At 67.9% G+C, this 57671-nt stretch carries 49 protein-coding genes, 1 tRNA gene and 2 rRNA genes (2 of these 52 running past the window's edge); 17 read left to right on the top strand and 35 right to left on the bottom strand.

Features of this window, described 5'->3' with window-relative positions; translation table 11 throughout:
- Window positions 1–911, top strand: partial view of a trans-sulfuration enzyme family protein gene (locus tag GII31_RS08380; protein ID WP_246222173.1) — the 3' portion only. Its footprint begins 310 nt before the window's first position; the window shows 911 of its 1221 coding nt (coding positions 311–1221); the start codon falls outside the window, past its left edge; the stop codon is at window positions 909–911.
- Between the two features lie 161 nt (window positions 912–1072).
- Here GII31_RS08380 and GII31_RS08375 read toward each other — a convergent pair whose 3' ends face one another.
- On the bottom strand, window positions 1073–2572 hold the full coding sequence (locus GII31_RS08375) for a DUF7782 domain-containing protein (protein WP_260840381.1): 1500 nt from the start codon (window positions 2570–2572) through the stop codon (window positions 1073–1075).
- Window positions 2573–2890: 318 nt separating this feature from the next.
- Here GII31_RS08375 and GII31_RS08370 point away from each other — a divergent pair, with 318 nt between their 5' ends.
- Entirely contained in the window at window positions 2891–4696 is a 1806-nt protein-coding gene (locus tag GII31_RS08370) for a hypothetical protein (RefSeq protein ID WP_260840380.1), read from the top strand.
- A gap of 101 nt (window positions 4697–4797) precedes the next feature.
- On the opposite strand, the gene GII31_RS08365 is transcribed toward GII31_RS08370, so the two are convergent.
- The 7 genes from GII31_RS08365 to GII31_RS08335 form a co-directional block, all read right to left on the bottom strand.
- The gene (locus GII31_RS08365) at window positions 4798–5553 is read right to left on the bottom strand and encodes an ABC transporter permease (protein WP_213248498.1); all 756 of its coding nucleotides are present in this window, start codon (window positions 5551–5553) and stop codon (window positions 4798–4800) included.
- 4 nt (window positions 5554–5557) lie between these two features.
- Complete coding sequence (locus GII31_RS08360) at window positions 5558–6373, bottom strand: ABC transporter permease (RefSeq protein ID WP_213248497.1); 816 nt, start codon at window positions 6371–6373, stop codon at window positions 5558–5560.
- The gene (locus GII31_RS08355) at window positions 6370–7383 is read right to left on the bottom strand and encodes an ATP-binding cassette domain-containing protein (RefSeq protein WP_246222172.1); all 1014 of its coding nucleotides are present in this window, start codon (window positions 7381–7383) and stop codon (window positions 6370–6372) included. The genes GII31_RS08360 and GII31_RS08355 overlap by 4 nt, the downstream gene beginning before the upstream one ends.
- A 214-nt stretch (window positions 7384–7597) precedes the next feature.
- On the bottom strand, window positions 7598–8020 hold the full coding sequence (locus GII31_RS08350) for a hypothetical protein (RefSeq protein WP_213248495.1): 423 nt from the start codon (window positions 8018–8020) through the stop codon (window positions 7598–7600).
- An 8-nt stretch (window positions 8021–8028) separates the two neighbouring features.
- On the bottom strand, window positions 8029–8802 hold the full coding sequence (locus GII31_RS08345; RefSeq protein ID WP_213248493.1) for a hypothetical protein: 774 nt from the start codon (window positions 8800–8802) through the stop codon (window positions 8029–8031).
- A gap of 83 nt (window positions 8803–8885) precedes the next feature.
- Window positions 8886–9401 carry a methylated-DNA--[protein]-cysteine S-methyltransferase gene (locus GII31_RS08340; protein WP_213248491.1) on the bottom strand — a complete coding sequence of 172 codons (516 nt, stop codon included), beginning with the start codon at window positions 9399–9401 and terminating at the stop codon, window positions 8886–8888.
- An 82-nt stretch (window positions 9402–9483) separates the two neighbouring features.
- Complete coding sequence (locus GII31_RS08335) at window positions 9484–10941, bottom strand: AlkA N-terminal domain-containing protein (protein WP_260840379.1); 1458 nt, start codon at window positions 10939–10941, stop codon at window positions 9484–9486.
- A 142-nt stretch (window positions 10942–11083) separates the two neighbouring features.
- Between GII31_RS08335 and GII31_RS08330 the strand changes: the two genes are divergently transcribed.
- Window positions 11084–11578: a hypothetical protein gene (locus GII31_RS08330; protein ID WP_246222171.1), complete on the top strand. Its 495-nt coding sequence runs from the start codon at window positions 11084–11086 to the stop codon at window positions 11576–11578.
- 113 nt (window positions 11579–11691) lie between these two features.
- On the opposite strand, the gene GII31_RS08325 is transcribed toward GII31_RS08330, so the two are convergent.
- From GII31_RS08325 to GII31_RS08305, 5 genes are all read right to left on the bottom strand, one after another.
- Complete coding sequence (locus GII31_RS08325) at window positions 11692–12963, bottom strand: PucR family transcriptional regulator (protein WP_213248488.1); 1272 nt, start codon at window positions 12961–12963, stop codon at window positions 11692–11694.
- Entirely contained in the window at window positions 12960–14402 is a 1443-nt protein-coding gene (locus GII31_RS08320) for a phytoene desaturase family protein (RefSeq protein ID WP_213248486.1), read from the bottom strand. The genes GII31_RS08325 and GII31_RS08320 overlap by 4 nt, the downstream gene beginning before the upstream one ends.
- Entirely contained in the window at window positions 14399–16207 is a 1809-nt protein-coding gene (locus GII31_RS08315; RefSeq protein WP_260840378.1) for a DUF3556 domain-containing protein, read from the bottom strand. The genes GII31_RS08320 and GII31_RS08315 overlap by 4 nt, the downstream gene beginning before the upstream one ends.
- A gap of 169 nt (window positions 16208–16376) precedes the next feature.
- Complete coding sequence (locus GII31_RS08310) at window positions 16377–17870, bottom strand: class I adenylate-forming enzyme family protein (protein WP_213248482.1); 1494 nt, start codon at window positions 17868–17870, stop codon at window positions 16377–16379.
- Between the two features lie 388 nt (window positions 17871–18258).
- Window positions 18259–18343: transfer RNA gene (locus GII31_RS08305), tRNA-Leu, on the bottom strand.
- 60 nt (window positions 18344–18403) lie between these two features.
- Between GII31_RS08305 and GII31_RS08300 the strand changes: the two genes are divergently transcribed.
- Together GII31_RS08300 and GII31_RS08295 are read left to right on the top strand one after the other, a co-directional pair.
- Entirely contained in the window at window positions 18404–18847 is a 444-nt protein-coding gene (locus GII31_RS08300; RefSeq protein ID WP_213248480.1) for a transcriptional regulator, read from the top strand.
- Window positions 18848–18891: 44 nt separating this feature from the next.
- Complete coding sequence (locus tag GII31_RS08295) at window positions 18892–19236, top strand: DUF3817 domain-containing protein (RefSeq protein ID WP_213248478.1); 345 nt, start codon at window positions 18892–18894, stop codon at window positions 19234–19236.
- 57 nt (window positions 19237–19293) lie between these two features.
- On the opposite strand, the gene rdgB is transcribed toward GII31_RS08295, so the two are convergent.
- The 10 genes from rdgB to clpS form a co-directional block, all read right to left on the bottom strand.
- The gene (gene rdgB, locus GII31_RS08290) at window positions 19294–19917 is read right to left on the bottom strand and encodes an RdgB/HAM1 family non-canonical purine NTP pyrophosphatase (RefSeq protein WP_213248476.1); all 624 of its coding nucleotides are present in this window, start codon (window positions 19915–19917) and stop codon (window positions 19294–19296) included.
- Window positions 19914–20669, bottom strand: a complete 756-nt coding sequence (gene rph, locus GII31_RS08285) for a ribonuclease PH (protein ID WP_213248474.1) — start codon at window positions 20667–20669, stop codon at window positions 19914–19916. The genes rdgB and rph overlap by 4 nt, the downstream gene beginning before the upstream one ends.
- A gap of 61 nt (window positions 20670–20730) precedes the next feature.
- Entirely contained in the window at window positions 20731–21489 is a 759-nt protein-coding gene (locus tag GII31_RS08280) for a cyclic nucleotide-degrading phosphodiesterase (RefSeq protein WP_213248472.1), read from the bottom strand.
- A gap of 66 nt (window positions 21490–21555) precedes the next feature.
- Window positions 21556–22362 carry a glutamate racemase gene (murI, locus tag GII31_RS08275; RefSeq protein ID WP_407649971.1) on the bottom strand — a complete coding sequence of 269 codons (807 nt, stop codon included), beginning with the start codon at window positions 22360–22362 and terminating at the stop codon, window positions 21556–21558.
- Window positions 22356–22997 carry a rhomboid family intramembrane serine protease gene (locus GII31_RS08270; protein ID WP_213250045.1) on the bottom strand — a complete coding sequence of 214 codons (642 nt, stop codon included), beginning with the start codon at window positions 22995–22997 and terminating at the stop codon, window positions 22356–22358. Before GII31_RS08270 ends, murI begins: the two co-directional genes overlap by 7 nt.
- Window positions 22998–23070: 73 nt before the next feature.
- Window positions 23071–24039 (bottom strand): PLP-dependent cysteine synthase family protein, encoded by a 969-nt coding sequence (locus GII31_RS08265; protein ID WP_213248470.1) that lies wholly within the window; start codon window positions 24037–24039, stop codon window positions 23071–23073.
- Between the two features lie 7 nt (window positions 24040–24046).
- Entirely contained in the window at window positions 24047–24334 is a 288-nt protein-coding gene (locus GII31_RS08260; RefSeq protein WP_213248469.1) for a MoaD/ThiS family protein, read from the bottom strand.
- Between the two features lie 56 nt (window positions 24335–24390).
- Window positions 24391–24840: a Mov34/MPN/PAD-1 family protein gene (locus GII31_RS08255; RefSeq protein WP_213248467.1), complete on the bottom strand. Its 450-nt coding sequence runs from the start codon at window positions 24838–24840 to the stop codon at window positions 24391–24393.
- Window positions 24841–24893: 53 nt separating this feature from the next.
- Window positions 24894–25478 carry an oxidative stress transcriptional regulator AosR gene (gene aosR, locus GII31_RS08250; RefSeq protein WP_213248465.1) on the bottom strand — a complete coding sequence of 195 codons (585 nt, stop codon included), beginning with the start codon at window positions 25476–25478 and terminating at the stop codon, window positions 24894–24896.
- A 35-nt stretch (window positions 25479–25513) separates the two neighbouring features.
- Window positions 25514–25837, bottom strand: a complete 324-nt coding sequence (clpS, locus tag GII31_RS08245; RefSeq protein WP_213248463.1) for an ATP-dependent Clp protease adapter ClpS — start codon at window positions 25835–25837, stop codon at window positions 25514–25516.
- A gap of 19 nt (window positions 25838–25856) precedes the next feature.
- Between clpS and GII31_RS08240 the strand changes: the two genes are divergently transcribed.
- From GII31_RS08240 to GII31_RS08210, 7 genes are all read left to right on the top strand, one after another.
- Entirely contained in the window at window positions 25857–27158 is a 1302-nt protein-coding gene (locus tag GII31_RS08240) for a nicotinate phosphoribosyltransferase (RefSeq protein WP_213248461.1), read from the top strand.
- 9 nt (window positions 27159–27167) lie between these two features.
- Window positions 27168–27761, top strand: coding sequence for an isochorismatase family protein (locus tag GII31_RS08235; protein WP_213248459.1), 594 nt, complete (start codon window positions 27168–27170; stop codon window positions 27759–27761).
- An 89-nt stretch (window positions 27762–27850) separates the two neighbouring features.
- Complete coding sequence (locus GII31_RS08230) at window positions 27851–29962, top strand: ATP-dependent DNA helicase (protein ID WP_213250042.1); 2112 nt, start codon at window positions 27851–27853, stop codon at window positions 29960–29962.
- A 97-nt stretch (window positions 29963–30059) separates the two neighbouring features.
- Window positions 30060–32063 (top strand): maltotransferase domain-containing protein, encoded by a 2004-nt coding sequence (locus GII31_RS08225; RefSeq protein WP_213248457.1) that lies wholly within the window; start codon window positions 30060–30062, stop codon window positions 32061–32063.
- Between the two features lies 1 nt (window position 32064).
- Window positions 32065–34410: a 1,4-alpha-glucan branching protein GlgB gene (gene glgB / locus GII31_RS08220; RefSeq protein ID WP_246222170.1), complete on the top strand. Its 2346-nt coding sequence runs from the start codon at window positions 32065–32067 to the stop codon at window positions 34408–34410.
- A 2-nt stretch (window positions 34411–34412) separates the two neighbouring features.
- Window positions 34413–35657, top strand: a complete 1245-nt coding sequence (locus GII31_RS08215) for an alpha-hydroxy acid oxidase (RefSeq protein ID WP_213248455.1) — start codon at window positions 34413–34415, stop codon at window positions 35655–35657.
- A gap of 272 nt (window positions 35658–35929) precedes the next feature.
- Entirely contained in the window at window positions 35930–39262 is a 3333-nt protein-coding gene (locus tag GII31_RS08210) for a BTAD domain-containing putative transcriptional regulator (protein WP_213248453.1), read from the top strand.
- A gap of 153 nt (window positions 39263–39415) precedes the next feature.
- On the opposite strand, the gene GII31_RS08205 is transcribed toward GII31_RS08210, so the two are convergent.
- The 5 genes from GII31_RS08205 to GII31_RS08185 all read right to left on the bottom strand — a co-directional run bounded on the left by GII31_RS08205 (window position 39416) and on the right by GII31_RS08185 (window position 45765).
- Window positions 39416–41560 carry an MMPL family transporter gene (locus tag GII31_RS08205; RefSeq protein ID WP_213248451.1) on the bottom strand — a complete coding sequence of 715 codons (2145 nt, stop codon included), beginning with the start codon at window positions 41558–41560 and terminating at the stop codon, window positions 39416–39418.
- A gap of 368 nt (window positions 41561–41928) precedes the next feature.
- The gene (locus GII31_RS08200) at window positions 41929–42861 is read right to left on the bottom strand and encodes a tetratricopeptide repeat protein (RefSeq protein WP_213250040.1); all 933 of its coding nucleotides are present in this window, start codon (window positions 42859–42861) and stop codon (window positions 41929–41931) included.
- A gap of 57 nt (window positions 42862–42918) precedes the next feature.
- Window positions 42919–44154, bottom strand: coding sequence for an MFS transporter (locus GII31_RS08195; protein WP_213248449.1), 1236 nt, complete (start codon window positions 44152–44154; stop codon window positions 42919–42921).
- A 10-nt stretch (window positions 44155–44164) separates the two neighbouring features.
- The gene (locus GII31_RS08190; RefSeq protein ID WP_213248447.1) at window positions 44165–44530 is read right to left on the bottom strand and encodes a DUF3817 domain-containing protein; all 366 of its coding nucleotides are present in this window, start codon (window positions 44528–44530) and stop codon (window positions 44165–44167) included.
- 50 nt (window positions 44531–44580) lie between these two features.
- Entirely contained in the window at window positions 44581–45765 is a 1185-nt protein-coding gene (locus tag GII31_RS08185; RefSeq protein ID WP_213248445.1) for an acetyl-CoA C-acetyltransferase, read from the bottom strand.
- A 101-nt stretch (window positions 45766–45866) separates the two neighbouring features.
- On the opposite strand from GII31_RS08185, the gene mce reads away from it, so the two are divergent.
- Both mce and GII31_RS08175 read left to right on the top strand, forming a co-directional pair.
- Window positions 45867–46361: a methylmalonyl-CoA epimerase gene (gene mce, locus GII31_RS08180; protein ID WP_213248443.1), complete on the top strand. Its 495-nt coding sequence runs from the start codon at window positions 45867–45869 to the stop codon at window positions 46359–46361.
- Window positions 46362–46386: 25 nt separating this feature from the next.
- Window positions 46387–47436 (top strand): hypothetical protein, encoded by a 1050-nt coding sequence (locus GII31_RS08175; RefSeq protein WP_246222169.1) that lies wholly within the window; start codon window positions 46387–46389, stop codon window positions 47434–47436.
- A 30-nt stretch (window positions 47437–47466) separates the two neighbouring features.
- Here the strand turns inward: GII31_RS08175 and nucS are convergent, their stop codons facing one another.
- The 4 genes from nucS to GII31_RS08155 all read right to left on the bottom strand — a co-directional run bounded on the left by nucS (window position 47467) and on the right by GII31_RS08155 (window position 51258).
- Window positions 47467–48150, bottom strand: a complete 684-nt coding sequence (gene nucS, locus GII31_RS08170) for an endonuclease NucS (protein ID WP_213248441.1) — start codon at window positions 48148–48150, stop codon at window positions 47467–47469.
- Window positions 48151–48160: 10 nt separating this feature from the next.
- Window positions 48161–49591: a glutaminase A gene (glsA, locus tag GII31_RS08165; RefSeq protein WP_213248439.1), complete on the bottom strand. Its 1431-nt coding sequence runs from the start codon at window positions 49589–49591 to the stop codon at window positions 48161–48163.
- A 14-nt stretch (window positions 49592–49605) separates the two neighbouring features.
- Window positions 49606–50673, bottom strand: a complete 1068-nt coding sequence (locus tag GII31_RS08160) for an IS110 family RNA-guided transposase (RefSeq protein ID WP_246221927.1) — start codon at window positions 50671–50673, stop codon at window positions 49606–49608.
- Window positions 50674–50892: 219 nt separating this feature from the next.
- Entirely contained in the window at window positions 50893–51258 is a 366-nt protein-coding gene (locus GII31_RS08155) for a hypothetical protein (RefSeq protein WP_213243997.1), read from the bottom strand.
- 91 nt (window positions 51259–51349) lie between these two features.
- Here GII31_RS08155 and GII31_RS08150 point away from each other — a divergent pair, with 91 nt between their 5' ends.
- Window positions 51350–52501, top strand: coding sequence for an IS630 family transposase (locus GII31_RS08150; protein ID WP_246221877.1), 1152 nt, complete (start codon window positions 51350–51352; stop codon window positions 52499–52501).
- A 40-nt stretch (window positions 52502–52541) separates the two neighbouring features.
- Here the strand turns inward: GII31_RS08150 and GII31_RS08145 are convergent, their stop codons facing one another.
- Window positions 52542–53750, bottom strand: a complete 1209-nt coding sequence (locus GII31_RS08145) for a helix-turn-helix domain-containing protein (protein ID WP_213248437.1) — start codon at window positions 53748–53750, stop codon at window positions 52542–52544.
- A 248-nt stretch (window positions 53751–53998) separates the two neighbouring features.
- Between GII31_RS08145 and GII31_RS08140 the strand changes: the two genes are divergently transcribed.
- Both GII31_RS08140 and GII31_RS08135 read left to right on the top strand, forming a co-directional pair.
- Window positions 53999–55876: a flavin-containing monooxygenase gene (locus tag GII31_RS08140; protein ID WP_246222168.1), complete on the top strand. Its 1878-nt coding sequence runs from the start codon at window positions 53999–54001 to the stop codon at window positions 55874–55876.
- Between the two features lie 167 nt (window positions 55877–56043).
- Window positions 56044–56952 (top strand): universal stress protein, encoded by a 909-nt coding sequence (locus GII31_RS08135; RefSeq protein ID WP_213248435.1) that lies wholly within the window; start codon window positions 56044–56046, stop codon window positions 56950–56952.
- Window positions 56953–57142: 190 nt separating this feature from the next.
- On the opposite strand, the gene rrf is transcribed toward GII31_RS08135, so the two are convergent.
- Both rrf and GII31_RS08125 read right to left on the bottom strand, forming a co-directional pair.
- Window positions 57143–57259: ribosomal RNA gene (gene rrf, locus GII31_RS08130) — 5S ribosomal RNA — on the bottom strand.
- Window positions 57260–57366: 107 nt separating this feature from the next.
- Window positions 57367–57671 (bottom strand): 23S ribosomal RNA (locus tag GII31_RS08125); it runs 2858 nt beyond the window's last position.

Raw genomic sequence — 57671 nt, 5'->3', positions numbered from 1 at the left:
TGTATTTCACGTTCCTGGCGACGGGCGATCACATCATCGTCTCCGACACCACCTACGAGGCGACGTGGAAACTGTGGACGCAGTTGTTGCCCCGCAAGTACGGCATCGAGGCCACGTTCGTCGACATCACCGACCTCGACGCGGTGCGGGCGGCCGTCCGGCCCGCCACCAGGATGATCACCGCCGAGGTGATCGCCAATCCCACCACCAAGGTCGCCGATGTGGCCGCACTCGCCGACATCGCCCACACCGCCGGCGCCTTGCTGGTGATCGACTCGACGTTCACTCCCCCGCCGCTGTACCGGCCGCTGGCCGACGGCGCCGACCTCGTGGTCCACTCGCTGACCAAGTACATCAACGGGCACGGAGATGCGATGGGCGGTGCGGTGATCGGGGCCGCCGAACACGTCTCGAAGGTGAAGGCCGAGGCGATGGTGGATGTGGGCGGGGTGATCTCCCCGTTCAACGCGTGGCTGATCAGCCGCGGGTCGATCACGTTGCCGCTGCGGCTGGCCCAGCACCAGGCGTCGGCGATGACCCTTGCCCGACTGCTGGAGGCCGACGACCGGATCGCGTACGTCTGTTATCCGGGCCTGGAGTCCCATCCCCAACATGAACTGGCCGCAAGGCAATTGGGCGGTCGCGGCTTCGGCGGCATGATGGCGTTCGCGCTGCGCGGTGATCCGGCCACGCACAACCGTTTCGTCTCCCACCTCACGGTGATCACCTCCGCGGTGTCGCTCGGCCACGACGAATCGCTGATCGTGCACGTCGGCACCGAGGGTCCGCGGGTCGCGGCCTACCCCGACGGGTTCCGCGAATTCGGCCACCTACGGTTCTCCACCGGCCTGGAGGACGCCGACGATCTGGCCGCCGACCTGCGCCAGGCGCTGGACAAGACGTTCGGCTGACGCCGTTTCTGCCGGTTGAGGTGCGAGGAGCGCAGGCGACGAGCCTCGAAACCTCCCGACAGAATAATGTCATCTCAGCGGGTTTCGAGGCTCGCAAGCTCGCACCTCAACCGGCGACGGGGTCGCATTCGGAGCAGGTCCGGGAGCGCGGCGGACCTCGACTACCTCACCTCGTACAAGATCCCCCGACCAATGGCTTCACGCACGACGGGAACCGCCGCCTGGGCGAGGGCGTCGGCGTCCACGTCGTGAAATCCGGCGAGGAGATCGACGAGGGCGCCCAGCGGCACGATGCCGCGACAGCCGGCGAGCAGGGCCGTCGACACCTCGTCGACGCCCAGGACGGCGCCCGGTCCGCCGGGCCGGCGCACCGACGCCCCGACCTGTTGCCAACCGTCCTCGCCGGGTAGCGACTGTTGCTCGAGTATGACCGGTGCGGTGGACAGTCGCGCGGCGAGCAGCTGTTCATCGGTGGTCTCGCGCAGATAGGCGCGGCGGTCCAAGAACGCCCTGGCCTCGTGACCGGTGACCTCCTCACCGGCGGCGGTGATCTCCTCGACCACCTGGTCGGGAGCGCGCCTTTCGGCGGTGCCGGGTGCGCGAAGGGTGATGAGCCCCATGCCGATTCCCGAGATCCGTTCGCGGCGAAACCAGTCGAGCCAGTCCGCGCCGCGCCGCGCCGTATCGTCGGGGTTCTCCCCCGCATCCGAGAGCCACAACGACACGTAGGTGATGGGATCGGCCAGTTCGCGCTGCACCACCCACGCGTCGAGACCGGTGCCCGCGAGCCAGCCGCGCACCCGGGTCTCCCAGGGTTCGTTCTCGCGGACGATCCAATTGGCAAGGATCTGGGCGATGCCGCCGGGATTGAGGTGACCGGCGATCTCACCGATGAGCCGCTCGCACACACCGTCCCCGGCCATCCCGGAGTCGCGATAGATGTAGTCCTGGCCGCCCGCCCCGACGACGAACGGCGGATTGGAGACGATCAGATCGAACGTCTCACCCGCGACCGGATCGAACAGGCTGCCCGCGCGCAGATCCCACGACATGCCGTTGAGTCGCGCCGTCGCAGCGGCCAGCGCCAGTGCCCGCGGGTTGGTATCGGTGGCGACGATGCGCGTGCAGTGGGCGTCCAGGTGCAGCGCCTGGATGCCGCAGCCGGTGCCCAGGTCGAGCGCACTGCCGACGGGTTCTCGGATGATCGCCCGCGCCAGCGATACCGAGGCACCGCCGATCCCGAGCACATGGTCGTGGTGGACCGGGCCGGTGCGGGTGGCGGCGTCGAGATCGGAGACGACGAGGTAGTCGCGGGTGTCGTCGGCATGTGGGCGGATGTCGAGGGCTGCGCGCGCCAGGGTGCCGTCGACGGTGATCACCCCGCAGTCGACGAGCGCGTCGATATCGCAGCCTGGCAGTGCCGCGGCGACGTCGGCGACCGGTTCGTCACCGGCGAGCAGCAGCAGCCGTACGAGCGTGGCCAGCGGTGACGATCCGGCCTGCCGGGTGGCGTGCAGCGCGGGCCACCAGATGCCGCGGGCAAGTGCCTCGTGGGCGTCGTCGCCGAGCAGACCGGCCACCCCGGTCCCGGTGTAGCCGGCCGAACACAGGTCGGTGCCGAGTGCATCGATGAGGGCGGTGTCGTGCAGTGGGTGCGCCATGCCCATCAGTATCGGCCGCGCGGCTCACCGCGTGTCGCGACGGGGGCGGTGACCGGTGCGACCCGGACGGCGCCTGAGGCTCCTGATCAGAATCCCAACAGCAACATCAGCAACTTTGTTTATCATCAGCAACACCAGTATCGATTGTTAGCCACGTCACTTCTACCGACGGTCTTGGGATTTACTCAGGGTATGCTAACGTCCGTCTCGAAATAGGCACCCGATGTTCGCGGGGGCCAGGAAAGTCGATGGAAAGCGTAGGGCGCAACTGTGCAGTCAGCGCGTGTCGGAAATTCGGGTCAGACAAAGCGTGTGATCGTGCGGGCAACTGCCGTCGCCACGCTGGCGAGCTTCGCGGCGGTCACCGCGACCGCCAACGGTTCGGCAGCGGTGATCAGTGACTCCCCCGTCGTCTCGCCCGTCGCCGGCACCACGAGCTCGAACACCACGAGCTCGAACACCGCCGTCGCCCCCAAGCCGCTGGTCTCGCCGTATGCCAAGAAGAAGGCGCCGCGATACAACCCGCGCACCGAAACCTACGAGCACCGGCAGGAACGCATCGCCAAGCAGCAGCGGCCGATGCTGCGCCAGAGCGCTGAGACCAAGAACGAGGACACCACCTGCGTCAGCGCCGAGTTCACCACCCTGAGCGTGGTGTTCGACTCCATCTACGAGTCGCTGCGCCCGTCGTTGCCGCCGGCCGCACAGGCAGCGCTCAAGCAGAACCAGAAGGGCCTGCAGCGCAGCCTCAGGAACATCACCGTCTCGACGCTGTCGCTCACCGACAACCCGCTGACCCTCGGCGCCGACAACCGCGATCCGTCGACCAAATACAAGACGCCGATCTCGCAGTACATCGTCAGTCAGCTGCTCAAGATCCGCGACGGCAAGAAGAACGACGCCATCCCGGTTGCCAACATCACGTTGAGCCAGGCCGTGGAGACCGCGTGGCTGTACTTCTTCGTCGGTGTCCTGTCGCCGATCCAGTTCGCCATCGGCGTCGCGCCGGTCATCGGTGACGGACGCCAGATCACCGATCCCGATACTGGCACCGTAAGCGAATCCACCAGCCCGCTCACCGGGACCCCGCTCTCGGCCCTGGCAGGCTTCATAAGCTACAACACTCTGCTGAATATCCTCTTCGCCGGTGGCAATGCCGGGTTGAATATTCTGTTCAATCAGACAACCAATGCCCTGCTCAATCAGTGCGTGTCCCGGGTCACCGAGGAGCAGAAGGAGAACGCGGGCAAGGCTCACGAGCATATCCGTTACAACATCCCGCTCCCGGCGATCATCACCAGCACCGCCAAGCAACTGGCACTGGCCGACAACAACAGCTGCCGGCCGGTGGGCGCCAACACCCTCGGCGAGATCACCGAACGCACCATCCGCCAGGCCAAGGAGTCCGCTCCGAACGCCGCCGCCCGCAATCGCGTCGCGGCACAGGGCCGCCAGATTCAGGGCATCCTGCGCAGCTCCTACATCCCGCACAACCTGATCCCCGCCGACAAGCAGGACTTCACCGGCACGGAGACGGCGATCTCGACGATCGGCAACTTCATCCCGTTCCTCGGTGGTGCGGGGCTCGACGTCCTGCTCGGCCTCGGCCACAACGCGGGGCAGGGCGACAATCTCGGCCAGCAGGTGCCACTGTCAAAGCTGACCGTCACCAAATCCCTTACCGGCGTGTATTACACCTACGCGCTGTCTGTGTGGCTGTTCCGGAATGTCGGTCAGGCCGCAACGATGTCAGGGCTGCTGCCGCGTACTCCAGCCTGGGAGTTCGACCCCTTCCGCACCATCTCCACGATTGCCACCCTGCCGCTGACCTACGGTTTGGTCACCTACCACAACGTGGTTCGTTCGATGTGCTTCACCGACGACGACACCACCGGCTCGGGTCTGGGCGCCGAGGCGCACAAGCGCACGGACGAGGCCGAGGAGAACATCGCCAAGAACAAGGAGAAGGCCGACGAGGAGCGCACCGGCACCACCAAGCGCGCCAGCTCCACCACCACCACGAAGCCGGCTTCGGACGAGGACGGGTCCGCACCCGCCGCGACCACCACTCCGAAGAAGAAGGCCAACCCCGACGATGATCTGCCGCCGTGGGTTCACCCCTGATCGTCACTGATCCTCGATAGCTGACAGGAATCCCGGAATGCCATCGGCATTCCGGGATTCTTTATCGGCATCGGTCCTCGAAGAGGATACTCAGGCCACACCTATGGACGACGACGGTAACCGCGAACGGCGAGAAGGCCGCACACCAGGGTCAGGCCGATGGCCCACACGATGGTGACGACAACGTCACCGGCGTAGTCACCCCCCGAGGAGGCACCGCGCATCGCTTGTGCCACATGCGATATCGGATTGGCGGAAGCGATCGGCTGCGCCCAGCCGGGCAGGTCGTGCAGCGTGACGAATCCGGTTGACAGGAACGACAGCAGCAACAGCAGCGCATTGGTGCTCGAGACCGCCGTCTCGGCGGAATCGACGTAGGTGGCGATCGCCACCATCATCCAGGCGATCCCGAAACCGAAGATCACCGGCAACACGAAGTAGAGCACGGCTCCGGACAACCCGGCCTCGAAGCGGAAGCCCATGGCCACCGCCACCGCGGTCACCACCACCACGGACCCGATATTGCGTGCGGCGTCGGCGAAGATCCGTCCGGCGAACGGGGCGACCGCCGAGACCGGCGAGACGCGGAGTCTGTCGTCGAACCCCGAGGTCCGGTCCTGTTGAGTGGCGATGGCCGTCGACAGCGCCCCGAATACCACACCCATGACGGTGAAAACGGGTGCGGCGTACTGCACGTACTCGCCGACGCTCGCACCGGGCAGGACCATCTTGCCGAACGACACCGACATCAGGGTGAGCAGAATGATCGGCATGATCGCGGCCATCGCGACGGTCATCGGTGATCGCAGCATCAGGATCAGGCCGCGTCGGGTCATCACCCGTACATCCGTGGTCATCGTCTCAACCCACCTTTCCGAAGGCCCGGGGCACGAATGCGGCGAACACCGCGGTCAGGACCGCACACCAGGCCAGCGCGATCAGCACCGTCGAGGTGGTGTTCTCCATACCGAGCGTCGATGCCGCGCGCAGGGCCTCACCGATCCGGGAGATCGGCTGATTCTCCACGATCGGGCGCATCCAGTCCGGATATGCCTGCGCGGGCACAAAAAGCGTCGACACCAGCAGCAACGGAAAGTAGACCAGGTTGCCGATGGCCTGCACCGGTTCGGTCTTCCCGAGCCCGTAACCCAGTACCAGGTACGGCAGACAGATCGCGAATGTCGCGCACACAACCAGTCCCACGAATCCGAGGAACCCGACAATTCCTGTCTCGAAACGGAATCCGGCGATGTAGCCCACCACGATGAGCACCAGCGAACCGATGACGGTGCGGATCGTCTCGCCGATCAGCAGCGCCATGGCGGGCGCCATCCGCGCGATGGGCATCGACCGCAGTCGGCCGATCATCCCCGACGTCGCGTCCTCGGCGGCCCAGATCGAAATGGACATGCCGGAGAAGAACACCGACTGCAACACGATCGCGGGCACCATGAACTGTGCGTAGTCGATGCCGGCACGGTCCATCACCCGCCCGAATACGGTGAGGAACAGCACCGCGAAGATCACCGGCAGCACGAGCGCTCCGACGATGGAGGCCGGTCTGCGCGACATCATCCGCAGGTGCCGGCCCGCCAGCGCCAGCGAGTCGGTAACCAGCGACGGCTGCGGGGTGGTGCGTTCGGCGGTCCGGCTCTCCCCGGCGGTTGCCGTCGTCATCGCCGCGCCCCCGCGTCGCCGGCATCCGCGTGTGCGCTGTCCGCGCCCTCACGGTCGGCGTGATCGCTCCCCGGTTCGCCGTCACCGGCGACGTCTCCGGTCAGGGCCAGGAACACGTCGTCGAGGGTGGGGTGACGCAGTCCGATGTCCTCGGGGATCACCGAATGCGTGTCGAGCAGGCGCACCACATCGAACAACGTTTGCGGCCCCTGGGCCGGGACGCTGACGGTGCCGGGCGTGTGCGTGACCGTCCACCGTGTTTCCAGTGCCCGCACCACACGGGCGTGGTCGGGGCCGGTGATCGACACCTCGCACACCGATCCGCCGACGAGTTCCTTGAGTTTGCCGGGGGTTCCCTCGGCGATCACCGATCCGTGATCGATCACCACGATGCGGTCGGCCAACTCGTCCGCCTCCGCCAGATACTGGGTGGTGAGGATGATGGTCATGCCGTCGGCCCGCAGGCGTTGCACGATCTCCCACAGCATGTTCCGGCTTCGCGGGTCGAGGCCGGTGGTCGGCTCGTCGAGAAACAGCACCTTCGGGTCGCCGATCATCGACGCCGCCAGGTCGAGCCGTCGGCGCATACCGCCGGAGAAGGTGACGGTGCGGCGGTCAGCGGCGTCGGCGAGGTCGAACTGGTCGAGCAGTTGCGCCGCCCGTTCCTTGGCGCGTTCGGTACCCAATTTGAACAGGCGGCCGAACAGCACCAGGTTCTCGCGGGCTGTCAGTTGCTCGTCGAGTGCGGCGAACTGACCCGTCAACCCGATCAGCGGCCGGACCGCGGCGGGATCGGCCAGTACATCGATGCCGGCGACGCGCGCCTGCCCGGAGTCGGGCCGAAGCAACGTGGTGAGCACGTTGATCGTGGTTGTCTTGCCCGCTCCGTTGGGGCCCAGCAGCCCCAGGATCTCCCCCTCGGCAACGCTCAGGTCTATCCCGCGCAACGCTTCTACCGGCGCTGTGCGCGAGGCGAAGGTCTTGGTCAGACCGGTCGCTTCCACTATCATCACACACCCCTTTCGCTAGGTTAGGCAGACCTAACTTGTGAGGTTAACAGTGCGAACGGACTGGCAGAAGGCCCCGAACAAACGACTTGTCGCCCGGCCCGGCCCCGAACCCACCACCGCCGAACGACACGCCGGACGCATCGGATGCCAGCGGCCGCGCCGATATCGGACGAACCCGACAAGAGATGGTGTGGCAGGGTGTCGGGCCCGGTGCTCAGACCGCGTGCAGACCGTCGGCAACCAGTTCGGCGAACAGCGAATCCGCATGCGCGCCAAGGCTCCCCCGAAGCTCCTCCTCGCCGCCGGCGATCACCCGGAACTCGGTGGGGCGCCGGCGCTGCGATGCGATCACCCGCTCGATGCCCCCCTCGCCCAGGGTCTCGGTGTAGTACCGCACCCACGGTTCGTAGTCGGGTTTGGTCAGGCCGAGCCGGCGCAGCGCCCCTGCCTGAATCGTCCCCACACCGATCGTCCCCGCACCGCTCGTACCAGGCGGGTCCACACCGACCATCCGCACCACCCAGCCCGCTCCGTCGGTGGCGACGAGGCCGACGTTGCGGGGTTCGCGGCGGCGCATGTCGGGTGTGTACTGAACGAGATACCAGGTCACGACCCGAGGAAATTCCATCTGCGTCATGGCGGCTCCTAGAACAGTGTGTCGGGGACGATCCGCAGCACGGGCCGGGTGAACTCGGGTTCGGCGGGGGTATCGGCCGACGGCACCAGACTCACGATCCGATCGCGGCGCGCCAGCAGATATTTCGCCAGCCACGACTGTTGTCGCTGCGTGATCAGTCCGCGTTGATTCGCTTCGAGCAGCGGCCGGCCGATCACATGCGCCGACACCGCCTGCACGCGTTGTTCCCAGAACCGCAGCAGTTCCTTGTCGATGGCCTCGTCGGCGAACTCATGCCCGCGCAGCGGAATGAGCGCCTCGTCGTCGGGCTTCTCGGCAAACGCGTGCCCCCGCGGCCGGGCGAGTGAATACCCGTGGTCGACCAGCCAGATGCCGAGCCGCTCGTCGTACAGCACGCTCTCGGCGTGCCGGCCGGTGTTGTTGACCCACGCGTCGAAGACGATCATCCCGGCCACCACCTGCGGCTGGGCGATGGCGATGTCGTGGGTACTCGACGGGGGCGCCGAGGTTCCGCCGTCCGATCGCACCCCGGGAACGGCCCAGTAGATGGTTCCGTTCCGGTCGCGGGCCACCTCGCCCGGCAGAACCGGCAGACCGAGCGCGGCGGCGAGCCGACCGCAGATCAGTTCGTTGGCAATCCGGTACGGTTCGTCGGGATTGTGCTTGGTGACATGCATCCACGCACGGCCCCAATAGGTTTCGGTGGCGTCGGGATCATCGGGGTCGTCGACGCGGACGAGGTCGTCGATGCGGACGCCGGGGCGGAGCTTGCGCGGTGCCACTGTTCGCCGCCTCCCGCCGGTCCGGTTCGCCGATGCTGCCCGTGCTGGTCACGAACATTGTTGCTCACAAGCATTCAACCTCATCAACCGATCTCGTGTTCACGCCGCAACAGAGAATCCTTGACCTGGGTCCCCCACGCGAAGCCGCCGAGCGTGCCGTCGCTGCGCAGCACCCGATGACAGGGAACGAACAACGCGGGCGCGTTGCGGGCACAGATCGACGCCGCCGCGCGCACCGCTCCCGGGTTGCCGACGACCGCCGCGAACTCGGTGTAGCTCAGCGGCTGCCCGGGCGGAATCGAACGCAGTGCCGCCCACCCGCGCAGCTGAAGCTGCGTCCCCCGCTGCGCGACCGGCGTCGCCATCGCGGCGGCGACATCGCCCGCATAGTAGGCGGCCACATCGTCCGCGGCACCGGTCACCCCCTCACGTACCGCGCCCGGCCTGATGTCCCGGTGGATACGGTCGAGCACAGCCTGCCGGTCGGTGGTCCACCCCGATCCCAGGACCCGGCCCTCGTCGTCGACGACCAGTGTGAACGGTCCGTCGGGGGTGTCGACGGTCTGCACCGTTCCCTGCTTGCTGCTGCTGCCGGTCATTGATCTCCCTCGTCACAATTGTTATTTCTGTCGATGTCTATGTCGGGTGTCTATGTCTATGCCGCGCACCGGGGCAGACGGGTCACGGCGGTGTGTTCGCCCGCCACAGGTGTGCGGTGAGGTAACTGCGCCACGGTGCGACACGCACCGACCACCGGGTCAGTTCTCGCGGACCGGACGGCAAGCCCACGGCCCCCGCCCCCGCGCGGACCGCACTGTCACCGGGCAGCAGGACGTCGGGATCGCCGAGGACCCGCATCCGGACGTAGTCGGCGGTCCACGGCCCTATCCCGGCTCTGGCGAGCAATTCGGCGCGCTGCTCGGCGCCGTCGTCGGCGGAGGTCAGGGTCAGGGTGCCGCCGGCGAGGGCGGCGGCCACCCCGGTGATCGCCCGCACCCGGGCGACCGGTCCGCGCAGTACCTCATGGCCGTGTTCGGCGACCGCCGCCATCGTCGGAAACAGCAGATGTGGGCCACCGTCGGTCGCGTCGACGGTCTCGCCGAGTTCCCGCACGAGCCGGGTCAGCGCGATGCGGGCGGCCACCACGGTGATCTGCTGCCCGACCATCGCCCTGATCAGCATCTCGTGCGCATCGGCGGCCCCGGGTACCCGAACCCCCGGGGTGGCGGCCACGAGCGATGCGAGCTCGGGGTGCGCGCCGAGCGCGCGGTCCACGGCCACCGGGTCCGCGTCGAGGTCGAATATCCTGCGTACCCGGGTGACGAGCGGCCCGAGATCGGCCAGATCGCAGATGTGGACCCGCAGGCGCAGTCGGCCCGCCGAGTCCTCGCGCACCTCGAACCGCGCCGTGCCGCCGGCCATCCGGAGGGTACGGGCGAAGCCCGCCGCACTCGCCTCCTCCATGCCCGGGATGCACCGGTCGGCCATCCACCGGAAGATCCCGTGGGCATCGAAGGGCCGACGAACCGGCAGAACCAGATCGACCGCCCCGGGAGTCGTGGCCGCCGAGCGACTTCGGGACCGCAACTGCGTCGGTGTCATCGCGAAGATCTCCCGGATGGTGTCATTGCATTGCCGGATGCTGCCGAACCCTGCCGCGAACGCGATATCCGATACCGCCAGATCGGTGCCGGTCAACAGGATTCGTGCGGTGTGAGCTCGCTGCGCGCGGGCCAGTGCCAGTGGTCCGGTGCCCAGTTCGGTGGTGAGCATCCGGTTCAGGTGCCGCACCGAATATCCCAGCCGGGCGGCGAGGGCGCCCACCCCGTCACGTTCGACGACGCCGTCGGCGATCAGCCGCATCGCCCGCCCTACCGTGTCGTGGCGCAGATCCCATTCCGGCGAACCCGGTGCGGCCTCGGGCAGACATCGCCTACAGGCGCGGTAACCGGCCTCGTGCGCGGCCGCACTCGTGGGGAAGAACTCCACATTCGACGGTTTCGGTGTGCGTGCCGGGCACGAGGGCCGGCAGTAGATGCCGGTGGTGCGGACTGCGAGGATGAACTGCCCGTCGAACCGGCCGTCACGAGCGGTGACCGCACCGTAACGCTCGTCGAAGGTCATCGATGCCGGGCTCATGCCCTCCACTCTGGCACGCCCCGACGGCACACCACCGGCGGAAATCGGACACGGCGATGTCAGGCGCGGCGGACGTGCCGCCCTGCGGGCGGATCGGTCCGAGGATCGGGAGATTGTTCGCGGACGTAACAATGTGTCGAATGTGACCGATACCACGGACATGGCACCAACAACACGAACACGCGTTTGCGCGGCCACAGTCGCCGTCCTGGGAGCAGCCGGGCTGGTCGTCGCCACGGGGCCGGGCCAGGCGCGGGCAGCCAGCGCCGAGTACCCGATCAGTACCTGCTTCGGCCTGAGCCCCAATATCGTTGACTTCCCGTACATTCCGCGGCGGGTGATCGTCTCCGACTACGCGGGTACCACCTATCTGGCCGTCGACTACACCAGCTACTGGATCGGCGTCGGCTACGACTCCGACGCCCGGCTCGACTGGCACAATCCGCGCACCGGCAAGCGCGGAAGCCTCACCTCACACAACCACGTCCGCCCGCCCTACCAAGGCGTACACAACTTCACTATCCCCACCAAGACCATCGGCACCGGCCAGGTACGCGTCACCCTCAACACCGTCAACCGCAACGCCCTCTGGTCGATCCCGGCCACCAGCTGCGGCGGAACCATCACCGTTCGCTGACGACCACCCGAGTTCTGCCCGGTCGGCATCATGACCGACAACGCCGCTCTCGCGGCGTGACTACAACCTGTCGCCTACTCGCGCAGCAGTCCCTCCTGCCCGGAGTCCTTCGCCTAGCACTGCAGCACCGTCGCACCCAGATACTCGCAGACGGTGAGTGCCAGCGCGAGATCCATCCGGTCGTGCCGATCCGGGAGCGCCGCCATCGCCTTACCGACGCGGTACTTGACGGTGTTGCGGTGCAGCACCATCCGCTCGGCGGTGCGGACGTGACTCTCTCCGCTGGAGAGGAACTCCGACAGCGTGGACCGCAGGATCTGCGCATTCGGGGTGTCCTGCGCCAGCGGACCGAGGACATCGGAGATCCACGCGCGAGTCGACGGCAGGTCGCGCGCCATCATGGAGACGACGGCGATGCCGCGGTCGCCGTATCCGACCACCACCGGCTCGGCGCGCGGCACCGTGGACGCGACGTCGTAGGCGGACCGGGCCTGCTGGTAGGAACGCCGGAACCCGGTCACCCCGGTGCCGGGAAGGCCGATCGCCACGCGCAGGTTCGGCGGAAGGCTCACCTGGGTGGCGGTCGCCGCCGAGTCGGTCCGGGGCGGCGTGCCGGCGAACGGGATCCACATCCAGACGGTGCTGCGGTCGGCAGCGGTGATGACCGGAGCAGACACCGCCCGCAAGGCTACGGCCAAAGACCTTGCAGCCCGGTCGATGTCGGCGAGACCGACGGCGGAGTCCTGCGACCACAGGATCGCCGCGAGGTGGGTGCGGTCGAGCCGGTATCCGGTCTCCGCTTCGAAGGCCTCGGTTTCGAAAGGGTCGGGCTCATCGTCGCCGTCGAGCAGTTGGTTCACCGTGGACGAGAGCACGTTGCCTTCGGCGCCGATCCAGCGTTCCCGTTCGCTCTCGTAGGCTTGAAAGACGTACTGGGTGATCCATTCGATGTAGTCGAAAAAGACGGTGGCGACGTACCTGGCGACCCGGACCGACAGCCCCTCCGCGAGCTCCAACTCCTCGAGGAAGTCCAGGCAGAGCCGGTTGTATTCGAACTCGCCCATCCGGTAGGCCCGCATCAGCGAGTTCGACGGCACCTCCCGCTGAGCCAGGCGCAGGGCATACTCGACGGCCGCGGTGGTGGGCTGCAGATGCCCGAGCGGGATGTTGTTGGCCAGGATGTGGTTGATGGTCGTAACGTTGCCTTCGACGCTGGCGTGCAACAGGTCCACCAGGACCGGATCGCCGTCGAGGTGGTCGATCTCGGCCATCTGCGCCGTCATGTCGTCGACCATCCGGTCTTCGATGTCGCGCAGCCGGCGGGCCAGGACCTCGACCACCGCGAGCAGCTCGGGGTCCACGCCCTCGCCCGCCGGCCGGCTCATCGCAGGCCGCCGGTCATATCCGGTTGCACTCCGACCGACGCCAGGGCCGAGTTGGCGGCGTGGAATCCGCACAGCCCGTGGATGCCCGCACCCGGCGGTGCCGTCTGCGAGCAGACGAAGACGCCGTCGACGCCCGTCGCGTACGGGTCGAGCGCCAGCCGCGGCCGCAGGACGGTCTGCAGCCGGTTGTTGGCGCCGCCGATGATGTCGCCGGCCGCATAGTTGGGGTTGTACTGCTCCAGGGCCACGGTCCCGGTGGACGTGGTCGCCACGATCTGGTCGCGGAACCCGGGCGCGAATCGCTCGATCTGGCCGATGACGGCTTCGGTGGCGTCGCCGCCGAAGCCCTTCGGCACGTGCGCATACGACCAGATCGGATTGATCTCGCCGCTACTACGGCTCGGGTCGGCCAGATACTGCTGCCCCACCAGCACAAACGGGTTCTCCACCAGGATCCCGGCCGCACGCTGCTTCTCGGTGTACGCCACCTCGGCGGCGGTGCCGCCCAAGTGCACGGTGCCCGCCCGGGTGGACTCGGCGTTCCGCCAGGGAATGTCCCCACGGATCGCGAAATCGACCTTGAACGCCGAGGACCCGATCCGGTAGCGGCCGTAGGCCCGCGCGATGCGCGCCGGCATCTGGTCGCCGTACAGGGCCAGGACCTGCGCGGCAGACAGGTCCAGCAGCACCAAGTCGGCATCCGGGATCTGTGACCGATCGGAGATCATCAGCCCGGTTTCGATTGCGCCGCCCATATCCGTCAGCGCCGCCGCCGCGGCCGTGGTGATGGCGCCCGAACCGCCGACGGCCACCGGCCAGCCGAAGCGGTGCCCGCTCGCGGTGATCATGATGCCCAGCGCCGCGGTCAGCGGAACGTCGAGCCGGGTGAAGGCGTGCGCCGCGACCCCGCTGAACAGTGCCCGCGCCGCATCCGTGCGGAACCACCGGGCCAGCCAGGTGGCCGGCAGCAGCGCCCGCGGCCCGAAGGCTCCGAGCTGCACCGGATGCCGGGGAACGTTGACGATCGGCCGCATCAGGTCCGGGGCCAGAGTGTCGAAGTTCCGGACCACGTCGCCGAAGGCCAGCTCCCAGCGCCGTCCGTCCACACCCAGACCCGCGGCGGTCTGCTCAATCGACTGGTACAGCACGCCGACATCGCCATCGTCGAGCGGATGGGTGCAGTCGATCTCCGGCCACGCCCACTGCAGGCCATAGCGGTCGAGCCCGACGGTCTGCCAGAACGGCGAGCCGACGCCGAGCGGATGGAAGGCCGAGCAGTAGTCGTGGATGAGGCCGGGAACCTCCAGCTCACCCGACCGCGCACCACCGCCGATCCGATCCTTGGCTTCCAGGACCGTCACCTCGACGCCGTTGCGCGCGAGCTGGAGGCCGGCGGCGAGCCCATTGGGACCGCCGCCGACCACCACGGCCGTCGTCATGACTGACGTGCCCCCACCCGGGCGGGCGTGCTCGCGCTGCGCCAGGTCACGTTCATCGGGATCGGGCCGTTGGGCAGCCACGGCTGCTCGGCGACCGCGTCCGCGACATTCCAGGTGCCGCGTTCGATCACGCCCTGAGCCGCGTCGATCACCATGTACTCCTGTGTCTTCTTGCCGATGGGCTGCGACTCGACCCAGACCACGGTGAACTCACCGGGAGCGAAGTTGCAGCGCCGCTGCAGGGCCTCGATCATACGGTAATTGTGCATGTGGCCGTCGCCGAAGTTGAAGCCGACCAGCGAGTTGCAGGCGAACTCCGCCTCGCGGATCGTGTACTCGTCGATACGGTCCCCGAGTTCCCGGTACAGCAGCGAGTACAGCCCGCGGCCCTGACTGTGCATGGCGCGCCAGGCGATGGTCTGTTCCATGGTGATCTCGGCTGCCTCGGGGCCGTAGTCCGGGGTCAGCTGATCGATCTGGTTCTTCGCCGGACGGACTATGTGCTGGTTCAGTTTGTCTTCGGCGCCCGGGGCGAAGGCCCACATCGCCGACGCCCAGTTGCCGGCGTACTGGCGCATGGACGGCAGGAACGAGACCAGGTCCGGCCGCAGATTGCCCAGCACCGGGAAGAACAGCAGCGCGATCACGATCGCCGCGGTCAACCAGCCTGAGCTCATGTCGCCGACGCCGAACCCGTCCCACGCGGGGAAGCCACAGAACAGGAACACCGACGCGAAGGCGAACAGCATGTTCCACTCCAGCGGCACAGCCAGCGGGAAGACGGAGAAGATGAACAGATGGAAGCAGACCATCAGGATCACGGCGGCCAGGGTGAGCCACTTGTTGACCGAGAAGAGCAGCACCAGCGGAGTTGCGATCTCGACGACGGTACCCAGCACGTGCCCCTGGAACGTCGCCGCACGCGACGGCCGCAGGTCTTCGGGGAAGTTGCGGTAGTTCATGCGCTTGAGGCTCTTGATCGTCAGCCACGGCGCATTGGAGATCATCGGCGGGATCACGTTGGTGAAGTGCAGGCCGATCTTGGATACGCCCGCGCCCATCCAGACGACCACGATCAGCAGTTTCAGCGCGACGATCATGTCGACGAACGGCAGGAAGGCGAAGAAGATCACCGCGGGCAGGTACTGCTCCGAGCGGGCGGCCAGGAAGATCACCTTGTCACGCAGACCCATCACCGCCATGAGCACCAGCAGCGAGTACAGAACGGCCGGGTTCACGAGTCCGTGGGATGAGTCGATCGCCGGCGGTGAGTCCGCCATCGCCTCGGTGAACGACGCCGAGTCCTTTCCGGGCAGGCAGACCGCCACCAGCAGGTTCACCAGTATCGCGGCGTACAGGACCACGTCGAACACGGTGCGCGAGTCACCCTTGGTGCCGGGTACGGTGTCCGGCCACGGTGGTAGCCGGATGGTCTGCGGCCGCAGCCAGAACAGGATACCGCCGGTCATCGGGCTGAACTTGCCGGCCAGCGGGCCCCACGAGCCGGCCACCCCGATCGCTTCCAGGAGCATCGTCCACAGGACCAGCTTCTGGTAGACGATCGGCTGGTTCCACCACTCGCTGACCTGCAGCGGGTTCAGGCCGGAGGTGACTGTGGCCAGGGTGACACCGACGACGATGTACAGCACGGCCACCTTCAGCAGGTAGATCACGTGCACCATCTTCGGGGTGCCGAAGCCGTAGTCGACCCAGTGCGTCGCGAGCTGGCGGACTCGCGTCTGCAGAGGTTGATCACGGAACGCCGCCGGGTCCACCGGCGGGAAGTCCCCTTCTTTGAATCCCATTGCCTAGCTCCTTTGTTCGGGGGTTCGCTCGTGCGGGTTGCTTGCCGATCGGGGTGCGCGCGCTGTGCGCAGCGGCTCGATCGTGTTTCGGGTAGGGGGCAGCGCGCCGAGTGGTGCTCGGCGGCCGGTGGGTGCGGGAAGTGTCTGCGCGCGCCGCTCGGGCGCCGGCTCACGCCGGGGCGGCCCCGGCGGGCTGCACCTGACCGGCGGCCGCGGTCTGCCGCCGCAGGCCGGGCTTGTCGATCTTGCCGACCGGATTGCGCGGCAGCGCGTCGACGATGTGGATCGCGCTGGGCCGCTTGACCTTGGTCAGTTGCGGTGCGACGAACTCGGCGAGGTCGTCCGCGGTGAGGTCGGTGCCGGGGTAGCCGACGACGAAGGCGACGGGCACTTCACCCAGCAGCGGGTCCGGTGCGCCGACCACCGCGCATTCCAGGACCGCCGGGTTGGTCGCCAGCGCGGCCTCGATCTCCTTGGGATAGATGTTCTCGCCGCCGCGGATGATCATGTCCTTGATCCGGTCGACGATGCGCAGGTAGCCGTCGTCGTCGAGGATCCCGACGTCACCGGTGTGCAGCCAGCCGTCGACGATCGTCTCGGCGGTGGCCTCGGGGCGGTTGAGGTAGCCGCGCATCACGGCCGGCCCGGCGATCAGGACTTCGCCGCGCTGTCCCGTCGGCGCGTCATCGCCGTTCGCGTCGACGATGCGGATGCGCTGGCCTGGCAGCGCCGGGCCGACGGTGCCGAGTTTGCGCACGCCGCCGACCGGGTTGCACGCCGATGCGCAGGTGGCCTCAGTGAGACCGTAGCCCTCGACGATGGGAACCCCGAAGGTCTCCTCGGTCTTCGCCAGGAGCTCCGGGGAGATCGGGGCCGCGCCGCAGATCGCGTACCGCAGGGAATCCAGCGCCCCCGGCGGGACGCCGCCGGCCTGCGAGACCAGCAGCGCGTAGATGGTGGGGACGGCCGAGAAGAACGTCGGGCGCAGGCGCGTCACGTCGTCGAAGAAGCGGCTGACCGAGAACTGCCCGGTGATGCTGACCTGGCCGCCCGCCATGATCGGCGTCAGGCAGCTGACGCAGATGGCGTTGACGTGGAACAACGGCAGAATCAGCAGGGCGTGGGTGTCCGGGCCGCACTGGAAGTGCTCGCCCCCGCTGCGGCCGAAGAAATGCAGATTATCGTGCCCGAGGCGCACCCCCTTCGGGCGCCCGGTAGAGCCGGAGGTGTAGATCAGCAGGGCGTCGTCGGCTTCGGTAGGCGGGGTCGGCGGCGTCCACTGTGCGGTGGGCCGGACCGCCAGATCGTCGACGTCGAGGAAGATGCGTGCCGGATCGCCGACCGGCGCCTGGCCGACGACCACCTTCGCGCCGGAATCGCCCAGCTGATATTCCGCCTCCGCGTCGGTGAAGCCCGGATTGACCGGGGTGGCCACCGCCCGCAGCCGCCAGGCGGCCATCAGGGTGATGAGCAATTCGGCGCGGTTGGGCAGAAACGTCGCGACCATGTCCCCCGGCCCGACGCCCAGCCCGGCCAGCTGCTGCGCCACCGCGTCGACACGCTGCGCGAACTGCACGTAGCTCAACTGCAGCCGGTCGTCGCGGACGCACGGTGCGTCACCCCGGGAGGCCAGCTCCCAAGCGAAATACGTGCCCTGTGTCACTGTCGTCACCTTTCCTACCGGATGTGACTTCTGACACTATGAGCTGCGCGGGGACGGCAAAACGGCCCCCAGACACGAATTATCGGCGCGACTTTGTGCCCAGGGCACAAAGTCCCTGTCCGCGCATCGCGATCGACACGATGAGCGCGGCAGCGGTGGCTGCTGCCCCGGCGTTGACGTGGAGGACGGTCCATACGATCACCGTGGACGCTGCCCGGGCGCTGCTTCAGGAACGCGTTCGGCCAGAGACAAAACAATTGGGTCAGGTAGCACTTCTGGAACCCGACCTCTTACCCGCGATTCATCCTGAACCGCTCACGGTGCGCCCTCCGCGATGGCATTCGAACTCAGCGGGCGCACACCTGCCGGAGGCCGGGCAAGGATGTCATGGTGCGCGAGGGGGGACTTGAACCCCCACGTCCTAAGACACTGGAACCTAAATCCAGCGCGTCTGCCAATTCCGCCACTCGCGCGTGCGCGGACAAGCGTACCGCGTGGGCTGTGACCTGCGTCGTACGGGTACCGTCGGGGGTATGGAATCTGCTCGTCCCGGTCGCGCACGGCACCGGCCGGCATTGATCGCGTTGGTCGTCATCGCCGCCACGGCGTGTCTGGCGCTGGCGTGGTGGCAGTGGTCGCGCTATGAGTCGGCGGCGGGCACCGCGCAGAACCTCGGCTACGCATTGCAGTGGCCGGCGTTCGCGGCGGCCGTGATCTACGCCTACCGCCGGTTCGTGGTCCTGGAGAACAACGCCGACGAGGTCGACAAGCTGTCCCCGCGCAGCAAGGGCGCCGTCGAAATCCCCGAAGGCATCCTGCCCGAGCGGCAGAGTTTTCCGAGTGCCGAATCGCTGCTCGCCCCCACTGATCCGGCCGCCGACGCCGGACTTCGTGAATACAACCGGTATCTGGCTGAATTACATCAGGCCGAGGCCGGTTCCCGCGGCGTCGACGATTCCGACACCACCGCTCGCTGACCTGCCAGTTCCGCAGGCCGTTCCACCGACAAGGAAGTTGTTTCGTGTCCGAGACCAGCACCAGCAAGCCCACCGCGTCCACCGCATCGGTCACGAGCGCACTCCTGCGCTACCGGGTACTCGCCTGGATCACCGGCCTGTGGCTGCTGCTGCTCGTGGCCGAACTCACCCTCAAATACGGGTTCGACGTCGACGCCCTCGACTTCGTGCCGATCGTGCACGGCTGGGTGTATTTCGTGTACTTGATCATGGCCGTCGATCTGGCCATCAAGGTGCGCTGGCCGGCCGGAAAGATCGTGTGGACCGCGCTCGCGGGCACCATCCCGTTCCTGTCGTTCTTCGTCGAACATCAGCGGACGAAAGAAGTGAAGCAGCAGTTCGGGATCTGAGCCTGCCCGCGCGACACACGCCCGCACCAGCGGGGCGGCGCGACGGCGATCGTGGGATCAGCCGGTGGAGTTCGCCAGAGCGCGCAGGTCCGGGACCAGGGCGGCCAGCGCCTTGCCGCGGTGGCTGAGCGCGTCCTTCTCCTCCGCGCTCAGCTCCGCCGAGGACCGGCCGGCGGCCAGATCATCGGCGGGCAGGAACAGCGGGTCGTAGCCGAAACCGTTCGTGCCGTGTGCCTCTCGCGCCATCGTGCCGCGCCACTCACCGCGCACCACGGTGTCGGTGCCGTCGGGCCGGACCAGCGCGCACGCCGAGACGAAGGCCGCGCCACGCCGATCGTCGGGCACGTCGGACAACTGTGCCAGCAACAGTGCGTTGTTGGCGGCGTCGTCCCCGTGCGTCCCGCTCCACCGCGCCGACAGCACGCCGGGCATTCCGTTGAGCGCGTCGACGCTGATCCCCGAATCGTCGGCAAGGGTCGGCAGTCCGGTGGCTGCGGCCCCGGTGCGTGCCTTGATCAGTGCGTTGTCCTCGAACGTCGCGCCGTCCTCGGGCAGTTCGGTGTACCCGGGCACGTCATCGAGACCCACCACCTCAAGACCGGTGATCCCGGCCGCGGCCACCACGCGACGCAATTCCTTGAGCTTCTTCGCGTTGCGGCTCGCCAGCAGGATCGTCGTCACCTGGCATCCGGCAGGTCGCCCGGATACGGCAGAGCCAGCGCCTGTCGCTGCGCCTCGAACAGGGCGCCGGTGCCGATCTCGGCCATGTCGAGCAGCTTGTCCAAGGTGGCGCGCGCGAACGTCGCCCCCTCCCCCGTGCCCTGCACCTCGACGAGGGTGCCCGCGTCGGTGGCCACCACGTTCATGTCGACCTCGGCGCGCGAATCCTCCTCGTACGGCAGGTCCAGACGCACCCGGCCGTCGACGACGCCGACGCTCACCGCGGCGATCGCACACGAGAGCGGCTGCGGATCCCTGAGTTGTCCGGCCGCCCGCAGCCAGGTGACCGCGTCGGCGAGCGCGACATACGCGCCGGTGACCGACGCGGTGCGGGTGCCGCCGTCGGCCTGCAGCACATCGCAGTCGACGGCGATGGTGTTCTCCCCCAGCGCCGCCAGATCGATGCAGGCACGCAGCGAACGGCCGACGAGGCGGCTGATCTCGTGGGTGCGGCCGCCGATCTTGCCGCGTACCGACTCCCGCGAGGATCGTTCATGGGTCGACGACGGCAGCATCGCGTACTCGGCCGTCAACCAGCCCAGACCCGAACCCCTGCGCCAGCGCGGCACCCCCTCGGTGACGCTCGCCGTGCACAGGACCCGGGTGCCGCCGAATTCGACGAGCACCGAACCCGCCGGGTGGGAGGTGAATCCACGGGTGAAGGTGATGGGGCGGAGTTCGTCGTCGGCGCGGCCGTCTGCTCGTGTCGTCACGATCGACAACTCTATCGGGCGGGATGAACCGGCCGGGACGGGTACCCGCCAGGCGGGACCGCTACAATTCGAAAACCTGTCCCTGCGAAACCATCTCGATGCGGCCGCTGTACGTCTGGCGCACCTCGTCGTAGATGTCCTGCTTGGCCGTCCACGGCGGAATGTGGGTGATGGCCAGCAGTTTGGCGTTGGCCTTGGTCGCCGCCTCCCCCGCTTCGATGCCCGACAGATGCAGGTGCGGCGGACGTTCGGACGGTGCGTGCGTCCACGACGCCTCGCAGAGAAACAGGTCGGCGTCGGCGGCCAGCTCGATGAGCTCGTCGCACGGCGCGGTGTCGCCGCTGTAGGCCACCACCGTGCCGCCCGGGGCGGTGACCCGGAAACCGTACGAATTGGGTACATGGTCCACGACTACGGGACGGATGACGAAACCACCCAGCTCCACCTCGCCGTCACCCCATTCGTGGACGTCGAAGGTGTCGGTGATGTCGTCGAGTTCGCCGGGTACCTCCGACGATCCGGCGCCGATACGTTCACGACAGCCCGGTGGCCCCCACAGAGGTGTGCGGCAGGTGGCCGGTTCGGGTGCGTATCGCCGCCATACCAACATCGCGGCCAGGTCCATGCAGTGATCGGCGTGCAGATGGCTGAGCGCCACGGCCACCTCGCGCGGGTTGACGATCCGTTGCAGTTCACCGAACGCGCCCGGCCCACAGTCCATCAGCACCGGCTGCTGACCGGGGAGTTGCAGCAGGTACCCCGAGCACGCAGCGCCGGGGCCACCCACACTCCCTGAACATCCGAGCACGGTTAAGCGCATGCAACCACCTTGCCATGCCGTCGACCGGGGACGGCGTATATCAGTCCATAACGTCCCGCGACATGGTCAAAGGTGCTGGACATGCCCCACCGCGGGCCCCAGGAAGCGCGACGACAGCCGCGCGAATAACTCGGGATCACCGGTCGCCTGGAACAGCCGCACCGCCTCGCGCCCGGTGTGCGGCGAGAGCATGTCGCGCTCGGTGAGCACCCGGAACACATCCTTGGCGGTCTCCTCCGCGCTCGATACCAGGGTCACCTGGTCCCCCATGGCCAGGGCGATAACCCCGGACAGCAACGGATAGTGGGTGCAGCCGAGCACCACGGTGTCGACGTCGGCCTGCTGCAGTGGTTCGAGATAGCCCTGCGCCAGGCCCAGGATCTGCCGGCCGCTGGTGACGCCGCGTTCGACGAAGTCGACGAAACGCGGGCACGCGACGGCGGTGATGACCGAATCCCGGGCCGCGGCGAACGAATCCTGGTAGGCACGCGAGGAGATGGTGGCCTCGGTGCCGATCACCCCGATGCGACCGGTCTTGGTGGCCGCCACCGCCCGCCGCACCGCGGGCAGGATGACCTCGATGACCGGGATCGGCGCGTATCGTTCCCGGGCATCGCGCAGACACGCCGCCGACGCCGTGTTGCAGGCGATGACGATGGCCTTGACCCCGCGCCCGGCCAGGTCGTCGCCGATCGCGAGGGCGTGGGTACGAATCTCGGGAATGGTGAGCCCGCCGTACGGGCCGTTGCCGGTGTCTCCGATGTAGATGATGTCCTCATCGGGCAGCAGGTCGATGATCGCGCGTGCGACGGTGAGTCCGCCGACACCGGAGTCGAAGATCCCGATGGGCGCGGTGGCGTCGGTACTCAGAATCCCACCCCGGTCGACGGGTTGGGCGCGGCGGGCGCGGGGCGGCCACCCTCGCCGCGGTCACGGGCCGCCAGGTACCACGCGGCCGCCACACCGCCGATCGCGCCGAACAGGTGCCCCTGCCACGAGACCGTCTCGTCGGTGGGCAGCACCCCCCACAGGATCGAGCCGTAGACCACGAACACGACGAGCCCGATGAGGATCTGCCGCAGGTTGCGGTTGAAGACGCCCCGGATCAGCAGGTACGTCAGCCAGCCGAAGATGATGCCGGATGCCCCGATCGTGACCGAGTAGGCGGGTGCGGTCAGCCACACCCCGACCCCCGAGATCCCCCAGACGATCGCGGTGACGGCCAGAAACCGCCGCGCCATCAGCAGCACGAAGCCCAGCACCATGCCGGGACCGAGATTGCCGAACAGGTGCGACCAGTCGCCGTGCAGGAACGGCGACCACAGGACGCCGTCGAGACCGCCCAGTTCGCGGGGTTCGATACCGTTCGCGTCGAGGTCGTGGTGAGGGGTCAGCACATCGATCAGTTCGATGACGATCAGCACCGCGGCGATCGCGGCCATCGTGATCGCCGACGTCAACCACAGCGGGCGCGGCTTGCCCGGCTGCTCGGTGGGAGCGGCCGGCATCGGATAGGTCACGTGGTGTCGTCCCCCGTCGGTGATCGAAGACTGTATCGAAGACTGTTCTGCGGCCGGCCGGTCAGGCCCACAGTTGCCCGGCCAGGGCCTGTTGCGCATCGTCCAGGCTACCTTCATAGACCCCCGTCGACAGATACTTCCACCCGGCGTCGGGCACCACCAGTCCGATGTCGGCGCGTTCGGACCGTGTGAGCGCCTGCCGCCCGATCGCCCGGGCCGCGTGCAGGATCGCTCCCGTCGACACCCCGGCGAAGATCCCTTCGAGGTCGATCAGTTCGCGCACCCGGGCCACCGCGTCGGCACCGGTCACCGAGAAGCGCCGGGTGAGCACCCGCGCGTCGTACAGTTCGGGGACGAAGCCCTCGTCGATGTTGCGCAGCCCGTACACCTCGTCGCCGTAGCGCGGTTCGGCGGCGACGATCTGCACATCGGGCGACCGCTCGCGCAGGTACCGACCCACCCCCATCAGGGTGCCGGTGGTGCCCAGACCCGCCACGAAATGGGTGATCTCGGGCAGGTCGGCGAACAGCTCGGGTCCGGTGCCCTCATAGTGGGCGAGCATGTTGGCCTCGTTGCCGTACTGGTACAGCATCACCCAGCCGGGGTTGGCGGCCGCGAGCTCCTTGGCCATGGCCACCGCGGTGTTGGATCCGCCGGCGGCGGGCGAGGAGATCACCTCGGCACCGAACATCCGCAGCAGCGAACGACGCTCGTCGGAGGTGTTCTCCGGCATCACACAGATGAGCCGGTAGCCCTTGACCTTGGCCGCCATCGCCAGCGAGATCCCGGTGTTGCCGCTGGTCGGTTCGAGAATCGTGGCACCCGGCGTCAATGTGCCGGCGCGTTCGGCGGCCTCGATCATCCGCAGCGCGGGACGGTCCTTGATCGACCCGGTCGGATTCCGGTCCTCAAGTTTGGCCCACAGCCGCACGTGCGGGCCGTCGTCGTCGTGCCAGCGGGGCGATAGCCGCTGCAGTCCGATCAGCGGGGTGTGGCCCACCGAGTCGATGAGCGAGTCGTACCGTGCCACGTCGCGATCAGCCGCCCGCGACGGCCGGCAAGATGGTCACCTCGTCGCCGTCGGCGACTGCGGTGGCCAGGCCCCCGGTGAACCGCACGTCCTCATCGTTGACGTACACGTTGACGAAACGGTGCAGCTTGTCGGTGCCGGCATCGTCGGGGGCGACGAGACGTTCCTTGATACCGGGGTGCGCGGACTCGAGGGTGTCGATCAGTTCGGTGAGGGTGGCGCCGGTCGCCTCGACGCGCTTCTCACCTCCGGTATGCGGTCGCAGGATCGTGGGGATGGATACGGTCACGGCCATGGGTTCTCCTGACGTCTGGGGTTGCTGTGGTGGACGATTCGGTGGCGGGATGATCGTCAGGTCGGCTGTGACGGCCGGGCGTCGTCCATCTGAACCGGTTCCTCGATGATCTGGACGAGTTCCTCGGTGACCACCCCGTCGACGATGCGGTAGCTCCGGATCTCCGCCACCTGCGGATCACGGGTGGAGATCAGCACGTAGTGCGCCGCCGGTTCACCGGCGTACGAGATGTCGGTGCGGCTCGGATAGGCCTCGGTGGCGGTGTGCGAGTGATAGATGACCACCGGCTCCTCGTCGGCACGGTCCATCTCCCGCCACACCGTGAGCTGTTCGGCCGAGTCGAACCGGTAGAACGTGGGCGACCGTTCGGCGTTGAGCATCGGGATGAACCGTTCCGGACGGTCCGAACCCTCGGGGCCCGCGATCACGCCGCACGCCTCGTCCGGGTGGTCGGCGCGCGCGTGGGCGACCATCCGGTCGAGCAGCGCGCGGCTGATAGTCACCATGGCCGAGTCAACGCGCCGATCACCGGTGGGCATTCCCGGCCGGCCCGATCCGGTCAGGACGACATCACTACCGCGACCAGGCTGTCCTGCATGTACGTCAACCAGTGATAGACGTCGAGGTGCGCGGCATGCGGATGGTCCGGCGGCAACTCGGCGGGGGTGTCCTCGGTGATCCCGAGCATCGCCCCGAGCGCCAGGCGCACATCATTGAGGGCGGTGAGCCACTGTTCGGCAGCCTCGTCGGTGAGGACGACCGGACCCCCGCCGGCGGGCACCGAGTCGAGCACCACCTTCGCCGCGGCCAGCTTCGCGTCGATGATGATCGGTTCGTTCACGCTGCGCAGGCCGGCGTTGAGATCTCCGTTGACCACGTCAGCGGCCAGCTCCCGCTCCTGGTCGGGGCGGTGGAAGTCCGGAAGCAACCGGCCCAGGGTCACATCCCCGGGCGCGTCCCGGTGTCCGGTACGGATGCCGGTCAGGGCGGCCAGTTCGTCGGCGGGCGGTGCACTCGACTCCCGTTCGCCGAGCAGTTCCACGAGCGAGGTGACCATCGAGTGCAGCAATTCGGCCTCATGCGGTTCGAACACCGCACGGATCTGCCGGGACCGCCCTCGACCTTCACGTTTCCAGGTGCGCACACCTCACATGGTAGGCGGCCGATCGTGGCGCCCGGTCAGGTGTCGCGCTGCATGGTGGCCCACAGGCCGGCCGCGTGCAGCTTACGCACGTCGGTCTCCATCTTGTCGCGGTCGCCCGCCGACACCACGGCCTTGCCCTCGTTGTGCACCTGCAGCATCAACTCGTTGGCGCGGGCCTCGGAGTACCCGAAGACCTTCTGGAACACGAACGTCACGTACCGCATCAGGTTGACCGGGTCATCCCACACGATCGTCACCCAGGGACGATCCACTCCCAGTTGTGGATCGGCGACCTCGGGATCGGCTACGGCCGCCGAACCGGGGGTAGCCTCGTGCGCACACCATCTGTCCGCATGCATACGAATAGGGTAGGCGATTGTGAATCCCGACAACACAGCCCTGCTGACCGATCACTATGAACTGACCATGGTGTCGGCCGCTCTGCGCGGGCCCCTGGCGTCGCGTTCCTGTGTGTTCGAGGTGTTCGCCCGTCGTCTTCCCGACGGCCGCCGCTACGGGGTCGTGGCCGGCACCGGGCGTCTGATCGAGGAACTGACCCGTTTCCGGTTCGGCGACGACGAGATCGCGCAGGTGTCACGGTTCCTCGACGAGGACACCGTCGCCTGGTTGCGGGGGTACCGGTTCGGCGGTGACATCGACGGCTACCGCGAGGGCGAGCTGTACTTTCCGGGCTCCCCCATCCTGACCGTCCGTGGCACCTTCGCCGAGGCGGTCATCCTCGAAACCCTGGTCCTGTCGATCCTCAACCACGATTCGGCGATCGCCTCGGCCGCCGCTCGCATGGTGAGCGCCGCGGCCAGGCGGCCGATCATCGAGATGGGCAGCAGGCGCACCCATGAGCGGGCCGCCGTCGCCTCCGCCCGCGCCGCCTATCTGGCGGGGGTCGCGGCGACCTCGAACCTGGAGGCCGCCCGCACCTTCGGCGTGCCGAGCGCCGGCACCGCCGCGCACGCGTTCACCCTCGGCTTCGCCGGGGCCGACGGCCCCGACGAAAAGGCCGCGTTCGCCGCGCAGGTGGCGGCGCTGGGCACCGACACGACCCTGCTCGTCGACACCTACGACATCACCCAGGGTGTACGCAACGCCGTCGAGGTGGCCGGTCCCGGGCTCGGCGCGGTGCGCATCGATTCGGGCGATCTGGGCGTGCTGGCCCGCCAGGTACGCGACCAGCTCGATTCGCTCGGGGCCCCCGACGTGAAGATCGTGGTGTCCGGCGACCTCGACGAATACGCCATCGCCTCGCTGCGGGCCGAGCCGGTCGACACTTACGGGGTGGGCACCTCGCTGGTCACCGGCAGCGGCGCCCCGACCGCCGGGATGGTCTACAAACTGGTGGAGGTCGACGGCATCCCGGTGGCCAAGCGGGCCAGTCACAAGGCATCGGTGGGTGGCGCCAAGTCGGCGGTCCGGCTCGCCCGCGCCAGCGGCACCGTGGTCGAGGAGGTGGTGTACCACGCCGGTGCCCCGGTACCCGACGGCGACGGGCATTCGGTACGGCCGCTGCAGATTCCACTGGTGCGCGGCGGTGCTCCGGTCGACGACCTGCCGCCCCTCACCGACAGCCGGGCCCACCTGGCCGACGGGCTGGTGAGTCTGCCCTGGGAGGGGCTGGGTCTCTCGCACGGCGATCCCGCGATCCCGACCCGCTACGAGCTCTAGGAGAACCGCATGTCCCGCAAGGATCGCGCCCTGATCGTCGTCGACGTGCAGAACGACTTCTGTGAGGGCGGCGCGCTGGGCGTCAACGGCGGCGCCGACGTCGCCGAGGCCATCACCGGCCTGCTGCCCGAGTACGCCACCGTCGTGGCCACCCGCGACTACCACATCGACCCGGGTGATCACTTCTCCGACAATCCCGACTTCGTCGACAGCTGGCCCCCGCACTGCCGCGTCGGCACCGACGGGGTGGGATTTCATCCCGCGTTCGACACCGGCCCGGTGGCCGAGGTGTTCGCCAAGGGGCACTACAGCGCCGCCTACTCGGGCTTCGAGGGTGCCGCCGAGGACGGCACGTCCCTGGCCGACTGGCTCGCCGCACGCGACATCACCGCCGTCGACGTCGTCGGCATCGCCACCGATCACTGTGTGCGCGCCACGGCGCTCGACGCGGTGGCCGCGGGACTGTCCACCCGCGTGCTGTTGAACTTCACCGCGGGCGTGGCCGCCCCCACCTGCCGGGACGCGCTCGCGCGGATGCGCGATGCCGGTGTCGTTCTCGACGGCGACCTGCTCTACGACGGCTCGTCGGCGTTCTCCGGGTGAGCCCGCTCGAGAACTCCTCGGTGCGCACGCGGTCGGGGGGCAGCAGTTCGGGAAAGAGGGGTTCGGGAAACAGGGACTCGGACGACACGATTGCCGAGGTTCCCGACCTTCTCGACAGCGCGGTCGCCGCTCTCGGCGGGGCCCGGCGCGACGGTCAGCTGCGGATGGCCTCGGCGGTGGCCCACTCCATCGACACCGGCGAACACCTCGCGGTGCAGGCGGGCACCGGCACCGGAAAGTCGCTGGCCTACCTGGTCCCGTCCATCCGGCATGCCGTCACATCCGGTCACACCGTGGTCGTCTCCACGGCCACCATCGCCTTGCAGCGTCAGCTGATCGATCGTGATCTGCCGCGACTGGCGACCGCCCTCAAGGGCCCGATCGGCCGCGAACCAACCTTCGCCATTCTCAAAGGCCGATCGAACTACCTGTGTCTGAACAAGATTCACACCGCGCAGACCGAGGAGAACGGAGGCGAGCTGTTCGACCCGTTCGAGATCTCCCGCACCGGCCGGGAGGTGGCGCGGTTGCACGAGTGGTGCTCGGACACCGAGACCGGCGATCGCGACGATCTGGTCCCGGGCGTCTCCGATCGCGGGTGGCGGCAGGTCAGCGTATCGGCGCGAGAGTGCCTGGGCGCGACGAACTGTTCCTACGGCGAGGACTGCTTCGCCGAACTGGCCCGTCGCAAAGCCGCGCAGGCCGATCTGGTGGTCACCAATCACGCGATGCTCGCCATCGACGCCCTCAGCCCGGCGACGATCCTGCCCGAGCACGATGTGGTGGTCGTCGACGAGGCACACGAGTTGGTCGACCGCATCACCTCGGTCTCCACCGACGAACTGTCGGCGGCATCAATCGCCCTGATCGCCCGGCGCTGCGGCAAACTCATCGATGAGGAGACCACGGACGCGCTGCTGGGCGCCGGTGAGCAATTCGGCGAGTTCCTCGACGAGGTGCGCACCGGCGAGTGGACAACGATGCCCTCCGGCGGCGACGCGGTGTTCGCGTCGTTGCGCGACAGACTGTGGCAGGCCCACACGGCGATCGGGCCGGTGCGGGGCGCCGGAGGGATATCCGCCGACAACCAGGACGTCGACAGCGCGGCCGCCCGCTCGGCCGCGCTGACCGCGCTGGAGAACGCGCACGACGCCGTGGTCCGGTTGCTCGGCGCGTTCGACGAACAGGACATGTCCAAGCGCCGGGACGTGGTGTGGGTGACCGCCGAACCGATCAACCGCACCGGTGGGACCGGGCGAGCGGAGCGACGGGATATGTCACCTCGCGTGCTGTGCATGGCCCCGCTCAGCGTGGGCGGGTTGTTGCGCAGCACCCTGTTCGCCGGTGCCACCGTGATCCTCACCTCGGCCACTCTCACCATCGGCGGCAACTTCGACGCCCTCGCGGTCAACTGGGGGCTGCCCGCGCACGGCGGCGGTACGTCGGGGGCAGCGGTCGACGTCACCGCGACCGGCAAGACGCCGCCTTCGGACACGTCGTCGGTGCGGTGGAACGGTCTCGACGCCGGTTCGCCGTTCGACTATCCGCGTTCGGCGATCCTGTACGTCGCCAAACATCTGCCGCGGCCGGGCCGCGATGCGCTCTCCGAACCGGTGCGCACCGAGATCGCCGAGTTGATCGACGCCGCCGGTGGCCGGACCCTGGGCCTGTTCTCCTCGATGCGGGCCGCCCGCGAGGCCACCGAGTTCATGCGCGAGCACAGCACGCGCACCATCCTGTGCCAGGGCGACGACTCCACCTCGACCTTGGTCAAGCGCTTCACCGACGACCCGGAGACCTGCCTGTTCGGCACGTTGTCGCTGTGGCAGGGCGTCGATGTGCCCGGCCCGTCGCTGAGTCTGGTCCTGATCGACCGGATCCCGTTCCCGCGGCCGGACGATCCGCTGATGACGGCCCGTCAGCGGGCGGTCAGCGCGCGCGGCGGCAACGGCTTCCTGGCGGTGGCGGCCAATCACGCGGCGCTGCTCCTGGCCCAGGGCACCGGCCGGCTGCTGCGCTCGACCGCCGACCGCGGGGTGGTGGCGGTGCTCGATTCACGGCTGGCGACCGCCGGCTACGGCGGATATCTGGTGGCCTCGCTGCCCCCGTTCTGGCGGACCACCGATCCTGCCGTCACCCGGGCGGCGCTGCGCCGACTGGCCGGCCCGCCCCGACCGGATGGGCCGGGACGTGCCGTGTGATGTCCACACAGTGGGAGACTGTGTCCATCGCGCTGAGAGCTCGATCGTTTTCGCCTACGGTTAGGTGTCAGCGCAAGCAGCCGCGAGAGGGGGCCGTGTGATCGGCCGGATGGGCATCGACGACATCTCACCGATGGTTTCCGCTGGTTTATACCCAGCGAAAGCCGTTGTAGGCGAACTTGTTCCGATCAGTGCCGCAGCCTGGCGCGAGGGGCACGACGCTATCGGCGTCACCCTGCACGTCCTAGGCCCCGCCCGCGGCCGGCGTCGCGACATCCCGATGCGCCCCTCGGTCGAACCCGATGTCTTCAACGGCGCGTTCGTCCCCGACACCCCGGGATTCTGGAGCTTCCGCATCGACGCCTGGAGCGATCCGTACGCCACGTGGCGTTCGGCCGTGATCAAGAAGCTCGACGCGGGCCAGGGCGCGGCCGACCTCGCCAACGACATCGAGATCGGTGTGGGGGTGCTGACTCGCGCGCTCGAGCTGGTGCCCGCCGATTCCCGCGAGACGGTGAACGCGGCGATCGACGCCCTGCGCTCACCGCGCCGGCGCGTCGAGAACCGGGTGGGCCCGGGCACCGGCGAGGAGATCGCCGAACTGCTCACCCGGCACCCGGTGCGGGAACTGGTCACCAGATCCCGCACGTACCGGGTGTGGGTGGACCGCCGCCGTGCCCTGTACGGCTCCTGGTACGAGTTCTTTCCGCGATCGACGGGTGGCTGGGACAACGACGGCAACCCCGTCCACGGCACATTCCTGACCGCCGTCAACGAACTGCCGAGGATCGCCGGCATGGGTTTCGACGTGGTGTACCTGCCGCCGATCCATCCGGTCGGCGAGGTCAACCGCAAGGGGCCCGACAACACTCTCATCGCCGGACCCGACGACGTGGGCTCACCGTGGGCGATCGGTTCGGCCGACGGCGGGCACGACGCCATCCATCCCGCACTCGGCACCGTCGAGGACTTCGCCTATTTCGTGAGCCGGGCCCGCGAGCTCGATCTCGAGGTGGCGCTGGATCTGGCGTTGCAGTGCGCGCCGGATCATCCCTGGGCCACAGCGCATCCCGAATGGTTCACCACGTTGCCCGACGGCACCATCGCCTACGCCGAGAATCCGCCCAAGAAGTACCAGGACATCTATCCACTCAATTTCGACAACGACCGCAACGGCATCTACAAGGCCGTACTCGACGTGGTACTGCACTGGATCAAGTTGGACGTCAAGATCTTCCGGGTCGACAATCCGCACACCAAACCACCCAACTTCTGGGAGTGGCTGATCGTCGAGGTGAAAAAGCGCCATCCCGAGGTACTGTTCCTGGCCGAGGCGTTCACGCGGCCCGCCCGGCTGTACGGCCTGGCCCGGCTCGGATTCACCCAGTCCTACACGTATTTCACGTGGAAGACCCACAAGTGGGAGCTGGAGCAGTTCGGCCGCGAACTGGCCGACCACGCCGATGAGGCGCGCCCCAATCTGTTCGTGAACACCCCGGACATCCTGCACGAGAGCCTGCAGCACGGCGGCCCCGGCATGTTCGCCTTGCGGGCGGCGCTCGCCGCCACGCTCGCCCCCACCTGGGGCATGTACAGCGGCTACGAACTGTACGAGCATGTAGCGGTCAAGGCCGGCAGCGAGGAGTATCTGCACTCCGAGAAGTACGAGCTGCGCCCGCGCGACTACAAGGCCGCCGCCTCCAACGGCATGTCACTGGAACCGTGGATCACCTCGCTCAACCTGATCCGCAGGCGGCATCCGGCGCTACAGCAGTTGCGCAACATCACCTTTCACCATCTCGACAACCCGGCACTCATCGCCTATTCGAAGGTCGACCCGGTGAACGGCGACCGGGTGGTGGTGGTGATCAACCTCAATCCGTACGGCACCGAGTCCTCCACGCTGTGGCTGGACATGCCGGCACTCGGTCTCGACTGGCAGGACCGGTTCGCCGGCCGAGATGAGGTAAGCGGAGAGGAATTCCATTGGGGTCAAGCAAATTTCATCCAACTCGAACCGTGGAAGGCCGTGGCGCACATCGTGTCCCTGCCCCCGTTGGCGCCGGCCGCCGCCGAAGCGCTCTCCTACCGGGTGCGCTGACATGACCGGCGTACCCGATGCCCGCGCACCGCAGCACGATCTGAATCAGCTCGGCAGCCTCACCCATTCCGACCCGCATGCCTTCCTCGGCGCGCACGAGACCGCCGACGGGTATACCATCCTGCGCACGCTGCGGCCCACCGCGCTGTCGGTGGCGGCGGTGATCGGCGGCGTCGACTATCCGATGACCGCCGACCCTTCTCCCGCCGCCCGGGACCTGTTCTCGGTGGCCGTACCGATCTCCGGTCTCGCCGACTATCGCTACCGGATCACCTACCCCGACGGCGCCGGCGGCGCCGACGAATTCGTGGTGGCCGACGGCTACCGTTTCCTGCCCAGCATCGGGGACGTGGACGTGCACCTGTTCGCCGAGGGCCGGCACGAAACCCTGTGGGAGGTGTTGGGGGCGCGGGTGGTCTCGTACGTCACCGCCGACGGCGAGGTCACCGGTACCGCGTTCGCGGTGTGGGCACCCAATGCCAAGGGAGTTGCGGTCGTCGGTGATTTCGACGACTGGGGCGGCCGCGCCCACCCGATGCGGATGATCGGTTCCAGCGGCGTGTGGGAGGTGTTCGTCCCCGATGTGCGCGGCGGCACGCGCTACAAGTTCCGGGTGCACGGCGCCGACGGCATCATCCGCGACAAGGCCGATCCGATGGCACGTCAGACCAATCCGCCCCCGGCCACGTCCTCGATCGTCAACGAGACCACGTATGTGTGGACCGACGGCGACTGGCTCTCCCGCCGCGCCGAGGCGAATCCCGTCGAGCAGCCGATGAGCATCTACGAGGTGCATCTGGGTTCGTGGCGCCTGGGTCTGGGCTACCGTGAGCTCGCCGATCAACTCGGCGCGTACGTCGTGGAGAAAGGATTCACCCACGTCGAGTTCCTGCCGGTGGCCGAGCATCCGTTCGGCGGGTCGTGGGGCTATCAGGTCACCTCGTACTACGCCCCCACCTCACGTTTCGGAAGTCCCGACGATCTGCGGTATCTGATCGACCATCTCCACTCGCTCGGGATCGCGGTGATCGTGGACTGGGTTCCGGCGCATTTCCCCAAGGACGACTGGGCGCTGGCACGGTTCGACGGCACCGCGCTGTACGAGCATGCCGATCCGCTACGGGGCGAGCAACTCGACTGGGGCACCTACGTCTTCGACTTCGGCAGGCACGAGGTGCGCAACTTCCTGGTGGCCAACGCGTTGTTCTGGTTCAGCGAGTTCCACATCGACGGCCTGCGCGTGGACGCGGTCGCCTCGATGCTGTACCTGGACTATTCGCGGCCGTCGGGGCAGTGGCGGCCCAACATCCACGGCGGCCGCGAGAACCTGGAGGCCGTCCAGTTTCTGCAGGAAACCAATGCGACAGTGCACAAACACTTCCCGGGTGTGGTGACCATCGCCGAGGAGTCCACCGCATGGCCGGGGGTGACCCGGATGACCGATGCCGACGGACTCGGCTTCACCCTCAAATGGAACATGGGGTGGATGCACGACACACTCGGCTATCTCACCCGCGAGCAGGTGCATCGCAGCTTTCACCACCAGGATCTGACGTTCTCGCTGATGTATGCCTGGAGCGAGAGCTTCGTACTGCCCATCTCGCACGACGAGGTGGTGCACGGCAAGGGCACGCTGTGGACCCGGATGCCCGGCGACGCCTTCATCAAGGCGTGCGGGGTGCGGATCTTCCTGGCGTACATGTGGTCTCATCCGGGCAAACAGCTGCTGTTCATGGGCCAGGAGTTCGGCCAGTCCGGCGAGTGGGCCGACAACCGGAGCCTGGACTGGGACCAGATGCAGGGTTGGGAAGGCGAGCTGCATTCGGGCATCTCGGCCCTGGTCGGTGACCTGAACAGCATCTACCGGGCCTGCCCCGCCCTGTACAGCCAGGACTCGACACCCGACGGTTTCTCCTGGATCGAGGCCGACGACGCCGCCAACAACGTGATCACCTTCCTGCGATTCGGGTCGGACGGGTCGGCGATGGCGTGCCTGTTCAACTTCTCGGGCAGCGACCGCGGTGACTACCGCGTCGGATTGCCCGCCGGCGGAACGTGGACGGAGATCTTGAACACCGATTCGGTGGCGTACAGCGGTCGCGGCATCGGCAACATGGGCAGCGTCGTGGCCGACGGTCCGTCGTGGAACGGTCAGCCGGTGTCGGCGGCGGTGACCATCCCGGCCAACTCGGCGATCTGGCTGATGCGGGAATCTCGGGGCGAGCGAAGCGACGGGAAATCTCGGGGCGAGCGAAGCGACGGGAAATCTCGGGGCGAGCGAAGCGACGGGAAATCTCGGGGCGAGCGAAGCGACGGGAAATCACACGGCGAAGGGATAGACGCGTAGCGATGAGCACTGTACAACGTCAATTCCCCAAGCCTGCCGAACTTCTCGAGCTCATGCGGTTCAAGAAGCCCGAACTGAACGCCCGCAGGCGCAGGCTCGACAAGGCACTGACCATCGACGACCTGCGCACGATCGCCAAACGCCGGACGCCCAGGGCTGCCTTCGATTACACCGACGGAGCCGCCGAGGGCGAGCTGTCGCTGGGGCGGGCACGGCAGGCGTTCAAGGACATCGAGTTCCATCCCGGCATTCTGTCGCCCGCCCCGAGCGTCGACACCTCCTGCGAGATCCTTGGCGCCCGCAGCGCGCTGCCCTTCGGGATCGCACCGACCGGGTTCACCCGGCTGATGCAGACCGAGGGTGAAGTGGCGGGCGCGGGCGCGGCCGGTGCCGCGGGCATCCCGTTCACCCTGTCCACGCTCGGCACCACCTCGATCGAGGACGTGCGTTCGGCAAATCCCGCAGGCCGAAACTGGTTTCAGCTGTATGTGATGCGTGAGCGGCAGATCTCCTACGATCTGGCCCGCCGTGCCGCCGACGCGGGTTTCGACACGTTGATGTTCACCGTCGACACCCCGATCGCCGGAGCGCGACTGCGCGACAAACGCAACGGCTTCTCCATCCCGCCGCAGCTCACGCTCGGCACCGTCGTCAACGCCATCCCCCGGCCGTGGTGGTGGATCGATTTCCTCACCACCCCCACCCTGGAGTTCGCCTCGCTCAGCTCCACCGGCGGCACCGTCGGCGAGCTGCTCAACGCGGCAATGGATCCCACCATCAGCTTCGCCGACCTGGACGTCATCCGCGAGCTGTGGCCGGGCAAGATCGTCGTCAAAGGCGTACAGACCGTGGCGGATTCGGTGCGGCTGCGCGATGTGGGCGTCGACGGCATCGTGCTGTCCAATCACGGTGGCCGACAACTCGACCGGGCGCCCATCCCGTTCCATCTGCTACCCAAGGTCCGGGCCGCCGTCGGCGAGGACTTCACGGTGATGATCGACACCGGGATCATGAACGGCGCCGACATCGTCGCCTCGGTGGCTCTCGGCGCCGACTTCACCCTCATCGGCCGCGCCTACCTCTACGGCCTGATGGCCGGCGGGCGCGAGGGTGTCGACAAAACCATCGAGATCCTGCGCACCGAGATCGAACGCACCATGGCCTTGCTCGGGGTCTCCTCGCCGGCCGAACTCGGCCCCCATCACGTCACCCAGCTCACGCGATACATCCCCCTCCACGACGCGTAACCGACACTCCACCGACTACCGGTCGCAACCCTCATTCTCCGATGACGTCAATTCGCCCCCAGAGTAGGCGTCGATGGCAAGATCGAAGTCGTGCTATCAAGCAGGTGGGGAGGTAGACACACGGAAACCCTTTACCTCAGCTCGGTAACGGTGGGCGAGTTGCGCTACCGCGTCGCCGCGACCCGAGACCAGTCTCCGTTCACAGCTGCCGGCGTGCCCACGATCAATCCGTGGCAGCAACGACCGACCGATCGCCGCACTATCCTTGGCCGGTGAAGTTCGCAATCCTGGGCCATCTGGAGGTGACCCGTGACGGGGTTCCCGTCGACCTGGGCACACCGAAAACCAGGGCACTGCTGGCCGCTCTGGTACTGGCCCGCCCCCATGCGGTGTCAGTGGATTCGCTGATCGGGAAACTGTGGGGTGAGAAACCACCTACCTCGGTGATGACAACGCTGCAGGCGTATGTATCCGGGCTGCGACGCGCTCTCGAACCGGACCGTAAGCCTCGCGAACCCTCCGCCGTACTACTCACCCGGGCACCCGGCTACGCACTTGAGCTCGCTCCCGGCAGCGTCGACGGCGACATCTTCGAATCGGTGATCGGCGCCGCCGACGCGCGCCGCGACGGCCTCGCGGGCCTGGCCGCCGACAATCTGGAACGACTCGATTCCGAGCTGGCCGCCGCGCTGTCGCTGTGGCGCGGCGAGGCATACGCCGACCTGGGCGATGTCGCATTGGCCGAACGAACCAGACTGGACGAACTACGCGCTCTTGGTGAGGAACTGCGCCTGGACGTGTCGACGGCCCTGGGCCGACACACGGCGGTGGTGGCCTCCGCCGAAGCTCTGATCGCCCGCTACCCGCTCCGCGAAAGCCTATGGCGGATCAGGGCCTCGGCACTGGCCCGGTGCGGGCGACAGGCCGAAGCCCTGGCCGTGATCGACGAACTACGCAAGGTGCTCGACGACGAACTCGGCCTGCTCCCCGGACCCGCCATCAGGGAGCTGCAATCAGCTATCCTGCAACAAGATTCGTCCATCTCCTGGACACCCGCCACCATCGGCGGCCCGGCTCCGGAGGCACCCGCGCGGCTATCGGTTCCGTCACGGGCCGAGGTCTCGCCACCACTGCCCTGGCCCACCGCGGGCCGGACGGCCGAACTGGCGGTACTGTCGGCGGCCTGGCGACGATCGCTGACGGGATCGACGGAATTCGTGGTAATCACCGGAGAACCCGGCATCGGCAAGTCACGGCTGGTGACCGAGATGATGGGTGCCGTCGTACGCGACGGGGCACTCGTCGGCTCGGCGCGGTGTTCCCAGGACGACGGCGCACCACCGCTGTGGCCGTGGACGCAGATTCTGGCGCAGTGGGGTCGCGAGCTGCCGACCGTCAGCGCACCCGGCCACGCCGACGACGGCGCCGCGTTCCGGCTGCGGGAGCAGATCGTCGCGGCGGTTCTGGCCGAGTCCGCGGGCCGACCGGTACTTATCGCCATCGACGACTTGCACTGGGCCGACCCGTCGACGCTGCGCGTACTGCAGTTGCTCGGCGAGATCGGCGACAACGCCCAGCTCACGGTGCTGCTCACCTGGCGCGGTGTCGACGGCACCGCCGGCCTGGCGGAACTGTCGGAATCACTGGGGCGGCGCCACGCCACCCGCATCGACCTCGACGGCCTCACCCCGGACGCGGTGGGCGAGGTGATGCGCAGTGTCGCCGGCGGCGTGGCGTCCGATGCGGACGCCGCCCAGCTGGCCGACCGGACCGACGGCAACCCGTTCTTCGTCGTCGAATATGCCCGCCTGGCACAACATTCGGGCAGTGTGTCACAGTTGCTGGCCGAACCACGTCCGCCGACCGCGGTCGGCGAGGTGATCGGTCGGCGGATCGACAGACTCGGCGCCGACACCGCACAGATCCTGCAGACCGCCGCCGTCCTCGGCCGTGCATTCACCCTGCCCGCTCTCTGCGACATGTGCGGGCAGGACCCCGACAGCACCCTGGATCTGCTCGACACCGCCGTCGCCGCCGGGCTGATCCGGGAGGAGGGCATCTGCGAGTTCGTCTTTGCCCACGCACTGGTCCGTGACCACGTGTACGCCGCGTTGCCGCCGACACGACGCGCCCGCGCCCATGCCCGGGCCGGGCAGGTCCTCACCGACCTCGACGGCGGCGCCCGCGAGATCGCCCACCATTGGCTGGCAGCAGGCCCGGACCACCGCGACCGCGCGTGGCGGGCCGCCCGGGCGGCAGCCCGGCAGGCGGCGGAGGTATTCGCCGACGACGAGTCCGTCGAGTTGTACACCGCGGCGCTGAAGGCACTGCGCGCGCACCGGACGCCGGAACGAAACGATGAGTTCGAGCTGTTGCTGGAACTGGCCGAGTGTCATCGCCGACGCGGCGACTGGACCGCGCTGGCCGAACCGCTCGGTGAGGCCGTCGAGATCGCGCGGCGCTCCGGCGACGGCGCCCGTCTGGCCCGGGCCTGCGTCCTCCCTTCGCGCGGGTCGGCGTGGTTCTCGGTGGACATGGGCGAACAGAACGACCTGATCGTCGACGCGCTACGCGAAGCGCTCGCCCTGCTTCCGGAAACCGGCTGCACGAGAGAGCAATCGGCGTTGCGCGCCGAAGCGATGCTGGCGCTGGCCAACGAGACCTACTACACCTCCCCGGCCGCCGGGCGGCGCGCGCTGGTGGAGGCAGCCACCGGCATAGCCACCGACCTGGGCGATGACCGGCTGGAGCTGGCGGCCAATCTCGCCGGGCAGCAGGCGTTGTGGTCGGCCACCAATGCCGCCGCCCGGCTGAGCATGCTCGAGCGGGCCCGGGAACTGGCGATCCGGGTCGGCGATGTGGACAGCCGGATCCTGGCGACATCGCTGTGCGCCAACGCCCACGCCCAACTCGGCCATCCCGAGCGGATGTGGCCGCTGCTGGATATCGCCCTCGACGATGCCCGCCGCCGGCGGCGCCCCTTCCTGGTGATGGTGGTGCTGTCGACGGCGGTGACCTGGCGCGCCATCTCGGGCGATTTCGCCCGCGCACGCGATCTGGCCGACGAGTACTTCCAGCTGGAGCACCGGGTGCGGCTCGCCCAGTCCCCGGTGGCCGCTATGGGTATCCGGCTGGGTGTCGCCCTGTGGGACGGAACACTGCCCGCACTGACCCAATATCTCGGCGGACCCGCCGACGTGCTCCCGGTGGGCTGTTTCCGGGCCGCGCTGCACATCCGCGCCGGACAGCCCGAGCAGGCCCGGGCGGCGTTCGCCGATGCCCCGGATCCACCACTGAACACCCAGGATTGGTACTCGCTCGCCGAATGGGCAACCGCGGGTGAGATTGCCGCCCATCTGGACCTGCCCGAGCTCGGTGTCCACGCCTACGGCTTGCTCGCGCCGCTGGCGGGCTGGTCGGTCAACGCCGGCGCGGGCACCGCGATCGGCCCCGTCGATGCCTTCCTGGCGCTGGCCGCGGCCGCGACCGGTGACCTCGAACTCGCCGCCCGGCACGCCGACGACGCCGAACGACTGATGGACACATGGCGGATCCCGCCCGTCCGGCGGTGGTTCGCCGGCGAGCGGGATCGCTTCGGATTCTGACCAGTCCGGCTCCGCCGATCGCGGCGCCCCCGGCCACGGCACCCAACCCGCCGGTTGAGGCCCTCCGCCGGTCGAGGTACGAGGAGCACACGCGACGAGCCTCGAAGCCCGTTGAGATAGCAGTGTTCTCGATCGGACTCTAAGTCTGTCGGCTCAGCCCACCGGACAAGCCGGCGTCGGTGACTTCTCCCGATCGTCATCGGCCACGTCGAGGTCGATCCGTGGGAGAAGGCGATCCAGCCAGCCCGGCAGCCACCAGTTGTAGCGGCCCAACAGCGACATCGTCGCCGGCACCAGCACCATCCTGATCACGGTCGCGTCGAGGAAGACCGCGACCGCCATTCCGAGGCCCGCCATCTTCAGCATGATGTCGGTCTCGGTGGAGAAGCTCAGGAACACCGCCACCATCACCGCAGCCGCCACCGTGATGACCCGGCCCGTCTTGGCCAATCCGCTGATCACGCTGCCGTGCGGGTCACCTGTGTCGAGCCATTCCTCGCGGATCCGGGAGAGGAGGAACACCTCGTAGTCCATCGACAGTCCGAACAGGATCGCGAAGATCAGGATCGGCACCCAACTCGACACCGCGACGGGCTGATCCACGCCCAACAGGGACGACCCCCAGCCCCACTGGAAGACCGCGGTGATGACGCCGTAGGCGGCCGCCACCGACAGCAGATTCATGACGGCGGCCTTGATCGGGATGATCACCGACCGGAACACAATCGTCAGCAGGATCAACGAGGCGGCGACGACGAATCCGATCACCAGCCACAACCGGACGGCGAGCATGTCGGAGATGTCGTTGTAGTACGCGGTTTCACCGGTCAGCACAGCACCGTCGGGCAGCTGGTCCCGGATCGCCGCGAGCACGTCACCGGTCTGTTCGGCCGACGGACCATAGGCGATGGTCACCGCGGCGATGCCGATCGCCTTGTCCGGGGACGGCATCAGGGGGCTGACCGCCACCACTCCGGGTTGGTGGGAGATCCGTTCGAGTGCCGACACCATCGCCGCCGGATCGGCCTTTCCGGGTCCGGAGGTTTCGGCGACGATCAGCACCTCCGCGTTGGCGCCCGGACCGAATTCCGCGGCCAGTAGATCGTAGGCGCGTCGGGTGGTCAACTCGCCGGACTGCGCACTGGCATCGGACGGCCAGGTCCGCATCGCGACGGCCGGGGCGGCGAGGGTGATCATCACGATCACCGCGAGCAACGCGGCGGCGAGCGGACGACGGCCGACCGCCGCGGCCCAGCGTCCGATGAATGTCTCGGTCGCGGCAACCGGGGCCGCCTCGGCCTTGCGTTCCTTGCGCGGGGTCAGCCGTGCACCGGCGAGCGAGCACAGCGCGGGCACCACCACGAGGGTCGCGGCCAGCATCGCGACCACCGCGATCGCGGTGGCGAACCCGAACGACGAATAGGTGGGCAGTCCCGCCAGCCGCAGGCCCATCAACGACACCAGCACCGTCGTCGCCGCGATCACCGCCGAACGACCGGCGACGGCAACCGATCCGGCGGCCGCCTCGACCACGCCGTGCCCGTCGCGCAGGTACTCCACATGCCGGTTCACCACCAGCAGCGCGTAGTCGATGCCCACACCGAGCCCGACCATGCTCGCCACCATCGGCGCCGACGGGCTGACCTTCATCGCCGTGGCCAACAGCGTGACCCCGGCGGAGGTGGCGACGAGACCGACGATCGCGGAGACGATCGGCAGGCCGGCGGCCACCACCGAACCGAACGCGAGCACCATGATCAACAGCGCCAGCACGATGCCGATGATCTCGGCATAGCCATCCACCGGCGCGGCCGCGGTCTCGGGGACCATGCCGTTCATCTCCACCGTCAGGCCCGCCGCCCGAGCGTCGGCGACGGCCTCGTCGAGTGGCTCATCGTTACCCATCAGATCCTGGTGGGTGACCGGAACGTCGTAGCCGACGGTGATCACCGCGGTATCCCGGTCATCACTGAGCCGGGGTTGCGACACCGTCGCCACATGTGGCATCGCTTCGAGCCTGGTGCGCAGTTCCGCCGTCTCTGCGCCGGTCAGCGCACCGTCGTCCGAGTGCACGACGACGCGGGCGAAGGCATCCCCCACCCCGGGCTGATGCTCACGGAGCAGTTCGACGCCGCGCTGCGACGGCACACCGGTGACGTCCCAGTCCTCCTGAGTGTCGCCGCCGAACACCGCCGACAGGCCCAGCAGCACGACGAGCGCGCCGATACATCCGAGCAGCGCCCGGACCGGATGCCGGGCACTGATGAGTCCCAGCCGGTACAAGAGTGTGGTTTTCATGGCGCCAGGCTCACCCATCCCACTTGGCGTCCACTTGCACCCGGCTTGGAGAAGCGACCGAGACCTGCGAGCGCCTCGGCTCGATTGGCTCCTTCGTCCACCGTGGCCATCCAGATTGAGCTGTATGCGTCAGAGGCCCGCGCACACCGTCCGATGATCACGTTGTCGGCGCCAGGCATGCTCGCTAACGCCCCCATCGGCAGATCCGGAGCGCGTGAGTGGAGGTGCAGCCATTTCTCGGCAATGGCCACGCTCCACGACGTGTGGAACTCAACTATTTTTCGAGAAGCCACGGCCGCCGACTCAGATGACGATCCGCCACATGTGCTGTTGGCTCCGGATTCCGGAGCCAACAGCACATGTGTGGTTCAGAACAGGGCGCTGGCGAGTTTGCGCCGGGCGGCGATGACGAACGGCTCGGCCGGATCGAAGAGTTCGAAGAGCTCCAGCAGCCGGGTACGGGCGGTGGTGCGATCGTCACCGGAGGTCACCTTCACCAACGCGATGATGCGGTCGAAGGCGGCCTCGGGTTGCTGGTTGGCCAGCTGGACATCCGCCGCGGCGAGTTGGGCGTCGACATCACCGGGGGCCGCGGTGTCGACGATCGACGGATCGTGGGCGTTCGCGCGCAACATGAATTCCAGATTGCGCACCAGCGAGGCGGCCTCGGTGTTTGCCGGCTCGTCGGCGGCGATCGTCTTGTACGCGGCCAGCGCGCCGTCGAAATCGCCGTCGTTCATCAGCTGGTCGGCGGCTGCCATCCGCTCGTCGATGACGGGCTCGTCGGCCGGAGCCTCCGCCGCACCGGTGAAGGTGTGGCCGACCTTGGCCAGGATGTCGTCGATCCACGCCGAGACCTGACCGGCCGGTTGCACACCCTGGAATGCGGTGACCGGCTGCCCCTGGGCGATCGCGATGACCATCGGGATCGACTGTGCCCGGAACGCCTGGGCGATTCCGGGGTTGGCGTCGACGTCGACCTTCGCCAGCACCCATGCCCCGCCGGCCTGCGCAGCCAGCGATTCCAGAATGGGCGAGAGCTGCTTACAGGGTCCGCACCAGGTGGCCCACAGATCGACGACCACCAGTTGGCGGGTGGAGCGCTCCAGCACGTCCACCTCGAAGGTGGCGTCGGTGACGTCGATGACCGCCGGACCACCCGTGACCGGCGCGGCGGGATTCTCGTCGCCGGGCCCGGCGACGGGTTCGGCCTGCGGGGCACGTCGATTGCTGTTCTGGGCCGCGGCGCGCTGTGCGTCGGCGCGCTCCTTGAGGGCGGTGAGGTCCACCGCCCCGGACATTGCTACGGCAGCGGCGGCCTGCTGCCGACGAGTGGGTCGAGTCACCTGTCCAGTGTGTCACGAGGTGGGAGCGATGCGAGCGCCGGGAGCGACCACCCCGGCTGCCGACGCGGCGAGCACGAGCGCCACGATCGCGACGACCAGTGCACCCGACAATCCGATGGCACCGCTGAGGAAGCCGATGAGGGCGGGGCCGGCGAGCATGCCCAGGTAGCCGCAACCGACGACCACCGAGATCACCCGGCCGCCGGCGTGCACAGTGAGGTTTCCGGCCGCGGTGAAGATCTGCGGGATCAGTCCGGCCAGACCGATCCCGAACACTGTCCAGCCGCCGATGGCCGGCGGTGCGGACGGAGCCAGGACCGCGATGAGCATCCCCACGGCCGCGATGAGCGCCCCGTAGCGCACCAGACGCACCGGACCGAACGTCGCGGCGATCCGGTCGACGCCGAGACGGGCGACGGTCATGGCGGCGCTGAACGCCCCGAAGGCGATCGCGCCGACGGCGTCGGCGGTGCCGAAGGTCTCCACGATGTGCAGCGAACTCCAGTCGTAGGCGGTGCCTTCGGCCAGCATGACCGCGAATGCGACCGCCGCGAGCACCACCAGCTGCCGCCGGTCGACCTCCCGCCACCACCTCGGGCTCGGTGGCCTCCGGTCCCCGACCGCGGCGACGGTGCCGGCGGTGGACATCTCGATCCGGGGATCGCCATAGCCGCGCGGTACCAGGCCCGGCCTGACCGCCGCGACGACGGCCGCACCGAAGACGGCGCCGCCGATCACCGTGGGCACCACCCCCGCGTCGAGCCACAGGGTGAGGGCCACCAGGACCGAGCCGATGAGACTGCCGACGGAGAAGTATCCGTGGAAGGCCGACATGATGGGGCGCCGGTAGGCCCGCTCGACCGCGACGGCCTGGGAGTTCATCGACACGTCGAGGGCGCCGTTGGCAAATCCGAACAACGCCAGCGACACCGCGAGCGTTTCGGGGTCGCGGGCGAGCGCCGGTCCGATGACGGCGACGCAGAGCAGTAGCGCGCCGGTGACGGTGGTGGGGCGTGAGCCCCACCTGTCGATCACCGGTCCGCACAGTTGCATCGCCACGAACGCGCACGCCCCGATGAGCAGCAGCAGTCCGCCGAGCTGGGCGTGCGACACCTGTGCCCGGTCACCGATCACCGGGATGTGCGCCACCCACAGCGCGGCGAGAAAACCGTTCAGCGCGAAGATCGCGGTGACACAGAGCCGGGCGCGGGCCGCCGTGGACGGAAGCTCGGGCGGGGCCGCGCTCATCACCGCCGGACTACGCGGCTGCCGCGGCCGCCTCGACGGGACCGGTGGACAGCTCGGCGAGGTGCCCCTTGCGTGCGGCCCACCACTCGAACACCAGCGTGCCGAACGGCGGGATGCTCGACACCAGCGCCAGTGCGGTCACCCCGGGACTCCACTTCAGTGCCACCGCGGTGATGATCGCGACCACCACGAAGGCGACGAACACGATGCCGTGCACCATGCCCGGCACCGCCACCGCCCCGTCGTTGTCGGCCACCCGCTTGACGATCATCGCGATGATGAGGGCCAGCCACGTGATCGCCTCGAGGATTGCGACAAAACGGAAACGCTTGGCGGGTGTGCTGAAGTCGAAGATGCTTTTCACCATGCTCCCCATTGTGCCGAATGCCCCCAATCTCTACTACCGGGTGTAGTAGAGATCTCCTCTCACGCCTTCGGGACCCGCACGATCAGCGCATCACCCTGACCGCCCGCACCGCACAGCGCGGCAGCGCCGATCCCGCCGCCACGACGCTGCAACTCCAGCGCCAGGTGCAGGGTGATGCGCGCACCGGAAGTGCCGATCGGGTGCCCGATGGCGATGGCGCCGCCGTTGACGTTGACGATGCTCTCGTCCACGCCGAGTTGTTTGGCCGAGGCCAGACCGACGGCAGCGAACGCCTCGTTGATCTCGATCAGGTCCAGGTCGCCGACCGCGATCCCCTCACGCGCACAAGCCTTCTCGATGGCGTTCGCGGGCTGGGCCTGCAGGCTGGAGTCAGGGCCGGCGACAACGCCGTGCGCACCGATCTCGGCCAGCCAGGTGACCCCGAGTTCCTCGGCCTTGGCCTTGCTCATCACGACCACAGCAGCGGCTCCGTCGGAGATCTGCGACGAGTTGCCCGCGGTGAGAGTGCCGTCCTTCCGGAACGCCGGACGCAACCGGCCCAGCGAATCGGCGGAGGTGTCGGCGCGCACGCCCTCGTCCTCGGTGAATTCGACCGGATCGCCCTTACGCTGGGGAATGCTCACCGGGACGATCTCGTCGGCGAACACACCGTTCTTCTGCGCGGTGGCGGCGAGCCGATGGCTGCGGGCGGCGAACTCGTCCTGCTGCTGCCGGGTGAACCCGTCCGTGTCGTTGCCCTGCTCGGTCAGCAGGCCCATCGCCTGATCGGTGAACACGTCGTGCAAACCGTCGAAGGCGGTGTGGTCGAGGATCTCGGCGTTGCCGTAGCGGTAGCCGCCGCGCGCGCCGGGGAGGATGTACGGCGCACGGGTCATCGACTCCTGACCGCCGGCCACGACCACGTCGAACTCACCGGCGCGGATGAGCTGATCGGCCAGGGCGATCGCATCGATACCCGACAGGCACATCTTGTTGATGCTGAGCGCGGGCACGTCCCAGCCGATTCCGGCCTTGATGGCGGTCTGCCGGGCGGGCATCTGACCGGCACCGGCGGTGAGAACCTGCCCCATGATCACGTACTGCACCTCGGAGGCGGGCACACCCGACTTTTCCAGCGCACCCTTGATGGCGACCGCGCCCAGGTCGACACCGCTGAAATCTTTGAGTCCGCCGCTCAGGCGACCGAAAGGCGTACGTGCACCGGCGACAATGACCGTCGACATGGGAATCCTCCACGGTAGTTCAGGGACCGAACCACGCCACACCGACGACAATCGACCGAGCGGGCGTTCGGGCGTTCGGCGTCTAAGGCTACCGTGAGACCATGACCACACCATCGGCAGACCCCGCTGCCACCCCGGCCACAGCCCTCATCGCAGATCTCGTCACCGCCGTCGACCACGTCGGTATCGCCGTCCCCGATCTCGACGCCGCCAAGAAGTGGTACGAGGACCACCTCGGCTTCGTGACGCTGCACCAGGAGACCAACGCCGAACAGGGTGTCGAGGAGGCGATGATCGGACCCGCCGGTGCCGACGCCTCCGGCGCCGCCGTCATCCAGCTCCTGGCCCCGCTGAACGAGGAATCGACGATCGCCAAGTTCATCGCGCGCAGCGGCCCCGGACTGCAGCAGCTCGCCGTCCGGGTCACCGACGTCGACGCCGTCACCGAACGGCTCACCGGCGCCGGAATCCGTGTCCTGTACCCCGCGCCCAAACGTGGCACAGCGGATTCGCGGATCAATTTCGTACATCCCAAAGACGCTGGTGGCGTTCTTCTTGAGCTTGTCGAACCGGCCGCTCACAACGTAGGACACTGACGCCGACTCGGCTAAACTCTGCGACATGGCAGTTGGACCGGGGACGGATACATTCACCGTAGTGATGCGCGGTTTCGACCGCGAACAAGTGATCGAGCACCTGCGTCGCGTCGACGCCGAGATGCGGCTGCTGGCCGCGGACCGCGACGCCGCGGCGGCCAATGCCCGCGAGTTGGCCGCCCACCTCCAGGGCGCCCGTGACGAGATCGCAGAACTGCGCGGCGAGGTGGACCGGCTGTCGGTTCCGCCGACCACCGCCCAGGGCATGAGCGAACGCTTGTCCCGGATGCTGCAGCTCGCCTCGGACGAGGCCTCCGAAATGCGTGCGGAGGCCTCGTCCGAGGCCGCCGAGACCCTCTCGATCGCCCGGCAGGAGGCCGACAACCTGCGCAAGTCCTCCAAGGAGGAGGCGGACAAGACCCGCTCGGAGGCACAGTCCTTCGCCGGCAAGCTCAAGCGCGACGCGCAGACCAACGCGGAGAAGGTCAGGCGCGATGCCGAGGCCGCCGCGGAGAAGACCCGCCGGGAGGCCCATTCGCTGGCCGACAAGACGGTCAAGGACGCCCAGGCCGCGGCCGACAAGACCGTGAAGGAGGCGCAGGCCTTCGCCACGAGCACGCGGACCGAGGCGCAGACCTTCGCCGACAAGACCCGCGGCGAGGCACAGGCATTCGCGCAGTCCACCACCAAGGCAGCCAAGACCCTGGCCGAGAAGACCACCAACGAGGCCAAGGCGCTCGGCGACAAGCGCATCGGTGAGGCCACCGAGCGTGCCCGCGAGATCCGCGAGAAGGCCGACACCGACGCATTGGCCACCAGGGAACGTTCACGGGAGATCGCGCAGGCGCGACTGGCCCGCTCGCGCGAACTGCTCAGCTCCGCCGACACGGTGCGGCGCAACATCATCAGCCAGGTCATCGAGATCCGCGGCCTGCTCAACGAACTGCCCGAGAAGCTCACCCACGAGGGCAAGGACGACCCGCTCCTGCTGGCCTCGGAGGTCGACGACGTGGACCTGATCAACCGGACACTGTCAGGTGAGGCAAAGATCACATCAGACAGGGCACACCGCTGACGCCCGGCCGGGCGCCGTTCGCGCGCCCGGTCAGAACAGCCTGAACTCGGCGCTCTCGGTGCCACGCAGTTCGTCGTAGTCCAGAACCACGCAGCGAATGCCACGATCCTCGGCGAGGGTCCGGGCCTGCGGTTTGATCTGTTGGGCGGCGAACACCCCCGATACCGGGGCGATGGTGGCGTCGCGGTTGAGCAGTTCCAGGTACCGCGTGAGCTGCTCCACCCCGTCGATCTCACCGCGCCGCTTGATCTCCACCGCCACGGTCTGGCCGTCGGCATCCCGGCACAGGATGTCGACGGGCCCGATCGCTGTCATGTACTCGCGCCGGATCAGTGTGTGCCCGGCGCCCAGCGTCTCGATGTGTTCGGCGAGTAACTCCTGCAGGTGCGCCTCGACCCCGTCCTTGACCAGCCCCGGGTCGATGCCCAGTTCGTGCTGGGAGTCGTGTTCGATGGCGGCGATGGTGATCCGCAGTTCTTCACCGCCCTTGTTGGTGACCACCCAGTACGCCTGGGCGTCGGTGCCGTCGGGCACCTGCACCTCGGCCAGCCGGCACGGCGGGCTCATCCAGTTGAGCGGCTTGTACGCACGATCGTCCGCGTGCACGCTCACCGATCCGTCGGACTTGATCAGCAGCAGCCGCTTGGCCATCGGCAGGTGGGCTGTGAGCCGACCGACGTAGTCGACCTGGCATTCCGCAATCACCACACGCATCCCGCAGAGTCTAGTGGGCACCCTCCAGCTGCATCGACTCGGCGTGGCTGACAGCCGATTCCATCGTCGAATGCACCTGCGGCAGTTCACTACCGACCGAGATCAGCGTCTCTCCCCGCTTTCCGGCCCGCCGAACCCCCTCGCGGACCAGCCCGTCCGGGTCGACGAGCAGCACCTGCTTGCCCCGCGCCGACAGGCCCAGTCCGCTGCCGAGCACCATGCGACGGGCGACCGGATCGACGACGTCGATGCGGGAGATCTCCACGATCACGATGTCGCAGGCGTCGATGTCGATGTCGTGGCCGATACGCCGCAGCACACTTTCCGCCCCGCTGAAGGTGAGGTCGCCCTGTAGCTCGTACACCCGCACCCGGTCGCGGCAGCCGCGCAGATACGCCCGCTGGCCGTCGGACCATTCGGCTCCGACCCCGAACTCGCCGATGTCGTACACCGAGCGGATCGTCACCCGGCTCTCGCGGGTGATGTTGAACATGTGCAGCCCCAGATCCGCCGACAGGTGCCGGCAGGTGTCCACCCCGCGCACGCTGTTGCCGTGGGCGTCCAGGCGCGGCGAGAAGACCCCGATTCCCAGCTGCCCCGGCAACGAGCCCAGGATCCCGCCGCCGACACCGCTCTTGGCCGGTATCCCGACCGAGGTGACCCAGTCCCCCGCGCCGTCGTACATGCCGCAGGTGGTCATCACGCTCAGCAGTCGCTGTGCGGTACTCCGGCTGAACACCCGGCGGCCGGTGCGCGGATTGGTGCCGCCGCAGGCGATCGTCACGCCGATGACGGCGAGGTCCTCGGTGGTGACCCGCAGCGAACACTGCCGGAAGTACAGATCGAGCGCGGCGTCGGGGTCGGTGGTGAGTGCCCCGAAACTGTCGAGCATGTACGCGATCGCACGATTGCGCGATCCGGTGGCACGTTCGGACCGGTATACCTGCTCGTCGACGACCAGGCGCCGGCCCGCGCAGGCGGAGTAGAAGTCGACCAGCCCGGCGAATGCGGCCTCGACCGTCTCGGGAGCGACCTGACGTTCGGATGGGAGCAGCATGGATGCGGCGGTGATCGCGCCCGCGTTGATCATCGGGTTACGCGGCCTGCGGCGGGCATCCACACTGATCTCGTTGAACGCCTCCCCCGACGGTTCCACCCCGATCTTCGCGTCGACCGCGTCGGCGCCGTGCCCGCCCAACGCCATCGCGTAGGTCAGCGGTTTGGAGATCGATTGGATGGTGAACTCCGTCGCGGTGTCGCCGACCGAGTAGATGTATCCGTCGTGCGCACACAGGGACAGCCCGTAGCGTCCGGGATCGACGGCGGCGAGTTCGGGGATGTAGTCGGCCACCCTCCCCGAGTCGTCGGCCGCGCACTGGTCGGCGATGTGCTGCAGGTAACCGGATACCAACGATGTGTGGTCCTCGGTCGAAGTGGTCATGCGTTTCTCCTATGTCAAGCCGCTTGGGCGAGGGCGGTCGTCGCGGCGGCGTGATCGGCGGTCATGCGGTTGAATACGACGCGCGCGAGGCGCCGTTTGAGGCATCGCAGGGCCTCGGGTGTGGACATGCCTTCGGCCTTCTTCTTCTCGTAGTAGGCCCGGCCGAGGCCATCGAGTCGGATCTGGGTGACGGCTATGCGGTGGATGGCTGCGTTCAGTTGTCTGTTGCCTGACCTGGTGAGCCGGACCCGGCCCTTGGTGTTGCCCGACCAGACCGGGATCGGCGCGATCCCGGCATGCCGGGCGAACGCTGCCTCGGATTTGAACCGGCTGATGCCGGCGGCTTCACCGACTAGCTTGGCCGCGGTCAGGGCGCCAACACCGGGCATGGCCAGCAGCGTCGGCGCGGCCTGCTCGACCAGCCCCGCGATCCGCCGCTGGAGCTGGTTGATCCGCACCGTCAGATCGACGATGTCAGCGAGCTCGTCACGGGCCAGTTCGGCCACGATCCCGGGCGCGCCAGCGAGCCGGTCAGCAAGGATCTGCTGGTGCTTGGCCAGGTCTAGAGACGTCGCCTTCGGCGCCCATGCAGGGTCGAGTTCGTGGACGCGCCACAGTAGTCGGTTGATCGTCGCCGTGCGGTGTTTGACCAGGTCATCACGCCTGTCGACCAGCAGCTTCAGCTCCCGCGACTGCTCATCATGGGAGGCGATCGGAAGGTCCGGCTCGCGTAACGCGGCCCGGGCGACCGCGAGCGCGTCGATCGGGTCCGACTTGCCCCGCGTGCGGGCGGTACGTCGCTGCTCGGCCATCATCTTCGGCGGCACCCGCACCACCTGCTGGCCCACGGTCAACAGATCACGCTCAAGTCGTGCTGAGAGGTGGCGGCAGTCTTCGATCGCCCACAGCAGCTCGGTCCCGAACCGTTCACGCGCCCACGCGACGGCCTTGCGATGGCCAGCGGAGTCCGCGTCGAACGTCTTGTGGCCGAGCTCGCGGCCAGCCTCATCGACAGCGACAAACGTGTGCGTCCGCTTGTGTACGTCGGCTCCAACAACAACCATGGTGGTTGCCTCCTTCACTCAGATGCGAGGACGATTGGGCCGGTCGGCGGACACATCTCAGTCGGGGCGACGCCACGCTCCTATCAAGTCACGCCGGCCGGTCCTTCACACCCGATGCCGGCAAAACGCATGCTCGTCAGCCCGAAGGCGACACCAACGCTATGAGCCAGGCACCGAATGCTCAGGATCCAACCAGCCACCGATGGCGGCTGCCTTAACCCTGACACTGAGCCAACGCTAGTGGGTATCGCCGTTAGTTCGTCGGGGGTCTGGGAGCCAGGTGGTGGGGTCGTTGAGGTAGAGGCCGCAGGCGGTGTCGAGGGCTTGCTCGGGGGTGCCTGAGGGCCAGCCGGTGGGGAGGACGGCTTGTTCGTAGTCGTTGTGGCTGGCGCGGTAGATCGCGAAGCCCCATTGGTTGGCCGATCCGGCGTAGCGCAGCCGGCATAGCTTCACCTCCTCGCCGTCGGTGAGGGTGGCGTCGATGTAGGCGAACCCCGCACGGTAGCGGGTGTGCAGGGTCTGGATCTGGGGCCAGCGTTCGGCGGCGCGGGCCAGGAGCTTTTGCCGTAGCGAGGTCTGGGTCGAGTCGGGGATCTTCGCCATGATTCTCATCATCGTGGCATCGTCATGTGCTGCCTTGATCTGTTCGGTGTCGGCGTGGCGTCTTGGCCTCCGGCGGCTCGGAGCGTCAGAAATGGATGTGACTCTCACCAGTGCTGACGTCGTGGTCCTCACCGATGAAGAACGACATGTCCTGACACGCCGCGCGAACGCCGCGAAATGCCCCCATCGCGATCTGCTGCGTGCCCGGATCGTGCTCGCTGCTGCTGACGGTGTCGCGAACGCCCAGATTGCCCGCGACGTGGGGGTCTGCGAGGACACCGCCCGCCGCTGGCGACATCGCTTCTGCGTGCAGCGTCTTGACGGGCTTAAGGACCGGCCCCGATCAGGGCGGCCACCGGTGTTCACCCCGGTCGAGGTTGCCGAGGTCAAAGCACTCGCGTGCACGCGACCGGCCGACCACGATCTGCCGTTAACGAGGTGGTCGACCGCCGAACTCAGCACACACGCGGTTGCGGCCGGGCTGGTGCGGCCAGTCTCGCCGTCCACGATCGGCCGGTGGTTGGCCGCCGATGCGATCAAGCCGTGGCAGCATCGGTCCTGGATCTTTCCCCGCGACCCCGACTTCGCGGTCAAAGCAAGTCCGGTGCTGGACCTGTACCAACGGCAGTACAACGGTGTCGAGCTCGGCGCTGATGAATACGTGATCAGCGCCGATGAGAAGTCCCAGCTGCAAGCCCTCAGGCGGCGTCACCCCGAAACACCCGCGGCACCAGGGCAACCACGCAGAGTCGAGTTCGAGTACCGCCGCGGTGGCACGCTGGCCTACTTCGCTGCCTACGACGTCCACCACGCCCAGGTGCATGGAATGACAGCACCGAAGACCGGGATCGTGCCGTTCACCCACCTCGTGAAACAAGTGATGACCCAGGAACCGTATGCCTCAGCGAAGCGGGTGTTCTGGATCGTCGACAACGGTTCCTCCCACGCCGGGCAGGCATCGATCGACCGGATGCGTGAGGCGTTCCCCAGCGCGGTCCTGGTGCACCTGCCCGTACACGCTTCGTGGCTCAACCAAGTCGAGATCTACTTCTCGATCCTGCAACGCAAAGCCATCACCACCGGCGACTTCACCGACCTCGATGACCTCGCGCAACGAATCCTCGCCTTCGAGGACCGCTACAACCAGAACGCTGAACCCTTCGGCTGGAAATACACCCGCGACCACCTCAACCGCCACCTCAACCGACTCAACAACGACGGCACCCTCCGCCAAGCGGCGTGACCCCCGACGAACTAACGGAGATGACCACTAGCGAATCGGCTCACCGCCGGCGCACGTCGACCGTATCGGCGAAGCGGTAGGGGCCGGCGACGATCAGTCCGCCGAGGTGCTTGCGCAGCCGTGACATCTCGGCACGGACCGTGACGGTGCGGTCGGGCACCCCGAACAGGTGCGTCGACAGTTGCGCGGCGCTGGCACCCTCGGGATGTGCGGCCAGATAGCCGAGGATCTGTGCGTGGCGCGGCGACGGCCGATGCGTCCACGTACCGGTGCCGCCGTCGACGGTGACCGTCGACGCCCCATTGGGCAACGATGTCATGGCGACGGTCGTTCTCGTGACGTCGGCCGATTCGGTCACCCGGACCAGCCAGCCGCCGGGCAGAGCCTCGATGTCGCATTCACCGAGCGTGTTGACCCAGTACCGGCCGGGGGTGTCGACCTGGGGCAGCACCAGCTGTGCCCGCGGCGACACCGTGTCGAGGGCGGCCACCCAGCCGTGCGGGTCGACGGCCAGCGCCGGCCCCGGCGAGCGGGCCAGGATGGGCGCGGCCACCGCGCGCAGCGTGTCCAACGAGCGATGATGCTGTTCGCGCAGCTGCGATTCGGCGAGCCGGGCCACCGCGTCGACGAGTGCGAGCGTGGTCGGGTGGATGGTGGCGGCCGGACCACTGACGTCGACCACCCCGAGAGTCTCGCCGGTACGCGGGTCCCGGATCGGCGACCCCGTGCACGTCCAGGTGTGGTGGCTGCGCACGAAATGCTCGGCGGAGAACACCTGCACCGGCCGGCCCGAGGCGAGGGCGGTGCCGATGGCGTTGGTTCCGGCATTGTTCTCGGCCCAGTCGGCGCCCTCCACAAAACCCAGCCGGTCGGCCCGCATCAGCACCCGCGACGACCCGTTGCGCCACAGCACCCGTCCGTGCGCGTCGGCCACCACCAGGATGTTGTCGCCGCCGTCGATCACCGCGTCCAGACCCCGGGTGAGGTCGGGCAGGATCGCCGACAGACCCGACGACTGACGGCGGGCCACCAGCGCGTCGACGTCGAGTGCCGGGTCACGGCCACCGACATCGGGGTCGACGCCGGCGCCTTGCACGCGGTGCCACGAGTCGCTGATCACCGTCCGGGGCCTGGCCGGCAGCCGCCCTCCCGACATCGCGGCGTCGTACACCGCGGTCAGGACCTGCGCGTACTGTCGCGGGTCGTCGCCCACGTTGACGGCAGGTTCGAGAGTTCCGGTGCGCTTCATCACCACCGATTGTGCTCCACATCACAATGCTCCGCAAAACCCGCGCCTCCCACGGCCGGGCCGGCCGCCGCCGTGTCCGGCAACCTGCCGCCAATCAGCCACTCCCGCCAAGCACCCGACCCGAAGCCGGAACGGTGCCGGAGAACACCGCAACCCGTTGCAACCCTTGTCCCGACACACCGATCCGATGTGTGCTGTACATCACACATCGTGCGACCGGCACGCGAACTCACCAGGAGGTGCACTCCATGACTCAGACTCTCGAACCGTCCGCCCCGAGCACGACGGCCGATACGACCAGCGACAGCACGGCGGACAGCGGGGCCACGGCCCAGCAGCGGATCGACGCGTGGCTCGCCGCATTCAACGACGCACTGGCATCCCGAGACGTCGCACGGGTCACCGCACTGTTCGGGACCGACAGCTTCTGGCGCGACCTCGTGGCCTTCACCTGGAACATCAAGACCGTCGAGGGCCACGACGAGATCGCCGGTATGCTCGGCGCACGCCTCGACGACGTCGACCCGACGGGCTTCGCCACCACCGACCCGGCATCCGACGACGGCGACGGCATCGTCTCGGCGTTCATCACCTTCCAGACCGCCGTCGGCCGCGGCGAGGGCCACCTGCGCATCCGGCCCGACGACGACGGCGTGGACAAGGGCTGGACGCTGCTGACCACTCTGCAGGAACTCAAGGGCCACGAGGAGTCCGCCGGTCACAACCGCCCGCGCGGCGCCGTCCACGGCAGCGACCCCGACCCCCGTTCCTGGGCCGAGAAGAAGGAAGCCGAGGCCACCGAACTCGGTCGCACCAAGCAGCCGTTCGTCCTGGTCATCGGCGGCGGCCAGGGTGGTATCGCGCTCGGCGCCCGGCTGCGCCAGCTCGGCGTGCCCTCGATCGTCGTCGACCGGCACGACCGGCCCGGAGATCAGTGGCGCAAGCGGTACAAGTCGCTGTGCCTGCACGACCCGGTCTGGTACGACCACCTCCCCTACCTGCCGTTCCCGGAGAACTGGCCGACCTTCGCCCCCAAGGACAAGATCGGCGACTGGCTCGAGTTCTACACCCGGGTCATGGAGGTCCCGTACTGGTCCAAGACCACCTGCACCTCGGCCGTCTACGACGACGCGGCCGGCACCTGGACCGTCGAAATCGACCGCGACGGCGAGCAGCTCACGCTGCACCCGACCGAGCTGGTACTGGCGACCGGCATGTCGGGCAAGGCGAATGTGCCCACATTCCCGGGCCAGGACGTGTTCGCCGGTGAACAGCATCATTCGAGCAGGCATCCCGGCCCGGACGGCTACCACGGCAAGAAGGTCGTGGTGGTCGGGTCCAACAACTCGGCGATGGATATCTCCAAGGCGCTCGTCGACAACGGCATCGACGTGACAATGATCCAGCGGTCCTCCACCCACATCGTCAAGTCCGATTCGCTCATGGAGATCGCGCTCGGTGACCTGTACAGCCAGCGGGCGGTGGACAGCGGGATGACCACCAAGAAGGCCGACTTCACCTTCGCCTCGCTGCCGTACCGGATCATGCACGAGTTCCAGATCCCGGTGTACAACGCGATCCGCGAACAGGACAAGGAGTTCTACGACGGACTCGCGGCCGCCGGTTTCGATCTGGACTTCGGTGACGACGACTCGGGCCTGTTCATGAAGTATCTGCGCCGCGGGTCCGGCTACTACATCGACGTCGGTGCGGCCGAGCTGATCGCCGACGGCAGCATCAAACTCGCGCACGGCAACGTCGATCACCTGACCGAGACCGCGGTCGTGCTCGCCGACGGCACCGAATTGCCGGCCGACGTCGTCGTCTACGCCACCGGCTACGGCTCGATGAACGGCTGGGCCGCGGACCTGATGGGCCAGGAGGTGGCCGACCGGGTCGGCAAGGTATGGGGTCTGGGATCGGACACCACCAAGGATCCGGGCCCGTGGGAGGGCGAGCAGCGCAACATGTGGAAACCCACCCAGCAACCACACCTGTGGTTCCACGGCGGCAACCTGCACCAGTCGCGCCACTACTCCCTGTATCTGGCGCTGCAACTCAAGGCCCGCTACGAGAAGATTCCGACCCCCGTGTACGGCCTGCAGGAGGTCCACCACCTGAGCTGAGCGGCACACACGGGAGACACCCCGGCGGTGGCCGGTGCCAAGCCCCCGGACAGTGGTCCGGGGGCTCGACGCCGTTCGGCGGCCACCGACACCGAACCATTCGGAATCGGACAGCCGCCGCGTTCGGGGCACTAGGCTTAGGTGAGCTGCCGATCGGAGACAAACACATGAAACTGCTCGTCGCCTATATCGCCACCAGCGGCGGGGCCGATGCCGTCGCCCTGGGCTCGTCGCTGGCACGAACCCTCGACGCCGAACTGGAGCTATGCGTCGTCATCCCGCCCGACCCGCACGCGACCGGCGCCGACGAACAGAGCGACATCGACAAGCTCTCCGATGCCCTCGACCATGCCGCACAGGCCTGGCTCGACGACGCCGCGGCCATGATCCCCGACGACATCGAGACGACCGCGACGATCGCGACCGACGCCAATCCGGCGCTCGGGCTGATCCGTCAGGCCCAGAAATCCGGGGCCGACGTCATCGTCATGGGCGGATCCGGCGGCGGGATCCTCGGCCGGCACACGCTCGGCTCCGTCGTCAACGGGATGCTCCATTCGTCGCCGATACCGGTGGCCCTGGCGCCGCTCGGTTTCAGCCACGTGGGCGCCGAAAAGGTCCGGGAGCTGACGGTGATGATCGGCCACCGTCCGGGCACCGACCTGCTGTTCCAGACGGCGATCCGCGCCGGACTGCGAGCCCACCGCCCGATCCGGATGGTCTCGCTGGTGGCCCTGGATGAGGTACAGCCGTGGGCGGACACACCCGACGAGCTCGCCGTATCCGATGCCCGCAAGCACGCTCAGTCGACGCTCGACGAGGCGCTCCGGCGACTGCCGACGGACTTCCCCATCTCCTCGACGATCGCCCAGGGCCACACCATCGAGGAGGCGGTGTCCTCGCTCGAATGGCACGACGGCGATGTCATCATGGTGGGCTCCAGCCGGCTGGCCGCACCCAACACAATCTTCCTCGGGTCGACCGCATCGAAGATTCTGCGAGCGCTGTCGATCCCCATGATCGTCGTGCCCGGAACCGATGCGGACACACCCGCAGATCTGAACCCCGACCACTAGAGCCCGCCCGACGGAGCCGCCGCGGCATGGTGCTGCGGCGCTTCTCGTCGGCCGCGGGTGAGGCCGATGTCCTCGGGTTCGTCGATCTTCCGCAGACCCGCCGACGTCGAAAGGCGCCTTTTCAACGGAGATGCCCTCCACATGCATTGAGGCCCCAACACGAGTGTGTTGGGGCCTCAATGGGGTGTGATTGCGGCGGTGTCCTACTCTCCCACACTGGTTAGGGTGCAGTACCATCGGCGCTGGTGGGCTTAGCTTCCGGGTTCGGAATGGGTCCGGGCGTTTCCCCACCGCTATAGCCGCCGCAAAATTTGTGAAATTGTCACACACACACTTGTGTGTGTTGTGTGTTGTTTCAGAGGTGCATAGTGGATGCGTTACATGGTCATTATGGCCCACACTGTGTGTGGGTGTTGTTGTAAGTCCTCGGCCGATTAGTACCAGTCACCTGAACACATTACTGTGCTTACAGTTCTGGCCTATCAACCCCATGGTCTGTGGGGGGCCTTAACCCCTCTAAGGGGGTGAGAAACCTCATCTTGGAACAGGCTTCCCGCTTAGATGCTTTCAGCGGTTATCCCTTCCGAACGTAGCTAACCAGCAGTGCTCCTGGCGGAACAACTGGCACACCAGAGGTTCGTCCGTCCCGGTCCTCTCGTACTAGGGACAGGTTTCCTCAAGTTTCTAACGCGCGCGGCGGATAGAGACCGAACTGTCTC

This window comes from Gordonia pseudamarae, assembly GCF_025273675.1.
Lineage (GTDB): Bacteria > Actinomycetota > Actinomycetes > Mycobacteriales > Mycobacteriaceae > Gordonia > Gordonia pseudamarae.
Note: the sequence above shows the minus strand (reverse complement) of the source record. Positions and strands in the feature narration are given on the sequence as shown.

What these genes read in the sequence shown, in the direction of transcription:
- GII31_RS08205 (WP_213248451.1), bottom strand. Translation starts at nt 41,560, where the DNA reads ATGAAAACCACACTCTTGTACCGGCTGGGACTCATCAGTGCCCGGCAT.
- GII31_RS08255 (WP_213248467.1), bottom strand. Translation starts at nt 24,840, where the DNA reads ATGGTGACTATCAGCCGCGCGCTGCTCGACCGGATGGTCGCCCACGCG.
- GII31_RS08375 (WP_260840381.1), bottom strand. Translation starts at nt 2,572, where the DNA reads ATGGCGCACCCACTGCACGACACCGCCCTCATCGATGCACTCGGCACC.
- GII31_RS08215 (WP_213248455.1), top strand. Translation starts at nt 34,413, where the DNA reads ATGAGCACTGTACAACGTCAATTCCCCAAGCCTGCCGAACTTCTCGAG.
- GII31_RS08150 (WP_246221877.1), top strand. Translation starts at nt 51,350, where the DNA reads ATGGATGTGACTCTCACCAGTGCTGACGTCGTGGTCCTCACCGATGAA.
- GII31_RS08365 (WP_213248498.1), bottom strand. Translation starts at nt 5,553, where the DNA reads ATGACCACGGATGTACGGGTGATGACCCGACGCGGCCTGATCCTGATG.
- GII31_RS08140 (WP_246222168.1), top strand. Translation starts at nt 53,999, where the DNA reads ATGACTCAGACTCTCGAACCGTCCGCCCCGAGCACGACGGCCGATACG.
- GII31_RS08235 (WP_213248459.1), top strand. Translation starts at nt 27,168, where the DNA reads ATGTCCCGCAAGGATCGCGCCCTGATCGTCGTCGACGTGCAGAACGAC.
- GII31_RS08200 (WP_213250040.1), bottom strand. Translation starts at nt 42,861, where the DNA reads ATGTCCGGGGCGGTGGACCTCACCGCCCTCAAGGAGCGCGCCGACGCA.
- GII31_RS08315 (WP_260840378.1), bottom strand. Translation starts at nt 16,207, where the DNA reads ATGGGATTCAAAGAAGGGGACTTCCCGCCGGTGGACCCGGCGGCGTTC.
- GII31_RS08300 (WP_213248480.1), top strand. Translation starts at nt 18,404, where the DNA reads ATGGAATCTGCTCGTCCCGGTCGCGCACGGCACCGGCCGGCATTGATC.
- GII31_RS08190 (WP_213248447.1), bottom strand. Translation starts at nt 44,530, where the DNA reads ATGGGGAGCATGGTGAAAAGCATCTTCGACTTCAGCACACCCGCCAAG.
- GII31_RS08145 (WP_213248437.1), bottom strand. Translation starts at nt 53,750, where the DNA reads ATGAAGCGCACCGGAACTCTCGAACCTGCCGTCAACGTGGGCGACGAC.
- mce (WP_213248443.1), top strand. Translation starts at nt 45,867, where the DNA reads ATGACCACACCATCGGCAGACCCCGCTGCCACCCCGGCCACAGCCCTC.
- GII31_RS08195 (WP_213248449.1), bottom strand. Translation starts at nt 44,154, where the DNA reads ATGAGCGCGGCCCCGCCCGAGCTTCCGTCCACGGCGGCCCGCGCCCGG.
- GII31_RS08335 (WP_260840379.1), bottom strand. Translation starts at nt 10,941, where the DNA reads ATGAGCCCGGCATCGATGACCTTCGACGAGCGTTACGGTGCGGTCACC.
- glsA (WP_213248439.1), bottom strand. Translation starts at nt 49,591, where the DNA reads ATGACCACTTCGACCGAGGACCACACATCGTTGGTATCCGGTTACCTG.
- GII31_RS08155 (WP_213243997.1), bottom strand. Translation starts at nt 51,258, where the DNA reads ATGGCGAAGATCCCCGACTCGACCCAGACCTCGCTACGGCAAAAGCTC.
- GII31_RS08260 (WP_213248469.1), bottom strand. Translation starts at nt 24,334, where the DNA reads ATGGCCGTGACCGTATCCATCCCCACGATCCTGCGACCGCATACCGGA.
- GII31_RS08360 (WP_213248497.1), bottom strand. Translation starts at nt 6,373, where the DNA reads ATGACGACGGCAACCGCCGGGGAGAGCCGGACCGCCGAACGCACCACC.
- GII31_RS08270 (WP_213250045.1), bottom strand. Translation starts at nt 22,997, where the DNA reads ATGCCGGCCGCTCCCACCGAGCAGCCGGGCAAGCCGCGCCCGCTGTGG.
- GII31_RS08355 (WP_246222172.1), bottom strand. Translation starts at nt 7,383, where the DNA reads ATGATAGTGGAAGCGACCGGTCTGACCAAGACCTTCGCCTCGCGCACA.
- GII31_RS08325 (WP_213248488.1), bottom strand. Translation starts at nt 12,963, where the DNA reads ATGAGCCGGCCGGCGGGCGAGGGCGTGGACCCCGAGCTGCTCGCGGTG.
- GII31_RS08350 (WP_213248495.1), bottom strand. Translation starts at nt 8,020, where the DNA reads ATGACGCAGATGGAATTTCCTCGGGTCGTGACCTGGTATCTCGTTCAG.
- GII31_RS08320 (WP_213248486.1), bottom strand. Translation starts at nt 14,402, where the DNA reads ATGACGACGGCCGTGGTGGTCGGCGGCGGTCCCAATGGGCTCGCCGCC.
- GII31_RS08175 (WP_246222169.1), top strand. Translation starts at nt 46,387, where the DNA reads ATGGCAGTTGGACCGGGGACGGATACATTCACCGTAGTGATGCGCGGT.
- glgB (WP_246222170.1), top strand. Translation starts at nt 32,065, where the DNA reads ATGACCGGCGTACCCGATGCCCGCGCACCGCAGCACGATCTGAATCAG.
- GII31_RS08340 (WP_213248491.1), bottom strand. Translation starts at nt 9,401, where the DNA reads ATGACCGGCAGCAGCAGCAAGCAGGGAACGGTGCAGACCGTCGACACC.
- nucS (WP_213248441.1), bottom strand. Translation starts at nt 48,150, where the DNA reads ATGCGTGTGGTGATTGCGGAATGCCAGGTCGACTACGTCGGTCGGCTC.
- GII31_RS08280 (WP_213248472.1), bottom strand. Translation starts at nt 21,489, where the DNA reads ATGCGCTTAACCGTGCTCGGATGTTCAGGGAGTGTGGGTGGCCCCGGC.
- clpS (WP_213248463.1), bottom strand. Translation starts at nt 25,837, where the DNA reads ATGCATGCGGACAGATGGTGTGCGCACGAGGCTACCCCCGGTTCGGCG.
- GII31_RS08135 (WP_213248435.1), top strand. Translation starts at nt 56,044, where the DNA reads ATGAAACTGCTCGTCGCCTATATCGCCACCAGCGGCGGGGCCGATGCC.
- GII31_RS08185 (WP_213248445.1), bottom strand. Translation starts at nt 45,765, where the DNA reads ATGTCGACGGTCATTGTCGCCGGTGCACGTACGCCTTTCGGTCGCCTG.